The following is a 57671-nucleotide window of genomic DNA, read 5'->3' as shown; positions in this document are numbered from 1 at the left end:
ATGAAGACATCTACGCGGCCTCTCTTCACTTGCCGCTGTACCTCTTTTCTCAAGCCGTCTTCAAAACGGGCCCATTCACGCGGAATCCGCATCATCACCTCGCAATACCGGTGATTTACAGACTTCACCTCAAAGCGCACTTTATAGCCTCCGTGATAAAGAACGGCTTGACCGTATCCGGTCATACTCAATGACATCGGCATCACATCCATTACACTATTCTAATGGATTATGTTGAACGAAACAAGTGGGACGGACGGTGCCCGGATTTTTCCCAAATATAGGAGGTAAGCTCTGCGGTCATTTCATAGAACATGAACGGTGTCATGAGATAAATTCCGTTAAAATGGTCCATGGCGGCATCCACCAATTCCCTGGCGATTGCGACGCCCATCGCCCGTCCTTCCGGTCCCTGCAGGCCTGACATCCGGGAGCGAACCGCATCCGAGAGCTGGATGCCAGGTACCTCGTTATGAAGATATTCCGCATTGCGTCCGCTGGCCAGCGGCATGATGCCGATGAAGATCGGTGTCTCCAAATGGGCCGTCTGACGCTTGATCTCCGCTATTAACTCGATATCGTAAACCGGCTGTGTCATGATGTAATCCGCCCCTGCGGCGATTTTTTTCTCAAGCCTCTCCACGGCCTTGTTCAAGTGCTTGACGTTCGGGTTGAAAGCTGCGCCTACAACGAATTTTGCCTTTTGCTTCAGCGGCTTGCCCGAGAAGGCAACTCCGTCGTTCAACTGTTTGATCATACGGATGATTTCAAATGAAGTCATATCATAAACGGAGCTGGAGCCCGGCAGATCCCCGAACCGCGCCGGATCTCCCGTCACTGCAAGCACATGATCGATGCCGAGGGCGTCGAAGCCCATCATATGCGATTGGGTTCCGATGGAATTGCGGTCTCGGCAGGCGATATGGATGAGCGGGCGCACCCCCACTTCACTGCGGACCAGGTGGCCGAGCGCCATATTGCTCATACGTGTCACCGCCAGCGAGTTATCCGCCATCGTCAGCGCATCCGCTCCTGCGGCCTTCAGGGCACGGGCCCCCTCCATAAACTTCGTGATATCCAGATCACGCGGAGGATCCAGCTCTACAATGACCGTATGCCGCTGTTTTACAAGATCAACAATCGTAGGTTCCTGCGGGGGAGCGCCAGCCGCTTGATCCTCCGCCTCATGAGCGTTTACAGATACCGATTGGCGGATAGTTGCCGCCCCAGGCTTTTCAGGCAGCACCGCCGGAACATATCCTTGCAGTGCAGCAGCGATAGCAGCTATATGCTCAGGAGTTGTGCCGCAGCAGCCTCCGATCAGTCTGGCTCCCCGGTCTGCAAATGAAACCGCACACTCCGCCATATACTCCGGCCCCGCGCCGTATACATACCGGCCCTCTACATAATCTGCCAGGCCTGCGTTAGGAAAGATGGACAGTGGGACATCCAGAGGTTGGTCCAGTGACTCAACTACGCTCATGATGCCTTGCGGTCCGGAATGGCAGTTGAAGCCAAGCACATCCGCTCCCTCACCGAGCAAAAAGGCAAACGCCTCCTTGATGCTGTAGCCGTCGCGGGTCATGCCAACTTGATCCACAGCGAACTGGCAAATGACCGGCAAATCGCTGTATGCACGGATACAGCGCAAGGCTGTGCGCATTTCCTCCAGCTCATAAAACGTTTCCAGCAGCATCCCGTCCACGCCTTCGGCCAGCAAAGCGGTAATCTGCTGGTCAAAATTTCGTTTCAGTTCCTGATTCGTTATATTAATCCGCTTGGCTCCATAAATAGAGCCCATAGCCCCCACGACATAGTTATCTGGCCCGGCTGTCTGACGTGCGATTCTGACGCCTGCCCGGTTGATTTCATCCACCTTGGATTCGAGGCCAAACTTGCCAAGCTTATAAGCATTGGCCGAATACGTATTGGTCTCCAGCACACGGGCGCCTGCCTGCAAATAGCGGCGGTGAACATCCGCGATCACCTCCGGGGAGGTCAGGTTCAGTTCCTCATAGGAAATTCCGACCGGAAAACCCAGCTGATACAAAAATGTTCCCATAGCGCCGTCCCCGACCAGTACTTCCTTTTTCCATGCCGTGCGCAAATCCGCTTTCATTCGCTTCCTCCACCCCGTCATTTTGTTTCATCTAATGTAACATAAACCTCACCGGAACATAAGAAAAACATCTATCGATGTACACTCAAAGAAGACAGACCGCGTTTAGCGGTAGTTTTTCTTGCGATTCCAGGAAGCTTATACCAAGAACTTTATACTTTCTGGAATCTTAAGACAAAAGATTAACATTCCTATTGAAGCTTTCCGTTGGACGGGAAGAGGCTCAGTTCATAAAAGACACCTTTTTTGTTTATTTTGGCGATGAGAGCAGCCTGCCCTTTTCTGGTGAAGGTGTAGGTATTCTTATCAATCTTTACTGTGTAGCCGGACAAGCTCATGTTAAACAACCGTTTTGCTATCACTGCCGCTGCTTTCTTGGCTTGCTCAGGCGTATATTTCGGCACCGAGAACGATGCCGCAAAGTCGCGGTCGCTCTTCCAGTCCGTCTGAGGGGTGGATACCTCAAGCACTCTTCCCGTCACGGCCCCAATCTTAACGCTGCTTGATTCGTTTGCATCCTCGAACAGCCAGTAAAATCCCCCATCTGATTCGTCTTTATGCCGCGAGGCATGGGCGATGGCAACCGATTTGCCCCAGGTGTTCCGGAGGGCGTTCTCCGCCCGTGTCACCAGCTTGGAGTCCACATTTGCGAGCGCATATTCCGCATGAATGGAAATGCGGTTTTCGTCTGCAATGTCCACATACAGGGATGAAGAGCTGTCTCCCGCTCCCCAGAATACCCAGTAGTCCTTCGGTTCATTGTTCTGATAAGGTGAATGCACGCGCCAAAACGCTTCAAACTCCAGGGTTTTATTCTTGTCAAAGGATTCAATGGCACTGAGCACTTTTTTCTTCAACTCGGAAGGCAGCACCTGGTCCATACTCCCTATTTTGTATCTTAAGGTGGTGGACTCTACTCTGCTGTTCACCTTATTGTATTCCGTCTGGAATACGGCCGACCCATCATTCAGCTCGCCTTCAACGATCCATGTTTTCCCCATATCCATGACTGTATCAAAAGAGAAAGGCTCACTCCCGGCCATTTTTTTCACAGCCTCCTCCAGACGGCTGGTTACCGTCGGTGTCAGAGATGAAACGGTTTTGACCGTCGTTTCTCCGGTTGAAGGAACAGATGCCGCTTGAGCAGGAACCGCAGTCATAAGCAAAATCACCACCGTCGCTGCAACTAACCATCCTTTTTTCCGCATTCGTCTTACCGCCTCCTTCTCGCTCAATATCTATGATTATAACGTTTTTTTGCATGCAAAACAGACAGGAGTTTCTGAAATGCGACAAAAATTCCTGTCATATGATGACCTGGGGCATACTTTCGAAAGTTGTGAGACGCTCCGAGGACGAAGCATTCCTGCAATCGCTGTTAACACTTCGGGCCAAAGATAATCATGACCACCCGTCCAACGGGTGGTTTGCTCTTGGGGTATAACCCCCTGTTGCCAAACTGCGCCTAAAGACGCTAGCCTGACCACAAATCTGTTCAGGCTCAGTGTAATTTGTCACTTCCACTTTTATCCTTGATCCAGATATTCGGATAAGCTTCGTAACCGGCCATGAATCCGGATACGCCCATGATTGGATCCCACAAATAACTCGTCATCGCCATTCCGTAGGTGTCGTTTTTCCCGTTACCATCGGGGTCTCCTTCGGTGAACGCTTCCGATATGTTCAAGTCCAGTTCCTCCTCTGTTTCCCTGACAAAAGTGACTTGTATGGACGGAACATATCTTCCTTCCTCCTCAGAAGGCTTTCCCTGCTGCCCCGCGGGTAACGGTTGCGTCTGCTCCGACATTCCTTGCATAAGGCTTACAGGCATGAGCACCGCAAGGAGCAGAATTAAGGTCCATCTTGTTCTGTTTCGATATTCAATTATCTGTAGGCGTACAAAAAGCCGCCACCAGGCGACTTTTTGTATACCATTGTGTGTTTGTTGCCTAGACGACCTGGTATTCGAAATTGGAAAAATCGGCTTTTCCTCCAATAACCTTCGTTGAATAGAGGAATAGGCCAATCCGGCAGCCCATGAAATGGTCCAATTTATAGAACATCTTGTGGGGGATGCCAATTGACCTCCACTCCGTACCATCAAGATAGGCAAAAGAACACTCATCCTGATTGTTCACAAAATGACCTGACGCCTGGAGCGTAACGACCGGCCCGGCTACGGGGATTCGTGCATGTTCCGTCGCAGGCTCCTGGTCAATCAAATTCCCGAATATGCTGGAATCCTCACTTTCCCGTGCATGCATGACAAGGTAAAACTGTCCCTCATCCCTAGTTAACGCAATCAGACCGTAAGTTCCTATTAAAAAACAAATTCCTGCATAATCGCCATCATTTAATCCGCTGCCATCCAGTGTCACGTTAACCGTACATGCAGGTCCCATCGCGCGCTGGGTTAGTGTATTTACGGCAAACGTTAAGTTCGGACTGAGCTGACCGCTCCGAATACGATATGTACCAGGCTTCTCGGATACAGTCCAAAGCTCATCATGGGGCGTATGATTCCACTGCCAAAAATCACGCAGGCGTACTCTACCGTCTTCTCCAATGTGATAACTGAAATCGTCGCTGCCTACCAGTGGGCTGTAATGATAATCCGGCCTTGTGCTGGGAATATCGATTTCTTTTGGTGCCTTGCTTGCAAAAACGGGTATACTGTCTTCAAAATGCACGGGAACAAGTACTGGAATACGCCCCACCGCACCATGATCCTGAAACAGCATGGCATACCATTCTCCCTCCGGTGTATCAACAATCCCACCTTGCGCAACACCTGAATTGAAATAACCCATATCATCGTTAAAAACTTCCCCACCGACAAATTCACCGTCTATCGTATCCGCCATGAAGTAAGCCTGAGTTCTTCGTCCCGCCTCTTTCGAAATGTGAATCAGGAACACATAATACTTCCCATTGATTTTATAGAAATGGGCACCCTCGTATCCCAGATGGTAAGGCTCTCGCTCTTTTACGATTAAACGCTGCAATCCCCCCGGTTTAGGTCCTGACAGATCAGCCTTTAACTCGATCAGATGAATTTCGGTATTGCCATGTACCAGATATATCCGGTCGTCATCATCAAAGAAAAGAGAGCAATCATGATAAAAGCCCTCAACAATGCGTTTGTTCCATGGCCCTGATATAGATGAAGATGTGTACAAATACGTCTTTCGCGTATCATTAGCTACAAAGATTACATAAAAAATCCCTTGATGATACCGAAGTGAAGCTGCCCACATTCCTTTACTATAAATTTGTTTGCCGTCTTCCAATCTTTGGGCGGGTGTGTCATCCAGTCTATCATACACATGAGTTGCCACTTCCCAATGCATCAGATCATATGAACGCAGGATGACACATCCTGGCATCATATGCATTGTCGTACTCACCATGTAATACGTATCTTCTACGCGGATGACATCGAGATCCGGATAATCGGCCCATAGAATCGGATTGGGATGAACCATGCCTTAATACACCCCGCTTATTTTTGAATATATTTACATGTTCCATGATAATGAAGGTTGATTCCACTTCCGATTGCAGCACAATAAATTCCCATGCCATCGTCAATAATTAATCGCTTTCAAAAATAGATGAGCTAATGTGATTTTTTCACTTTAAAACCAAATACATGCCCAAAAAAAGAGATTTTAAAGGGCAGCTTCAAGGTATGATTATATAACTAGGGAGGCCCGTGAGGCCTCCCTTAAACTTGCTATTTTTCCGGGCATGGATCAATCATGCGAATGGTTCCATCGGAGTTATACGTCAGTTCGGCAAATTTGACACAGCGCTTGTAGTCGACACCGCCGGACAGGGAACAGTCATGATAAAATAAATACCATTTATCCTCAAATTGAACAATGGAATGATGTGTTGTCCATCCCAAAACAGGCGGTAATATCGTGCCCTGGAACGTGAATGGTCCCATAGGATTGTCACCTGTAGCATATACCAGCTTGTGCGTTGTTCCCGTGGAGTAAGACAAGTAATACTTGCCATTATACTTGTGCATCCATGGTCCTTCGAAATATCTGCATTCTTCGTTGCTCGCGGTAAGCGGCTTGCCTTCCTGATCCAGGATTACAATTTCCAATGCTTCCGTAGACATAGTGAGCATATCCTCGCTGAGCTTGGCAATTCGTGGGCCAAGGGCAGGCGCATCCGGAGCAGGACCTTCAGCATCTTCCACGTAGCTTCCCGTCTGCCACTTCTCCAACTGACCGCCCCACAGGCCCCCAAAGAGCATGTAGGCTTCATCATCCTCATCAATGAATACGGCAGGGTCGATGCTGAAGCTGCCCGGGATGTACTGCTCCTCCGGTTGGAATGGACCTTGGGGAGAAGAGCTTGTTGCTACGCCGATCCGGAAGATGCCATCATGATCGCGTGCGGGGAAAAACAGATAATATTTTCCGTTTTTGTATGCAGCATCTGGCGCCCACATCTGACTGGATGCCCACGGGACATCCTTAACGTGCAGCACCTCGCCATGATCCACGACCGGCGAATTCAGGTCGGCCATGGACAATACATGATAATCCTCCATTTTGTATTGGTCTCCGTTGTCATTCACCGGACCGTCATGATCCAGATCATGAGATGGATAGATATAGATCCGATCTTCAAAAACATGTGCTGATGGATCTGCAGTATAGATGTGGGTGACTAACGGTTGATGCGGTTTAGGCACTTCAGACATTCAAATACTCCCTTTCAAAAGAGATGATTCAATTCCAAATTTATTTTCGGACGCTTTAACGATATAAGTATCACTTTTTCTCCATTGCAGCACGCTTCGGAATTTGAGCGACGCGCTCATAAGCCGGTTTGGGAGCATGCGACTCATCGAACAAAAATGGCCAATTTTTCCTGCCTCTGACCGGGAAATGATCAAGCCAGGTATAATCATCGGCTGCTCCCCAGAATGTGACGGCACTGATGTGTTCACGATATTCGTAAAGGAGACGGAAAATGGATTCATAACGCTCGGCTTGCAGTTCCAGCATCCCCTTCTCAGGACGAGTCAGTTCCGTACGTCGGTCGTCAAAGCGAAATACCGATACGTCAAGTTCAGTGAGCTGAAGCTGAAGGCCAAGCTTCGCATAACGCTCAATGGCAGCACGCATGTCGTCCAGCGTGGGGTCGTATAAATTCCAGTGTGCCTGCAAACCTACCCCATGAATCGGTACGCCTTGATCCAGCAGTGAACGAACAAGTCGGTAAATGCGCTCCCGCTTATGCGGGTTGGACTCGTTGTAGTCGTTATAAAACAAGAGAGCCTGTGGATCTGCTTCATGAGCAAACTCGAATGCTTTGGCAATAAAGTCCTCCCCGACAATATCCAACCATTTGGAAGGCCGCAGAAATGCACTTTCATCATTCTCATCAGAGATGACCTCATTCACAACATCCCAGCAGTATATAACATCCTTATATCTGCCGACGACAGTCTGAATATGCGAGCGAAGCCGTTCAAGCAGTAGATCCCGCTCCGCCTTTCCGCCCGTTTCGTTTTCGAACAACCAATCGGGAGTCTGATTATGCCAGACCAGCGTATGTCCTCGCAGTGCCATCCCTTGCTCTCTGGCAAACGCCGCTATGACGTCTGCGTTCTCGAACGTGTACAGATTCTCCTCCGGGTGCAGGCTTGAAAATTTCATTTCATTTTCTGCTGTCAAGCTGTTAAAGTGGTAGGCCAGCAGCGAGCGCTGGCTGTCGATCGTCAGGGGATTAACCGCTGCACCGATATGAAAAGCATCCTTATATAAAGCCTTCAATGATTCCTCTTCACGCCTGGATTCCATAATTCCCCTCCTCCTGATTACCGAATAAGCAAATTAGTTCGTCACGTTAGATCAGTTAGCTAGATTTCATAATCGAACCAATCGAAGCCTGCAGGTGTATGACTTGCCTGGCCGTTGCCAGTGGCATATAACCCGACTACCGCTCCGGTAAAGCACATTTTATGCACAAAGTCCTCCGGAGAGATGGCCCGTGCTGAACCCGTGCCAAGACTTACCCAGTCCTGTTCATCCAAGGAGCAGCTCAGTTTATAGTCCGTCTCCGTTGATTCAATCCGAAGAAACAGCTGCTCTGCTTCAGTCTCATTCTGGCACACGATTTTCGACTCTCCACGTACCGTCAGACGGGCAAAAATGAGGTTGCGTCCTTCCGACCTTTTAACACCAAGCTCATAATGCGCATCCTCATCCCGGCGAATGCACATGCCCGCTTCTTCTCCATCAGCAGTCGGCACAAATGTCATGCTGGTTGTGTAGCAAGCCTGAAGATGCTGCTGTCTACGGCCAATAAACGTAATCTGACCAACGTCGCTGAGATTTGCCTCCTGCCCGTAAAGTGTCAGAGAACCCGGGTTATCCGTTATGGAGCATGCTCCTTCTGACGGATTGCGCACAAACATCCACTGCGGACCCAGTTCTTCATTGAAGTCATCCCGGCCTGCACAATGCTCGGATCCGGATAAAATCCGGGAAGAATCGGGTTCGCATAGCGAATTTGTTGTACTTGAAGCTGTGACATTTACTCCTTCACACTCCCTACATTAAGTCCTACGACAAAGTATTTTTGCAAGAACGGGTATACAAGCAAAATCGGAACGGAAGCCACAATGGTCACGGCCGCACGAATGGAAATTGGGGTTACCTGAGTCGAATGCTCTGCCCCTATACCATTGGCAACGGAAGGATTGCTGTTGGCGTTCATGCTGGAAGACAACAATTTCATCAATTCATATTGCAGCGTGCTGAGCTCTTGACGAGACGACGTGTACAGAAAAGCATCAAACCAGGAGTTCCAAGCCCCGACGGCAACAAAGAGCGCAATGGTCGCCAGTACAGGTTTACATAGCGGGAAAATAATTTTCCAGAAAATCCGGAAATCTCCTGCACCGTCTATTTTCGCAGATTCAATCAAGCTTTCGGGTATCGTGTAAATATAAGTACGAATGACGATCAGGTTAAACGCACTTACCAGTGATGGCAGGACATACACCCAGAAGGAGTTAATCAAATGCAGATCCTTCATGAGGAAGTATCCTGGAATCAGACCGGCGTTGAAATACATGGTCAGTACAAAAACAGTTGTAATCAGCTTACGGAAGATATAATCGCGCCGGCTCAGCGTATAGGCCAGCATGGTGGTCAAGAAAATATTAAGCAGTGTAGAAAGTACGGTCCGCGCAACTGATATCCAAAACGCATTATAGATCGTGCCCGAAGCAAAAACTGCTTTGTAATTCTGCAAGGTGAAATCACGAGGCCATAAATATAAGCCTCCCCGAATGGTGTCATTCCCTGCATTAAACGAAACTACAATGGTGTTTAAAAATGGATACAGCGTCACAATTACGAGCAAAATCATGAAGATCGTGTTAAAGGTGCCGAACAGAAACGGTTCAAGGCCTCTGGCACCAGGACGGCGTACAGAAAGCGCCGATGTATTTCCTAAACCGGACAATGGTGTTTTTTTCATCTTATAAGAGCCTCTCTTCCCCAAGCCGCTTGGCTGTCCAATTCGCTACAAGCAACATCGTAATGCTGACCACGGTCTTAAATATACCGCCTGCAGTCGCAAGCGAATAGTTACCCTGTGCAATCCCGTATTTGAGCACAAAGATATCAATCGTTTCTGCCCAGTCAACAACCAATCCGTTACCCAGCAAATATTGAACCTCGAAACCGGCCTCTAGAATATGCCCGATCGACATAATCAACAGGATGACAATGGTAGGCTTGATTCCCGGCAAGGTGACATTCCACATTTTTTGATAACGGTTAGCTCCATCAATGTCGGCAGCTTCGTACTGTGCCGGGTCAATCGAGGCCATAGCCGCCAAATAAATGATGGTACTCCATCCAACTTCTTTCCAAATGTGGGAGCTTGCTACAACACCCCAGAAATACTTGCCTTCCGTCAGCCATAGAATAGGCTCATCAATTAAATGCAATTTCATCAGGATATCGTTGACAATACCGTCAGAAGCAAGCGATGTCGCTACGATTCCGGTAACAATAATCCATGATAAGAAGTGAGGCAGATACGAGATCGTCTGTACCGTCCGCTTCCACAGGACCTTTTTGATCTCATTAAGCAGTAATGCCAGAACAATAGCGGTTACGAAACCCAGAATCATGTTGATGACACTCATGGCTAGCGTATTGCGAAGCACTCGCAAAAAATTGTCATCGGTAAATAAAAACTGAAAATGCTTAAATCCTACCCACGTCTGCTGCGAGAAACTCCGGGCCGGTTTATAATCCTGAAAGGCCATCGTCCAACCCCATACAGGTACATACGCAAAGACAATAATGTACGCCAGCAGAGGAACAGACATCCAAATGAGTTGTCTCTGTGCTTTAATATTCTGCCAGGTAATCCGCCTGATTTTCGGTTTTTTCTTCGGGCGGAGCGGCTTGGTACCCACTACAATTTCCTCCATAATATCAAGCTCCCTATCCATCTTTATAATCAAAGTAAAACGTCGAAACAAACCATGAATTCTAATTCAAAAGAACACATCTGCCATAATCATGTTTCAAAAAAATCAGGAAGGAAGGTTATCTTCCTTCCTGACGCTAAATTGTTTTTATTTCACAGACCAGTTATCAATTCTCCACTGCAACACTTCATTGATACGATCTTCATATGCCTTGATGTCAAGCTTTTGAATCTCGGAAACGTATTCGTTCCAAACATTGTCAAACTCTGATGTATCGGCCAATATGGCTTTTGGCAAATATTTGGTCGATAATTCGTTCAACTTCGTATTGGCAATCTTGGCTGGAGAACCGTCTACCACATCGACAGACCAAGCAGGGTAAGTTACCGGATTCTCTGGTGGAGCACTGAAAAAATCGATATAGCTGTTGAAACCATATGCATCCAAAACTTCCTTATCAAACGGTTTCAAGCTTGCCTGGTATTCTTCTGGCTGATTACTTGCCGAAGTTGCGTTGCCATCGCTAAAGTACCCTTCCATTTTCGGTGCAGTTCCATAAAATGCATCTGCTTTGTTGGCAAGCTTCCAAGCAGCATCCGCTGCATTGTCGCGTTGTTCTTGTGTCTTCATGAAGCGGCCTTCTTCATTGACATAATAATCTTCATCCACGATGCCCCAAGTGAATGTTTTCTGCCATTCTTCCTCCATCAGTTTGTCGAGCACTTTGAGGATTTTTACAGGGTCTTTGGCACTCACGGTAATACCGAAACCATTGTTGAGATTCAGTGCTGCACGGTCACGATAATAGTCTTTGGTGCTGCTGTCATATACAAGCGGGAAACCTACATAAGTGCGTTCAATTTTGTCTTGCGTTTTGAGGGAATCTTCCGCGCTTTGGAAATTCCAATGTTGATCGAACATGCCGAGTACGGAACCACTGGACAATTTGGCCATATATTGGTCGTAGTTCTGTGCGAACGCTTCCTTATCAAGCAAGCCTTGGGCATTGATTTCATTTAGCTTCTGATAGTACTGTTTGGCATAATCCTTATCGGCGAAGATCTCCGCCTTGCCATCGTTGACGACCACTCCGCCATCATTCGGATGACCAATCAAATGCTGAGGCGGGTTCAGCAGACCCCAGTTTTTCCAGTCATAGTTCAGGATCTCAAAACCGATGGTCGGCTTGCCGTCAATAGTCGGATATTTTTCTTTGTATTTCGCGATCAGGTCGAAGTATTCATCCAGTGTTTTTGGAGTCGGGTAACCGAACTCTTTCAGTACGGCTTTTTGAATCCAGAACGCAGGACCACTGTAATAAGTGTCAGCCACTTCGCCGTTATATGCACCATAGTTTGGCAGGTAGTAGATATGTCCATCATTCGGGTCCTTCATTTGATTCCAGTACTTCTCGTAATGTTTTTTCAAATTCGGGGCGTGTTCCTCAATCAGATCTTCAAGCGGAATGACTGAACCTGCAGCTGTCAGTTTGGTATCAGCTGAGATCAGGTCTGGATAATCCCCACCAGCAATCATAACGCCGAGCTTTTGGTTTTTGTCACCGGCCAGAAATTCGAACTTGAATGATACGCCAAGCTCATCCTTCATTTTCTTGTAAATCTTGTTGTCAGCGGTTGGCTGCTGTCCGGCCTCGTTAAGGAATACCGAGATTTCTATCGGATTGTCAGGCCCTACCTCTGTACCACTTCCCTCTTCTCCACTGCCTGGGTCCTTTGTACCGCCGGAACAACCAGCCAGTACAACGCTCAGTGACAACAACATGGTTGCCCCCATACGGAAAAACTTCTTTTTACTTTCCCCCATAAAGCACCTCCAAAGTTTGATTGCGCCTTAATGAAAGCCCTTTCATTTGAATGATTTCATTATAAATTTAATGCTAAATGGAAAATACATCCGAATTATAGCTCTTTCCGAGAAAAACTCAGGTTTTCGTTCTATAATCTATAGATTCAACCGTACTCGATTTTCTAAAGGCATTTTATTAGACATGTTTCTTATATTCATTAGGAGACATGTTCAGCCTTTTTTCAAACTGCTTCAAAAAATGATGGTAGGTAGAGTATCCAACTTTTTCCGAGACCTCGCTATTTTTGTATTGATTCATTTGGAGTAATCGGCAAGCTTCCTCAATCCTCAAATTATGTAACATTTCATTGAAACCAATGCCATTTTTTCGTATAAGCAGCTGTCCCAGGTAAGCCGGGTGCAAAAAGAAGCGCTCCGCAAGCATTTTAATGCTCAAGCCTTCCCGGTAGTGCTCATGAATGTAATCGTTGATATCCTGTACAATACCCTGCGTTTCGGAAGCATTCTCCTTAAGCAAAAGTTCAAAACAGACTCGTCCGCACGACTGCAGCATGTCGATCAGATCATTCCATGTCAGCAAGCGTTCATCCAGATTCGGAATATCGAACAGACGATTTGGAGCACCGGAATCCTCCGCCAGTTCGGATCTCATATATGCTCGAATCTCATGAAGTAGGTAGATCACGTATTTACGGGCCTCCTCCGGGTGAATTCGTAACTGGCGAAAAGATTGCTCAATATAATCCGCGGCTGACCTGTAGGCATCGTGATCAATGAGTTGAAATGCCCCCAGAATTCTCGCTGCGAGTTCTACCTGATCATGATGTCTTTGGAACGTAAGGTCCTTAAGGCTCTCATAGTCCATCACGCCGTTCCCATTCGTATTATAAAAGGTATGCAGGAGCGCTTTTTCTGCTGTGACCCTGGAATGATTAATGAAAGTAAGTGAAGACACCGCTTCACCAATGGCCATAAATGCGCGAAAGTCCGCCAGACGGCGTGCCAGTTCCTCCAATCGCTGTCTGGCCGTACAGCTCGTGCCATGGGAGGCTGATTCAGCACTCCCAAACACGATGGAAACCAGATCATTTCGCAAGCGAATCACATACATGGCTTTTGACCTGTCCAGAAATTCCGCAGCAACCGTGCTCCACCTGCAATAATCCTCTGCCGCGATCTGAACGAGGCATACATTCCAACCATGAGAGGAGCGCGACAAGGACTCCAGTACACCAGCAGCTTCTGTGGACAATTCTTTGCCTGTTAGAGCCTCCTTTATCGCCAGATTTTCCTTCTCTCTCTGTGCCACCTGCCCCACGTATAGTTGTTCCCGCTCCTTAGCCAGTTCCTGTCCCATTTGACGGATCTCCAGCTCGGCCTGTTCCTCATCCAGCGGTTTAAGCAAATAGCGGGAAACTCTATATTTGAGTGCCTTTCGTGTATAATCAAAATCACTGTATCCTGTCAGGATAATGAATCTGGTAGAATCGTTGCCCCTGCGTCTCCACTCCGCAATCATCTCCAGGCCATTCATCACCGGCATATGGATATCAACCATGACCAGATCGGGCTTCAGCTCCTCCATGTGTTTCAGGCCCTCCGAACCGTTTCCGCAGACCCCACATACCTCAAAGCCAAGGTTTTCCCATGGTATCCATAATTGCAGACCCTCAAGCGCCAAAGGCTCATCGTCAATTAACAACACTTTAAATGCCATCGTCCACACCTCCTTTTACATCCTGACGTTCCAGCAATTGCAACGGGATTTCAAACGATACCTCAGTCCCCTCCCCGATCCTGCTTACCAGGTTAAAATTCACTTTATCGTCGTAGTACAATTCAAGACGGCGATACACATTCCGTATTCCAATATTGTATCCACCGCTCTCTTCCTTGCTTCGCATGTGATACAGAACCTCTTGAAGCCGTTCCTTGTCCATGCCCTTTCCATTGTCAGATACGACAACACGCAGATGCTCGTTCACTATTTCAGCTTGAATCTTCACATAGCCAAGCCCCTCAATGGCCTGAATGCCATGTTTGCAAGCATTTTCCGCCAGCTGTTGGATACTCATTTTGGGTATTTTATATCCCCTTGCCTCTTCTGTGATGTCAATATAGTATTCAAACTTGTCCCGGAAACGGAATTTCTCAATACCCAGGTACATGACCGTGAAGCTCATTTCTTCCTCCAGCGTGACCACATCGTCCCTCCAGTTCAATAGACGGCGAAGCAGCCTGGACAGATCCTTGATAATATCCTTCACGTCCGCATAGTTATTTTTGGTGCTAACCACAAGCAGTGCATTCAACGTATTAAATAAAAAGTGAGGATTCATCTGGCTTTGCAGCAGGTTAAGCTCAGCTCGAATGCGTTCAGCCTCCTGGCTTCGCTGCTGAATTTCAAGCTTGTACACGTTGTTGATCAATGAATGGATTCGTGCCGTCATCATATTGAAATTGCTAATCAAATGCCCAATCTCGTCATGTCCACCATCCATGTTAATTAGTTCGAATTTCTCGTTACCCACCTTCTGCATATGTCTCGACAGCCGCTTGACACGATAATTGTAGGAACGGAGCATGACATAAATGAAAATGGAAGTGATCAGAGTAATAATCCCGGCCAGCATCCCAAAATAAAGCTGCATGGATAACATTGCTTGTTTGACACGTGTTTCCTGAGGAACACCAATAAGCTTCCAACCTTTCACATAACTAGCACTACCGATTGGAACGACATGCAAGTCCTTCTCTGCCGCTTTGCTCATATCAAACAAAGCATAACTACTCTCCAGCTCCCCCTGATACTTGTCATCCGCAGATACAATAATTTGATTCTGGGCATTCACCAGATACAGATCCAGAGAGCTCTTTTCTCTGGCAATCACATCATAGAAGCGACTAACGTAGAAATCGATGCGTACCAACTTCTGATAAGAGTTGTCGGCGTTGTAGTAATCCATTTTTTCGATCACGCTTAAATACGAAGAGGTTGCAGCACGATCATTCGTTGCCTGATCACGGTATGCAAGCACTTTTAAGGTTTCCCCAGCAGCCTTCCACTGCTTAAACCAGGTTTCGGAGCGTACGTCGTTATCAAGAACATAATAATCCCCGCCAGGTACAATGGTCGGATTTTCGGTGTAAACCCCTATTCGCTGAATTTGGTTGTTCACAGGGATATAGGAGGTCACCCGATGACGAAGCTGATCATCGAGTGTGTTATAGAAATCCAGCTGACTGTCATACACCCGATCCATGGATTCGGTCAACAGCTTGTCCGTAATCAAGGCATGACTGACGGCGATGCCACCATCAATCATCGTATGAATATCCTTTCTTGCACGCTCCAGTGAGATTTGTAAATTCTGCTCTTCCCGTTCCTTGATTAACCCTGACATACGATCCATAAACAAAACATTGCTTACAAAGATCGGAAGCAAGATACCAATGACATATATCAATATAAATTTGTAATTCAAGGGTATATCGTTCACGATGCTGCGAAAACGGATTGTTCTGAACATGTTTGCTATCGCCATCCTTCATTCGTACTTCTCATCTCTCGGGGGGATCTATTGCTGTTTACGATATGCAGAAGGTGCCATGCCCGTCATTCGCTTGAACTGACTTACAAAATAGTCTGCATTCGGATAACCAGACTGTACTGCAATGTCAGCAATGCATGCGCAGCTTTGGCGTAATAGCCTTTTTGCCTCCTCAATCCGTTTATCGTTTAAATATTCCCGAAACGTTTTGCCCGTCTGCTGCTTGAATGCCTGCCCCAAATAATTGGCGTTCATATGAAATTGATGTGCGAGCTCCTGAAGCTGCAGTTTCTTACGGAATTCCTGATTGACATATTGCACCACACGAAAAATGGTGCTGCATTCCTTTTCTTTTCTCCGCTCCTGCAGCGCCTCCAAAGCGTTCAAACATAACACACGAGCGTAATCCCGAAATGCCGGATAGGAGTCGATTTTAGTAATCCCGCCTGCCTTATTTTGAACGTGAAGCATAAAACTGCCCGTATCGCCATCAAGCTCTTTCAACTCCTTGAGAATACTCATTTCAAGGGCAAGCAATTGAACCCGGACGTATTCCATATTGGAGAAAGGCAATCCTAAGTCAGGATCAGCAAGAAGTGCTTGAATCTTCCCTTCCAACCGATCCTGTTCACCAGAAAGAATGACTTCCATCAGATTGGCTAAAGCTTTTTGATTTACACTGGCCAATGGGTCACTCTGCGGCAGATCCTGATGATGAACAAATCCGCCCTCTCCATGATAACGCTTCCATCTCAGAGCGAACAAAGCTTTCTCGTAGGCTGACCGCATACCGAATTCTGTGCCCGAATGATGTCCAACAGCCACAATCATGGACGAATGACCAGCATGGGTCTCCACAATATTTCTGCCCATTGACTCAAGGAGCTTCAAGGAATTATCGATATCGGCAGCGAACACTCCGAGGTTTCCTTCAGCATCCATAAAAGGTTCCGACCAATGGACACCACTATAAGCGTGTATTCGCTTTTTTACGTCATTTTTACTGATATCCGTCGCAATTAGAAGACAGGCCATATTTTCATGACCATTCATTTGAAGCATAGTATTCACTTCGTTCTGCAGCTCCCTGCTGTCTTCCCCTTGAATCAGGCGATCAAACAAACAATTCACATACAGGGCACGATCACGCTGGTGTACTTCCGCCGAAATTTGTTCTTCCTGAATTTTACGCCCCATCTGTTCCAATACGTGTTCTATCTCGATCTCATCAATAGGCTTGAGCAAGTAATCCTCTACTCTCTGCTCCAGTGCTGTTTTCACATACTCGAAGCTGTCATACCCACTTAAGATAACGAATCGGGGTGCTTTGGCCAGCTCATGCTTGGAACGGTCGATCAGTTCCAGGCCACTCACGGAGGGCATATGAATATCTGTAAATACCAGATCCGGTTGAAGACTTTCGATCATGGACCAGGCGGCATTGCCATTCTCCGCCTCACCACAGATGCGAAAACCGTATTTGTCCCAATTCACCATGGTTCTCAGGCCTTCGAGTACCCACGGCTCATCATCCACCAACAGAACATTCATCATTCGTACTCCCCCTTATGAATGATTTTCTCTGTAGAACGAACCCGTTTTATTCCCATACTATCATACGTGAGCACAACTTTTAACCGGACAATTGCAAGGTAATTTCGAAGCTCCTGAATTCTTAGCCATGCCATTACAACACACCTAACGGTTTTCAAAGTGAATCGACGGGCCTTCAGCAATTGCATGTCCTCGACTTGCAGTATTCACCAGGTAAGGAAAAATCATGACCACCCGTCCAAAGAACTGCACCCCAATTGTTAGACACATCTAACAGTTGGAGGTGCAGTTTTTTTAATGGCCAAATTAACAGCACAACAAAAATTACTTGCTGTAAAAAGATATCTTGAAGGAAAAGAAGGACAGGGAAGCATAGCGAAAAGCTTAGGCATAAACAAGAGCATGCTTCAGACGTGGACTCGACAGTATCAATATCATGGTGAAAGTGCGTTTGTTAGAAGCTATACAACTTATTCGCAGGAAGATAAACTAAAGGTACTTCGTTATATGAACGAACATGGGACGTCTATCCGCGAAACGGCTGCGATCTTCAACCTTCCAACGCACTCCATGCTTTTAAGTTGGAAGAACCAACTCAAAACGGATGGAGTAGATGCCCTAAACCCAAAAAAGAAGGGGCGTCCATCGATGAAAGAAGAAAAGAAACCAAGGCCAGTCGAAGGCTCTGTCGAAGCGTTGCAAGCAGAAGTAGAACGCCTACGTATGGAGAATGCCTACTTAAAAAGTTGAATGCCTTAGTTCAAAGCAAGGAAAAATCACGAAGCAAGACAAAGCGCAAGTAGTATTTGAGCTAAGGCTGGAGTTCCCCATTACTGACTTGTTACAACTGGCTCAGATCCCACGCAGTACATACTATTACTGGGTAAACACACTGGGAAGGCCAGATAAAAATGAGGGCTTAAAAGCCCGTATCACAGCTATTTACCATGAACATCAAGGTCGTTATGGATATCGCCGAATTCGCGATCAATTGCACAATGAAGGGCTTAAAGTCAACCATAAAAAAGTGCAACGAATCATGGATGAGCTTGGATTAAAATGTGGGGTCCGAATGAAAAAGTATCGTTCATACAAAGGCACAGTAGGTCAGATCGCACCCCATATTTTAGATCGAGATTTCCACGCTACGAAGCCTAATGAGAAGTGGGTAACGGATATTACGGAGTTCAAATTATTCGGAGAGAAGTTGTATTTATCCCCGATGTTGGACTTATTTAACGGTGAAATCATTACGTACACTGTGGAATCTCGTCCCGTGTATTCTCTTGTTTCCAAGATGTTAGATAAGGCGTTGGAACATCTAAAAGAAGACGATACACTCCTAATCCATTCGGATCAGGGTTGGCACTACCAGATGCGGCAATTCCAAAAAACATGAAAAGAACGCGGGATAACTCAAAGTATGTCTCGTAAAGGAAACTGCTACGACAATGCTGTTATGGAGAATTTCTTCGGCATTCTAAAATCCGAATTTTTATATACCCAAGAATTTGAAAGCATGGAGCAATTCAAGGAAGAGCTTGATCAATACATCAAGTATTACAATAACAAACGTATTAAAGCGAGGCTAAAAGGCATGAGCCCGGTACAGTACCGAAATCATGCCTTGAAAGCAGTCTAACCTATACTGTCTAACTTTTGGGGGTCACTTCATAACGGGTGGTTTTTTGTTTCGCGCGTTTTACGCGCTCAACCGGCTAAAGCCTAAACGAGAAAGAGCGAGTGTTGGTGGATTTCCGACCACCAATACTCGCTCTTTTAAATCATGCGGATTTTCGTAGTCAGGGCTGCTTGTTTGCAATTGAGAAGCAATTATGAACAGCCCCGTCTATTATCCCAGTATCAGCTTGTTACACTTGAATGGTTCCGGTATATACCGTCTCCGCCGGACCTGTCATATAGACACGGTTGTCCCGTTCATCCCACTCGATCCACAGATCTCCGCCCTTCAGGCTGACAATCGCCTCCCGGCCGGTATATCCGTTCAATACTGACGAGACGAGCGTGGCGCACGCTCCCGTGCCGCAGGCCAGCGTAGGACCCGCGCCTCTTTCCCATACGCGCATCTCAATGCGCCGGCGGTCGAGCACAGTTGCAAATTCCACATTTGTCTTCTTCGGAAACAGGGGATGAACCTCCAGAATAGGCCCCCAGGTATTCAGATCAAATTTCGCCGCATCGTCCACATAAATGACGCAATGCGGATTGCCCATCGATACGGCCGTAAAGCGGAAAGCGGACCCGCCTGCCTCCAGCAGCCGGTTCTGCACCGGCTTCTCATCCAGCACCGTCGGAATAAGCAGCCCGTCCAGTACAGGCTCGCCCATATCGACCCGCACGAGGCTCACCTGGCCGTTCTCTATCGTCAGATCAACCTGCTGAACCCCCGCGCCCAACGTTTCAATCGTCAGCGTTTCCCGGTCCGTATATCCATGATCATAGACATATTTGGCCACACAGCGAATTGCATTGCCGCATTGCTCCGCTTCCGAGCCGTCTGAATTGATAATTCGCATTTTGAAATCAGCCTGCTCCGAGGGCAGGATGAACACCAGCCCGTCCGCGCCAATGCCAAAAAAACGGCTGCACCATTTTACAGCCCAATCAGACGCTTCCTTCGGCAGCTCCTGCTCCCCGTAGATCATAATAAAATCATTGCCCAATCCGTGCATTTTCGTAAATTGCAAGCTTCCCCACTCCTTGCCGGCTGCATTCAATCCGGTCGGCAGCCGCCGGCGCACAGCGCCGGCACCTTACCGATCATAAGCTCATGATAGCACATCGCCAAGCCTGGGTGAAAGAGCTGTACACAATCGTTCCCGCAGGTTCCCTTTTTGAACTACCTCTGTTATGCGGACAGATTCGGGTTGCTCTGCAGGAAAGATCTTCTGCGGCGGTTGCGACGCCCGCCCCATACGCTGCCGGCACCCATCAGGAATGTAGGAATGCCCGCACATACAATGGCAACAGCCCATTCGCGCATGCCCAGCGGCACTGTTTTGAAGATCGGCTGCAGCGGCTCGAAGTACATGACGACCAGCATCAGAACGATCGAAGACAGCACAGCCAGCACAAGATAACCGTTCTGCAGCGGATTGCGGTGAAAGATCGATCTGGAGCTGCGGCAGTCAAATACATGAATGAGCTGAGCCAATACCAGTGTGGCAAAAGCGACGGATTGTGCTTTGGCCAGCTGTGCCGCATTGTCTGGAGCCACTCGGAGCGTCAGCCAGAACGCGGCAAGCGTGCAAAGGCCGATCAGAAGACCGCGGCTGATAATTTTCCAGCCAAGCCGGCGGGCGAAAATATTTTCCTTGGCCCCGCGTGGGCGCTGCTCCATCAGATCCTTCTCGGGCTGGTCAACCCCGAGCGCCATGGCCGGCAGCCCGTCAGTAACCAGATTGACCCACAAAATTTGAATGGGCAGCAGCGGCAGCGGCAGCCCGGCCATCATCGCGAAAAACATCGTAAGAATCTCGCCGACATTGGAAGCAAGCAGATAGCGGATAAACTTGCGGATATTTTCGTAGATGCTCCGCCCTTCCTCAATGGCCGCCACAATGGTCGAGAAATTGTCATCATTCAGCACCAGCGCAGCCGCTTCTTTCGTAACATCCGTCCCGGTAATGCCCATGGCGATACCGATATCGGCCGCCTTGACGGCAGGCGCGTCATTGACACCGTCACCCGTCATCGCGACTACATGACCCTTGCGCTGCAGCGATTTAACAATCCGCAGCTTATGCTCCGGCGACACTCTTGCGAAGACGGACGTGCTGTCCACCGCTTTATCCAGCGCATCTTCGTCCATATTGTTCAGCTGCTGGCCTGTAAGCACCTGTGAACCGCGCTGCAGAATGCCGAGCTGCTGCGCGATCGCTTCGGCGGTTGTGCCGTGATCGCCTGTAATCATGATCGTGCGGATGCCGGCGCGGCGGCATTTCAATATCGCCTCTCTGACCTCGCGCCGCGGAGGATCGATCATGCCCGTCAAACCAATGAACACGAGTTGGGACTCCGCCTCGGATTCGCTGCCGATATGCTCATGGGAACGCAGCTCGCGATAAGCGATCCCGAGCACCCGCAAGGCATCGGAGGCCAAACCTTCATTCGCCGCCATCACCTTCTGGCGCAGCGTGCCCGTCAGCGGAATTTCTTTGCCCTCCCACAGAATGCGGGAACACTGCTCCAGCAGCATGTCCGGAGCACCCTTGCTGAAGATGAAGCGCTCGCCGCTGCTGTTCGCAACCAATACGGACATCCGCTTCCGCTCCGAATCAAAAGGGTACTCCTGCTCGCGCGTATAGCTCTCCGCCAGCTCCTGCTGCGTGACTCCGCCTTTGGCTGCGAGCGTGACGAGGGCGCCTTCCGTAGGGTCACCCTTGAGCTCCCACGTGGGCAGCAGCTCCTGTTCCCCTTTCTTTTTCTTCCCCCGGGTTCCGCCTGCTTCCGCCAGGGCGATTTCCGCATTGTTGCACAGGGCCGCGCCCTGAAGCAACCTGTGCAGCGCCTCATCGTTCTTCAGATCGGCAGGCTGGCTCCCTGCAAGAATGCTTCCTGCCGGCTCATATCCTTCACCTGTAACCTGCAGCTCGCGTCCGCCCATCCATAGCCGGGTAACCGTCATTTTGTTTTGCGTCAGCGTTCCTGTTTTGTCGGAGCAGATAACCGAGGCGCAACCCAGCGTTTCCACAGAAGGCAGCTTGCGCACAATGGCCTTGCGTTTGATCATGCGCTGGACACCAAGGGCAAGGGCAATCGTAACGATCGCAGGCAGCCCTTCCGGAATGGCCGCCACCGCCAGACTGACCCCTGCAAGAAACATGGCGACTGCTGGCTGTCCATGCATAATGCCTGCAACTACTACGAGCACAGTCAAGGCCAGGGCCACCAAAATCAAAATTTTGCCAAGCTGCTCCAGTCTATGCTGAAGCGGCGTCTCCTGGGCTTCGGTGTTTTGGATAAGATCTGCGATTTTGCCCATTTCCGTGTCCATGCCCGTGCGGACGACAATGCCTTTGGCCGTTCCCCGTGTGACCATGGTGCCCATGAAGCCCATATTTTTCATATCCCCGAGGGGTACCTCTTCCGCCGGGATCGGCCGGCTGTGCTTGCTTACCGGTACCGACTCACCGGTCAGGGCCGATTCTTCCACATCACAGCTGCTCGTCTGAAACAGCCGAAGATCGGCCGGAATGCGGTCTCCGCTTTCCAGCTGTACAATATCTCCCGGAACAAGCTCTCTTGCGGGAATGAGCATGCTTTTTCCGTCCCGGATCACCTTGGCGGACGGGGCGGACAGCTGCTTGAGCGCACGCAGCGAGCGCTCTGCCCGAAATTCCTGAACAAAACCGAGCAATCCGTTCAGCAGTATGATCGCGATGATGGTAATGGCGTCAAGGTACTCTCCCAGCAGGCCTGACACAAGCGTCGCGCCCATGAGGACAAGCACCATGAAATCTTTAAATTGATTCAGCAGCAGTGTGATCGGCGAAATGCGCTTTCCCTCCGAAAGCTCGTTCCAGCCTGCCTCCTTGCGACGGAGCGCTGCCTCGTCTCCCGTCAGACCGCGCTTCGGATCCACATTCAAGCTCGACTGCAGCTGCTCTGCGCCTAATTGGTGCCAATGCTTTTGTTCCATTCTTCCGTTTCCCCTCCCGGTCTCTCATAATCCGTTCGTTCGTCGGCTGATGCGGTTCCGTCCGGCACATTGTCCTTTCAACTTCCATTGCCTGTTCACAGCGGCCGGACAGCCTCTAACTTCAATCTATTCGGACAGGGCTATAATTATCACAGAGGCTGGTCTTATGTTTTGGGCCAAACTTATGTATCATATAGAGACGGGTAATTCATATATATATCCGGTTCAATGACTGCTATCTATCAGTACATGTTCAAAAAGTCAGGTTTTCAGCACCGAGAAGCTTGAATGAAGATAGGGACTGAGGAGCGGAGCGTACTTGGGGTACGTGAGCATCGGAAGGCCCGGCTGAATTCAAGATTCGATGTCGAGTTCGTTCCCTGACTTCCTTCGTGATCAAAAGATGACTTTTTGAACTACCTCTATCATTCATGACAGGAGAATTGCAAATTATGGCATTAGACGGAATCGTTACGCGCGCCATCGTGCATGAGCTGCAGAGCTGCCGCGGCGCACGCATTAATAAAATTCACCAGCCCAATGAAAGGGACATTGTATTTAACCTGCGGATTCAGGGAGAAAGCGGAAAATTGCTGCTGTCGGCCAATCCCACTTATCCGCGCGTTCAATTTACGGCCCAGACCTTTATCAATCCGGCAGAAGCGCCCATGTTCTGCATGCTGCTGCGCAAGCACTGTGAAGGCGGTATTATCGAAGACATCCGGCAGGTCGGCATGGAGCGCATCATCCATATGGATATAAGGCAGCGCGACGAATTGGGTGATCTCTCCCAGAAACGCATCATTATTGAGTTAATGGGACGGCACAGCAACATCATCCTGGTAGACCCGGCATCAAATACAATTCTTGACGGCATTCATCATGTAACGCCTGCGATCAGCAGTTACCGTGTGGTCATGCCGGGATTTTCCTACACGGAACCCCCGCAGCAGCACAAGCTTGACCCGTTGGAGACGGATAAGACCGCTTTTATGGAGACCTTCCAGATGGAGCAGGCAGACGCGGCACAGTGGATCGTGAACACCTTTACAGGGGTCAGCCCCCTGATTGCCGCAGAGATTGCGCTGCGGGCAGCAGAAGCTGGAGGTGTGAATTCCAGTGAACAGAAGGAGGATGCTGAGCGTTTGTGGCAGGCTTTTTCAGATATCATGAGCAATGTCCGGGGGCACCGCTACCAGCCTGTATCCGGCCTGAATGCGAAGGGAAAGGACGTTTTCTCCGCCATCCCCTTGAGATTGATTGAAGGTGGAGCAAAGACGTATGACTCCATCAGCCAATGCCTGGAGGATTTTTATGGAGATAAGGCGGAACGCGACAGCGTCAAGCAAAGGGTAAGCGACCTGCTGCGCTTCCTGCAAAATGAACGCAGCAAGAACGTGAAAAAGCTCGACAATTTGCAGCGGGATTTGGAGGAGGCTGAGGATGCGGACCAGTACCGCATTTACGGGGAGCTGCTTTTTGCCTCTCTGCATGCCATATCCAAAGGGGATCAGGAGGCCGTGCTTGTCAACTTTTACGACGAGCAGCAAAAGGAGATCGCCATTCCGCTCGATCCGCTGCTCAGCCCCTCCGACAACGCCCAGCGTTATTTTAAAAAATATAATAAATATAAAAACAGCCTGGCTGTGATTGAGGAGCAGCAGCTGAAAACCCATGAGGAAATCGCCTATATCGACAATTTGCTTCAGCAGCTCTCGCATGCGTCCATGAGCGATATTGAAGAAATCCGGGAAGAGCTCGTGCAGCAGGGGTATTTGCGGGACCGGGCCAAGAAGGTCAAAAAGAAGAAAAAGAACGACCGCCCAGCGCTGCACCAGTATATTTCTTCCGAGGGAATCGAGATTTATGTAGGCAAAAACAACCTGCAGAACGAATATCTTACCAACCGGCTGGCCGGGCCAAATGACACATGGCTTCACACCAAGGATATCCCGGGCTCCCATGTGGTGATCCGCTCGGAGAGCTACGGTGATGCTACCCTTGAGGAAGCGGCGCAGCTTGCCGCCTACTTCAGCCAGGCCAAGCAATCGAGCAGCGTTCCCGTCGACTGCACCCTGATCCGCCATGTCCGCAAGCCGAGCGGCGCCAAACCAGGCTTTGTCATCTACGATCATCAGCGGACGCTGTACATTACGCCGGATGAAGAGCTTGTCAAACGGCTTCCCGGCAAGGTAAAAAGCAGCTGACAGCCTGTTCCTGCTTATATATTAAAAAAACAGAGGATGAAGCCGATGCGCAATTTGCGCGGCTTCATCCTCTGTTTTTGTTAAGATTTGTCTTCACATGTTAATTCCTGCAAAGACAACCCGACGTTAGTTGGCGCCAACCTTCTTGAATCCGTTCCAAACTTCATGTAGTTCAGAGTTTCGTGGCCACTTAGCAGGGTTGGCGCTGTCGTTAATAACGCCCTCAATAATGTTAAGGTAATGATTGGATTTGGCTTCCAAATAATCAACTGTATTTTGGGCTTCCTGCAATTGAAGAAGGGCGCGTTCTCTTTGTCTCATTATAATCTCATAGCGTTCCTGAATAGTAGAATCTCCTTTGATGCAAAGATCCGCATAGTTTTTAATATCTTCGATCGACATCCCGCATTGTTTCATTATCTTCACACCGATAAGCCAATTGACGGATTCCTCATTGAATAGACGGTTGTTATTGGCGTCCCGGATTATACTCGGTACTAATTCCTTATCCGTGTAATAGCGAACCGCATGCTCGCTTAAGTCAAGCATTTGAGCCACTTCTTTTACCGTGTACATAACATACCCTCCTCGTCCAAAACTATTTTGACTTGCATTGAAAGTGTAAGCGAATAACCCTGAGGGCATCAGGGAATAAGCACAGTTGATTTATTGTTAACACAAGAAAATGACAATTGCAATAAAGTACAATTTTCCTTTCTTTCGGAAGGGTTCAACAGCGATGGCAAAGGTCTTGCAAACCTGATTCGCAGCGTAATTCAATTTTATTTGATAAAAACACTTGCCTTCGTGTAGCACGAATGCTGTAAGGTATGAATTGTAGTTCTCACCGAGGTCCAATCAATCAAATAAGGAGAGGTGTGTTGGGTCGTGAAATATACTTACTTGGGCAAAACAGGAATGAAGGTCAGCAGCTTGTGTCTCGGAACGATGAATTTTGGCGTAGCTACGGATGAGAAGGATGCTTTCCGCATCATGGATGCAGCGCTGGATGCAGGCATTACTTTTTTTGATACGGCAAACGTGTACGGCTGGGGGGAAAATGCCGGCCTGACAGAAACAATTATCGGCAAATGGTTCGCCCAAGGCGGCGGACGCCGGGAAAAGGTCGTGCTCGCAACCAAGGTTTACGGCCAAATGAACGATGCCAACGATGGGCCAAACGATGAAGCCGGTTTGTCCCTGTACAAAATCCGCCGTCACCTTGAAGGCTCCCTGCGCCGTCTGCAAACGGATCATATCGAGCTTTACCAGATGCACCACATCGACCGCAGAACGTCATGGGAAGAACTGTGGGGAGGATTCGAAGCGATGGTGGACCAAGGCAAAGTCGATTATATTGGCTCCAGCAACTTTGCTGGCTGGCATTTAGCGAAAGTTCAGTCAGCCGCAGAGAAACGCAATTTTATGGGTCTCGTCAGCGAGCAGCATCATTACAATCTGGTGAACCGTAATGCGGAGCTTGAGGTACTTCCGGCAGCCCTGGACTACGGTTTGGGTGTAGTTGTATGGAGCCCACTAGCCGGCGGGCTTCTCGGCGGAAGCGCGCTGAACGCCGAGAAGGGTACACGCACAAGCCAGGGCAAAGCTAGCATCGAACGTCACCGCCAGCAACTGGAGCAGTACACCAAGCTGTGCGATGAGCTCGGCGAATCGCAGGCTAACGTAGCTTTGGCCTGGCTGCTCTCCAACCCGGCTGTTACAGCTCCGATTATCGGGCCAAGAACGATCGACCAGTTGGAGAACACGCTGCGCGCTGTAGACATCCAGCTCGACCAGGCTACGCTGGATGAGCTGGACCGCATTTTCCCTGGACCGGGGGGAGCAGCGCCGGAAGCCTACGCCTGGTAAAACAACATTTGCGGGATGAACGAAGCATGACTATTTGAGTTAGGTATAGGTGAAGTTATTTTTTCGCAGCCTGCAGCAGGTTAAGTGTTTTGATGCCGACTGTACGTCCGCCCAGTTCTCCGTGAAAGACTACGCCCTGCCGCACACCGTGGAAATCGGAGCCGCCTGTGGGGATGAGCCCATAGCTCTCCGCCATGGTCCGGTATTTCGCTTCGGCAGCTGCATCGTGATCGGAATGGCTCACTTCCAATCCGGCCGGCTTATCCTGCTCGATAATGGAGCGGACCAGCTCGTCGTCTCCATATAATCCGGGATGGGCCAATACTGGCACACCCCCAGCCTCCCGGATCCACCGGCAGGCCTCCCCGGGGGAAAGGCGGGGAACGGAGACGTAGGCGGCAGCTCCTTCCGCCAGATATTTGTCAAAGGCGTCCCTGAGATCGGCGGCAAAACCCTTGGCCACCAGCACATCGGCAATATGCGGGCGTCCCAGCGTCTCGTCAGGCTCCAGCGCCCTGCCCAGCCGGTTCCTGACCTCTTCCATCGTGATTGGAATCCCCAGTTCGTTCAGCCTGGCAATGATCAGCCCATTGCGCTCATCCCGAGTCCGGCGCAGCCCTTCGAGACGCTCCAGAAACACAGAATCCTCGTAATTGACATAATAACCGAGCACATGAATATCCTTTCCTTTCATACGGGTGCTGATTTCAATTCCGGGAACAACTGTGATTCCGTACTTCCGCCCGGCCTCAAGGGCTTCCGGGATGCCTGCAACAGTGTCATGATCGGTGATGGCCAAGGCGGCCATCCTCTTTTCCTTGGCAAGCCTGACGTTTTCGGCCGGAGATAACATGCCGTCCGAAGCTGTAGTGTGTGTATGCAAATCGCATAAACCTTGACCTTCCATCATTTACGCCTCCTCAGTGTGTCTGTTCCTTGTCCTGTGCCCCGCTCCCCTGATCCGGCTGCTGGCGGCGCAGATAAGTCAGGAAGGTGACCGCCGGTATGGGAAGCAGAGAAGATTTTAAATGAATGGCATAAAACGGACGCTTGAAGGAAACATCTTCAATGTCCACAATCTTGAGCAGACCGAGGGCAACCTCATGCTTGACGGAAGAAGGAGACAGCATCGTAATGCCCAGCCCTTCCTCGACCGCTGATTTCACTGCTCCGGTACTGCCGAGCTCCATTATGGCATCGAGCCTGGAGAGATCGAAATTTTTGCGCATCAGCTCCTCCTCCATCACCTGACGCGTGCCGGAGCCCTGCTCACGCAGTACGAAGGGATAGGCGAGCGCATCCTTCATTTTAACGTTCCGCTGCTTCGCCAGCGGATGGCCTGCAGGCACGATGAGCTTCAGCTCATCCTGCATGACAGGCTCCACCGCGATATCGGCATGCTGCACCGGCCCTTCAATCAATCCGAAGCTCAGCTGGTTCTTCAGAATTTCATCCATGATCTGAGCAGTATTCATTACCTTCATCATCACCCGGATGTGGGGAAACTCCCGTCCGAACGGGCCCAGCAGCCGCGGCAGCACAGATTCGCCGATCGTGAGGCTGGCCCCCAGCTGCAGTCTGCCTTCCAGCATGTGGGTAAAGGAGGACATGGACTGATCCGCTTCACGGACAAGGTCTATGCTCCTTTTGGCGTACGGCAGCAGCGCTTTTCCCGCTTCGGACAGCTCGATCTTTTTGGTGGAACGGTTCAGCAGCTTGGCGCCGAAATAATCCTCCAGGGACTGAATCTGCATCGTGACGGCAGGCTGGGTCATATGCAAGGCTTGAGCAGCGGCGGAGAAGCTGCCTCTTTCCGCTACGGTGTAAAAAATATGAAGCTGGTGAAAGTTCAATCGATTCCGCTCCTTTCCTGTACTCCTATTTTAACCGAATCACGTTCTGCCCACAAAGCATCCTTCAAAAGTGGCGAAAACCTCTGCAGCATACACCGGTTAATTCCCTGAAACACAAAAAGAGCGTGCAGTCGTCTGCATGCTCTGGTCGTTTAACACTGGGGCGGATTCATCTCCGCTTGCGGCTGTTCTTGATCAAGGCCATGCGCCGCGAGTGACGCAGCCATGAATAATAGGATTTCAAATCTCTAAGCTCGATCGTCTCAGACATGCGTCCAAGAAAAGTTACAATAATCATTTTATGCAATGGCTTTCCTGTAATATCCATTTCCCCGGGCAGCTCGCCAAATTCGGCGACGACAACGATGTCTTTATCGATAAGATAGACATCCTGTTCGTTGCGGTAGTAGGAAGTCATTCTGTTCTGCTTAAGACATTCCCACAGCCACGAGGCAATCCGATCCGTACCGGTTTCCTTGTTCTCCACGCGATCACTATAACGTATTTTGGCATGATTCGTTACGACAATGTCGGCTACTCTCTTGTCGCCTAAAGTTACATAGAAAGGCTCATAGGTGCTCCAACGCTGCATCGCTTTATCCCGCATGGGGTATCACTCCCGGTAGATAGGTCTTACTATCTAAATATATCCAATATATTACATCAATAGTCCCGGTACTACAAGCTCTGAATGCGGAACCGTTACTCAAAACATCAGCTCAAGCGTTCATACCGCATATACTTATAGACCTAGTATACCCTGCTTTCCTCCCAGGGGCAAAGCTGACACACGCTGGTAAAGACTTATCAGCTAAAATAAGAAAAACGTCTGGCAACGAACCTTCAAAAAGAACAGATCGCGTTGGCGGAAGTTATTCTTGCGATTAAAGAAAAGCTTCAGCTCCGCTGAAAACTTATACTTTCTTCAATCAAAAAAACAGCCCTGGGGCTGTTTTTTTTTGATCGTTTTTATGTCTGAGAGAAGAACCGCCTGTCCTACATCCCGTAAAAATTCGTTTTATCCTGGCTTTTGGAGTACTCTGTCTTGATTTCATTCCTGAAGGAACGCTCAATTTTACGTACATATGGAAGCCTGCGGATGTTTTTTATCGTATCTTCCGCACGGTGTGCGTCCATATACATGACGACATATTGAAGACGCTTGGAAATATAGTGTACGCTTCCATACTTCTCCAGATTGCGCGCAGCCTTTACATCCGATACCCAGATGATATAACCTGTCCGTTCGGCAAACATGCTTTATCCCCCTTTTCCATCAAGCAGCAGGCCCGGCAGGTCAGCCGCAGGAGCATTTGCCGCCGCTTCCGCATCCGCCTGTAGGCAGCGGATCATTGCTCGGTACTTTGATGCTGTCGGAAACAGAGTAGGCAATCGTTTCCGACATTTCGTGCAGCAGATCGTCCAGCGCTTTCTCTGCCTGCTTGAAACGGCGTACCTCTTCAAACTGCTCCATCTGCGCCTCCACAGCCTCTACCTCTTCCTTGGCTGCATGATAATTCGGATGAAAATGTCCGAAACGCTTTGTTTCCTCGAACAGCTCCTTCTTGGCTTCCAGCCTGCGGACCAACTCCGCAATTTCAGGGTTTTCCGCCACACGCTGCTTCCAATATAGATAGTCCGACACTTCGGCGGACTCGTTGATCATGTCGCCTAATTCATAGGCGTATATCAGCACTTCAGCCATGTTAACCGTGTTCAGCTCGGCTACGTCCATGAATATTCATCTCGCTTCTTTTAAATTTTACGCAAGGTAGACTAATTCATCATAGCACATCATGCGTCGGGAAAGAAGCGGTTTTGGCAAAAGCGCACTCGGTTTACCCAAGCGAAATGGGCAGCAGCAGCCGCATTTCCCTCCAGTCGGACGGTTTCAGCACGGTTTTGGCCTGCGGCTCTGTTCCCTCTGGGCTGCGGAACCAGCCCGTAACCTGCCACTCTGCTCCGCCGCTGACCGCTTCCGGCAACAACTCTATATCTTGATCACCGCTGCGCAGCACGACCGCCGTCTGCCATTCAACCGCCTGTTCCATAATCTTCCTGGCTGTGGAGGGATGATAGGAACGAAGCTGGGAAGTCCATGAAGTAGGAACGGATGACCTGCCGGGAAAAAAGGATTCAGGTGAAGGCACCTCTGCGTCCTTGTCATAAAAATGCAAGGTTTTCCCTGTATACACAAGCCCGGGCCGTCCTTCCACATAAAAATCGGCTTGCCCTGGTTCGGCAGATGCCACGGAAGCTTCCTGCGAAGGCAGAGGAAAAGAAGGAGCGGCGCTGCCGCTTCCTTCCGTCCCTTTGCGCGGCGTAAGCCCGATGGCGGCCAGCGCCTTGCGGACACGCTCCTCCTCACCGGGCGCAATGATAAAATCAAGCTCGCCCAGCCGCTCCAGAAGTCCACTGAGCCGGGGGGCGCCTGCAGCGGTATCCGCATCCTCCCGGCTGCGGCAGCGCAGCAGTGTGACAGCCGAGAAAGTGGTGCGGGCGGTCCCGCCAGCCCACTGCCGGAGAGCATGCAGAACGTTGTCCGGCAAGCCTGTGAAGGAATTGGCCGTTAGAAATTCCTCCAGTGCCGGCAGCTCCATGCCCGACTCCACCGCCTCCGTGATGCTCTCACGGCTGAGCCGGTACAAGGACATCCGGCCCGCGCTCGTCTGCTCGGCACAGCATTCCAGCAGCCAGCGGACCTCGAAGCCGCATTCCGGCGGAACAATGATTTCGAAATCCGGCTGTACATAAAAACCGTTCTGCTCCGGCTCGGCAGGCGAGAAATCCGGCTTCAGCATCTCTGCGGCCGGAACCCTCCAGCGGATGTACAGCGAGCCGTCGTCGGCCATGCCTTTGTCCGCCAGGCCGAATTCCGCCAGCACTGTCAGCCATTGATCCGCCTCCTCCTTCAGATCAAGGTCGTCGGCAGCCCCAGCCTGCTGCAGCAGCTCCAGCAGCGGATCCACGGCCAGCCACTCTTCCGCCCGGCTCCCCGCCAAGCCCAGAAGGCCGCGCACATGCTGTGCGGCAGGATGCGGCCTGCCGTAACGCTCCATGACGGTCAGCAGCATCCAGCGGCTCATTTGTGCCTGGGGCAGCCTGATCCATGAGAAGAGGGCAGGCGTATGAATGCTATATGCTGATGTGTCCTTCACCAGCAATCCGAGGCTGAGCAGCAGATCAAGCAGCACGGCAGCCGGCAGTGAATAAATATCACTGTGTGCATACTGCAGCCCCAATTCCTGCAACGAGCTTTCCTTGAACGGCGATAATTCGTTCATTTTGCTCAAAGCCCTTTTATGAACCGTGCCTTTGGAGGTCAGCGGCAGGCCGTTTCTGGCGATCCAGGCGAGCGCGTGCAGCAGACGGGCTTCCATTCCTTCCCCAGCCTCAAGCAGCTTTTCCGGCTGCCTGCCCCCATCCGGCATGACCTTCTCCGTGAGCAGAAGCCTGTACAGCTCAGGCAGCCTGTCCGCAGGGATGAACAGCAGCCGTTCCCCCCACGTTTTCACGACGGCATCCAGCCAGCCCTTCCGGCGGAGCCCCAGCACTGCAATTCTGCATTCGGCTCCGCTCAGCCTGCCTGTTAGCAGGCGTGCGGGCGCTTCTTCCTCCATCGGCTGTCCGGCATGACGGATGAAGCAATGTTTCAGCAGCAGCTTTTCCTCCGGTGTTAATCCGAACAGCTTTTCCTCCGCTTCCTTTGACACCATTAAGCCATCATGCCTCCCTTTTTACAGGCTCATCCGTTTCCGCAAGCTCTGGTATCCGATCTGTTCCAATCAGGCGGTATTCATATCCCTGCTCAATGAGGAACATTTGCCGTTTGGCGGCAAATTCCGTTTCCTTGCTGTTCTCCGTTACAAGGGTATAGAAAAATGCCCTGTTCTCCCCCTGCTTGGGCCGCAAAATCCGGCCAAGCCGCTGGGCCTCCTCCTGCCGGGAGCCGAAGCTGCCCGATATTTCGACCGCGACAGCCGCATCCGGCAGGTCCACCGCAAAATTGGCCACTTTGGATACGATAATAGTGCTGAACTCTCCCCGGCGAAAAGCTTCAAATAAGCGCACTCTTTCGCTTTGCGGCATGCTACCCGTAATGAGCGGCGCCTCCAGCTCCCGGGCCACATGGCGCAGCTGGTCCAAATACTGTCCGATGACCAACGTGGGCTTGCCTTCGTGCCGGCGCAGCAGACTCCGGACAGCCTCCAGCTTGGCGGGGTTCTCCGCAGCCAGTCTGTAGCGCTGCTTGCCTTCGGCGAGGCTGTATTTTTCCCTCAGCGGCCCGGTCATGGGAATGCGCATTTCCACGCACTCTACCTTGGCGATCCAGCCTTGCTGCTCCAGCACCTTCCAGGGCATTTCATAACGTTTGGGGCCGATCAGGGAAAAGACGTCCTGCTCCGCTCCGTCCTCTCTTACCAATGTGGCGGTCAGTCCCAGCCGCCGTGTAGCCTGGATGTCCGCCGTCGCCCTGAACACTGGGGCAGGAAGCAGATGCACCTCGTCATAAACGATCAACCCCCAATTGCGTTCACTAAGCAGCTTCATATGCTCGAACTCGCCCTCTTTGGAGCGGCGGTGGGTCAGAATCTGGTAAGTGGCAGCGGTCACGGGCCGAACCTGTTTTTTTTGGCCGGAATATTCGCCGATACAGCTCTCCGGAATGTCTGTCTTGCTCTTCAGCTCCTCAATCCACTGCCGCACAGATGTTGTATTGGATGTCAAAATAAGCACCTCGCACTGCAGCCGCTCCATGACCGCCATGCCGATCACCGTTTTGCCGGCCCCGCAGGGAAGCACCAGCACGCCGCTGCCGCCCATGCCGTCATTTCCCTCAAAGGCTTGGACCGCGTCCGTCTGATAATCCCTGAGCTCAAGCCTGCCCTTGCGTCCCATTAGCGAGAAAGACAGCCCGCTCCCCTGGTGGAACCCGGCCACATCAATCACCGGATATCCAAGGCGAGTCAGCTCCTGCTTCAGTATCCCCCGTCCGATCGCCGGAACGTAAACGGTATGCCTGTCAATTCTCTTCAGCCCGTACTTTCCCATCTCGTTCAAAGCGAGCAGCTCATTGAGCAGCCCTTCATCCTCTGACGCCAGCTTCAGCCCATCCCCCGCGTTCTGCTCCAGCCGCAGCTTTCCGTACCGGGTCGCAACCTTCCGGATGTTATCGGCAACGGCTGCAGGAACATCCCATTTGGACAGGCCCTGAAGCGTGCCTACGATCCGTTCCGCAGTCCAGCCCAGCGCTGCGGCATGCCAGAGGGAAAGCGAGGTGATCCGGTAAGTATGAAACGCGGCCGGACTTTTGACGAGCTCGGCAAAGTGCTGCAGCTCGGACCGGGCCAGCTCCGCTGCGGGGGAATCGGCAGCCAGAAGCACCGAACCGTCACGCTGTACAATACAAGGCTTGTCCTCTTTCATGTCAGTCCCCTTCTCTCTGATTCTCCACTTGCTTGTTATGTAAATACTCCCCAAAAAAGTCTCTTTTAAGACAAGAAGCCCAATCCCGCGGGATTGAACTCCATGTCAGCCATTGGTAACTTAGGCGAGCTAGTGAACGTGCTCCGAGATACGGCTTAACGCCTCCCCCGCGTTATCGACGAAAATATCGCGTACAGCGAGGTCACCGATTGACACCACGCCGACCAGATTGCCATTTTCAACGACAGGGAGGCGGCGGATAAGCTCATCAGCCATAATGTGGGCGGCCTCATGCACATCCTTCTCCGGGGAGATGGTGCGGATATCCTTACTCATCACCTGATCCACCGGAGTTGTGCCAGGATGGTTGTTGGCATACCCGCGCACGGTCAAGTCCCGGTCGGTCAGCACCCCAACCAGCTTGCGGGAGCCCTGCTCAATCACGGGAATAAAGCCGGTATCATTCTGTCTCATTTTCATGGCTGCCTCGTGGAGCGGGTCCTGAGGGGATACCGTCACACAATCCTTGGTCATTACATCCTGAATGGTTTTCATGGGAACATCCTCCTTTCGAACAGTAGGGTGCCCAAATTTTGATGACACATTCGCTGGACGTTAGGCGACTTTAACGGAGCATGCGCCAGCAGCTTTATGCCTTGTGTGCAGAATGCTCCCCGGCGTATGCTTCACTCATACGGATGAACAGCTTCACGCCGTTCAGCATGACATCCTCGTCAAAATCAAACTTCGGATGATGATGCGGATAGATGGCCCCTTTCTCCGGATTGCCCGCTCCGACGAACATAAAACAGCCGGGCACCTGCTGCAGGTAATATGCAAAATCCTCGGCAGGCATCAGCTTGGGTGACTCCTGCACACCGGAAGCGCCGAACACGGACGCCGCTTCCCTGAAGAAACGCCCCGCTTCCTCCGCATCGTTCACCACCGGCGGGTAACCCATAATGTACCGGACGGAAGCGGTTGTTCCATAGGCTGCAGCGGTCTGCTCCGTGATGGTATGCAGCCTTTCCTTCATAACGGAGCGGCTGTGCTCATCAAATGTGCGCACCGTTCCGCTGAGCTTGCACGTTTCGGCGATCACGTTCTGCGCAGAGCCGCCATGAATCGTACCTACGGTCAGAACGGCAGGCTGAAGCGGATCAACGGAGCGGCTTACCACGCTCTGCAGCTGCATGACGAGAGCGGATCCGGCAACCACACTGTCAATAGTCGCCTGCGGCATGCCGCCATGGCCACCTTTTCCCGTCAGCTCGATATAAAAGTCATCGGCAGCGGCCATCATGGCACCCGCACAGCTGGCTGCTGTCCCGGAGGGCAGCGGTGTCCACAGATGGATGCCGTAGATCACGTCGACCCCTTCCAGTGCGCCTTCACGGATTACACTGACCGCTCCGCCGGGAAGCAGCTCCTCCGCTGGCTGAAACAGAAAGCGGACTTCCCCTTTAATGCTATCCCGGTGGCGGCTGAAATACGCAGCCGTGCCGAGCAGCATCGAGGTATGCCCGTCATGCCCGCAGGCATGCATTGCCCCTTTGACGGTGGAACGATACTCGCAGTCCTTCTCATCTTCAATCGGCAGAGCATCCATATCCGCACGCAGCATGACGACAGGTCCCGGCCGGGTGCCGCGGATCGTTCCGATGACGCCGTGGCCTCCCACGTTTTCCCTGACTTCAATATCCCATTGTTTTAGCTTGTTGGCTACAAACGTTGCCGTGCCGCTTTCCTGAAAGGAAATTTCCGGGTTCATGTGAAGGTGGCGCCGCCATTGTACCATCTGCTCCTGCAGTTCCTTCATCCATAACTCTTCATTCATCCGTTACTTCTCCTTTCATGCCGATCTGGTAATTCAACTCTATCTTTTCATTGTAGCAGATCAGTATGCTTTACGGTATATAACTGCCTTGTTTGGGTTGCAGAAGGCAGACAAACATACTATGATGGAAACTATACGAAAAACGTCTATCGACGTACATTCAAAGAAGACAGACCGCGTTTAGTGGCGGTTTTCCTTGCGATATTAGGAGGATTATTCCAGGAAGTTTATACTTTCTAATATCTTCAGACTATACCAAATGAACGCCTGAAGCCTGAAGCTTGATAGGCGAAATCAAGGGGAACGGGATATGAAAGATAAGAAGCCGGAGCGTCGAAGAGGCACACCGGATTTTCAGCTGCTCATTCTGACGCTGCTTTTGGTCGGATTCGGAGTGGTTATGATTTACAGTTCAAGCTACAGCGTTGCACTTATGAATGACGGCATGAACAACGACCCGTTTTATTTGACCAAGCGGCAGGCCGCATTTGCCGTGCTTGGCACCTTCGTGATGTTCGTTGCGATGAATATCCGGATGGAGAAATATAAAAAGCTGTTTAAACCGATGTTTATCTTTACGATAATCCTGCTCATCCTGGTCCTGTTTGCAGGCAGACTGAACGGAGCGAGAAGCTGGTTTAATGCAGGCGCATTCGGCATCCAACCGACAGAGTTCGCCAAAATCACAATTATTCTGTATCTTTCCGCACTGATCGCCAAAAAGGGAGAGAAATTCCGGGATCTCAAGACAGGTTTTCTGCCGGTCACCGTAATTGTCGGATTCGTGGCGGGTCTTGTCATGCTTCAGCCTGACTTGGGCTCCTGCCTCATCCTTGTAGCTACAAGCGGTCTAATCATTTATGCCGGCGGCGCCAGCCTGAAGCACATTACCGGCTCGCTGCTGCTGCTGGTTGTGGCTGCATCGATCGTATTCGGCGTCGGCTCACTGCTGGACTCCATATCCGCTGACTCCAACGCAGTTACGGATAAAAAGGATTACCGGGTGGGACGTGTCGAGGCCTTTCTTGATCCCAAGAAAGACCCGCAGGGCTCCGGTTATAACCTGCTGCAATCCTTGCGCGCCATCGGTGACGGGGGAGTTGCAGGCACAGGTTTTGGACAAGGCATTATGAAGCTTCACTATTTGCCAAACTCGTTTAACGACTTTATCTTTTCCGTCATCGGCGAGGAATTCGGCTTTATCGGCACAGGCCTGTTCCTTCTCCTCTATCTGTACTTTATCTGGAGGGGAGTGCTGATTGCCTTGAGGTGCCAGGATCCGTTCGGAACGTTGGTGGGAACGGGGATTATGGGGCTTATTGCCATCCAGGCATTTATTAATATCGGGGGAGTGACGCAGACCATCCCGATGACCGGGGTAACCTTGCCGTTTATCAGCTACGGCGGCTCCTCCCTGCTTGTGATGATGCTGTCCATGGGGATCATGCTGAGTATTTCACGCGAAAATTCCAGGCAGGTTATCCAGGAACGCACCAAGGAGGTTGCCATCCGTACCAGCGCTCCTACCCGCTTCGAAAACCGGAGGATGAACCGTTTCAGACAAAACTAGATACAAGGCAAAAAAGACTGGCGGAGATATCAATCCGCCAGTCTTTTTCCATCTAAAACTGTTTTACATCTCGTCATCCTTGAAGGCCACGCCCTCAACCTTGACGTTAACCTCTACAACACGCAGGCCTGTCATGCTTTCGACGGCTTCCCTTACGTTCTGCTGAAGCATCCGGGATACTTCCTGGATTGGTGTTTCATACAGAACAATAATACGCAGGTCAATGGCGGCTTCCAGCTGTCCGACTTCCACCGTCACGCCTTTTTGCACATTTTTCCCGCTAAGCCTCTTAGCCCAGCCCTCGGACAAACCTCCGGACATCGCTGCGATGCCAGGTGTTTCCAATGCCGCCATGCCGGCAATTTTCGATACGACGTCATTGGAGATTCGAATATTGCCCATTTCCAATTCCAGCTGTTCTGCCATACCAATATCCCCCTTTGCTTCCTTAACCGTATTGTAAATCGTTCCCCCCCACAAATGCAAACCGGACTTTGGAGGATTGTCGTCAAACAATGAATTCCGTTTACAAAGTATGTCATTCTGGGTATATTCATAAGGCATGCTTTTATTCATCATACCTGATCCAACAAAATACATACATCAATGAGGTGGAAAGTTACAATGAAAAAGTGGTTATCTCCCGCACTGCTGATTATCGCCTTTTTGCTGGCGGCAATCGCGCATTATGCGCACTGGAATCCGATCCTTCAGTTCGTTATTGCAGCCATAGCCGTCATTTTTGTAGCCGGCTTCCTCGGACGTGCGACCGAAAGCGTAGCCCATTATGCCGGACAGCGTCTGGGTGGCTTCCTGAATGCCACTTTCGGCAATGCCGCAGAATTGATCATTGCGATCTTTCTGATTAAAGAAGGCCTTTACGATATGGTTAAAGCCAGCTTGACCGGCTCCATTATCGGCAACCTGCTGCTCGTGCTGGGAGCCAGCCTCTTTGCCGGCGGCATGAAGTATAAAGTGCAAAATTATAATGTTTCGCTCGCCGGCCTGAGCGGATCACTGATGATTGTAGCGGTTATCTCCTTATTTGTACCGGCTGTATTTCTGAACACACACTCCATTACAGAAGGGGAAGCCGATACCCTCAGTCTGGTTGTGGCAGGCATTCTCATTCTCGCCTATTTGGCCTGGCTGCTGTTCTCCATGATTACGCATAAGGATTACCTATCTGATGTAACGGATAATGAGGATCAGCAGCTCGCCCATGAGCATGAGCCGGCCTGGTCCAGGGGCAGATCCATTCTGTATCTGGTGCTGGCTACCGTCATGGTCGCCTTTGTCAGCGAATGGCTGGTTGATACGCTGGAGGTCTTTACAACCCGGTTTGGACTGAGCGAGCTGTTTGTGGGCGCATTCCTGGTTGCCATTATCGGCAACGCCGCCGAACACAGCGCCGCTATCATGCTGGCCATGAAGAACAAAATCGGCGCTTCCGTGGAAATTGCGGTTGGCAGCAGCCTTCAGATCGCCCTCTTTGTCGCGCCTGTGCTGATTTTTGTAAGTTATTTTACAGGGGATACGATGGATATCGTCTTCTCTACCATCGAGCTCGTGGCCATCGCCGTTTCGGTATTCATCGCCAAATCAATCACCCAGGACGGCTCAACCAACTGGTATGAGGGTCTCATGCTGCTTGTTGTATACGCCATGCTGGGCGTGTCGTTCTTCCTTGTATGATGATAAAGATGCCAAAAAAGCATGCGGCCATATGGCCGCATGCCTCTTCTATAGTTGCTCGCGCCGGAGTTACTCTTCCTTTTTATTCATAGCCTCGTAGAGCATCGCAAGATTCCGTTCCAGCTTGCTTACCAACTGTTTGCCTACCATTTCAGGGAGAAGTCCGGCACGGACGGCAAAATCGACTTCTTTGGAAAAGCCGTACATTTGAGTATCCAACACTTCCTCATAGAGAGGACAGTAACGGGTAGCCAGGTTTTCCATCTGCACTTCAATGAGCTTGTGTATTTTATCCGCATCTTCTTGAAGCAGAGTAATTGCTTTCAAATTAAGCTGTTCCTGTAAATCAGATGAAGTCACATTTTTCCCCCCTCTGTCTCAAAAATCACATACGCGTCCTACAGTTCATATTAGACGAAATTGCTGGCTAATACAAGAACCTGCTAAAAAAAGCATTCCTGCCGGAATAGGCAGGAATGCTTTTTTTGAGGATTAAAACTAGTCTTCAGCGATCGTAATTTTCAAACCATGCTTGGCGAACACTTCCGCCATCGCAGCTTTGGCTGCGTCGGCATCCGGTCCATGGACATGAAGCTCATAGCTGTGGGTGTCCACAAGCGTAGTGAACAAGCCCAAAATACTTTTCACATCAATGTACTTGTTCTCGGAATGAAGCACGATGGATGAAGTAAATTTGCCTGCTGTCTGAGCAATTTCAACAACGGCCGCATTGTTACTGGACATAAGGAATCCCTCCGCTTTTGACTAAATGATCATGCAGTTTCATTTATTCATATATATAGTAATTACACCTACATGATACATTGAAATCGCTTTCCCAGCAACCATATTATGTTTACTTCAGGTTCTCAGGATTTAGAGCCTCCAGCTCAGGCAGAACAAAAATCCCGTCCTTGCGGATCAGCACATCGTCAAAGTAAATTTCTCCGCCACCGTAGTCCGGACGCTGGATCAGCACCAGGTCCCAATGAATGGAGGAGCGGTTCCCGTTATCTGCCGTTTCGTATGCCTGTCCTGGAGTGAAGTGCAGGCTGCCCGCGATTTTCTCGTCAAACAGAATATCCTTCATCGGATGCAGGATGTAAGGGTTAAAGCCTATAGCGAATTCGCCAATGTGACGCGCTCCCTCGTCCGAGTCCAGAATCTCGTTGATGCGCTCCGTATTATTGCTGGTGGCTTCCACAATTTTGCCGTTTTCAAAACGGAATTTTACATTTTCAAAAGTAACGCCGTTGTACAGTGTAGCCGTGTTATAGCTGATCGTTCCGTTGACGGAATCGCGCACAGGGGCCGTATACACCTCACCGTCAGGGATATTGCATTGGCCGGAGCATTTGACGGCGCCGATTCCTTTAATGGAGAAAGTAAGGTCCGTACCAGGTCCCGTAATGCGAACCTTGTCGGTCCGGTTCATCAGGTCGGCCAGCGCATCCTGCGCCCGGTCCATTTTCGCATAATCCAGATTGCAGACGTCGAAATAAAAATCTTCAAACGCCTCTGTGCTGGTGTTGGCCAGCTGCGCCATACTGGCATTCGGATAACGCAGCACTACCCATTTCGTGTGCTTTACCCGCTGCTCGCTATGTACCGGATGGGAATAAACGGAATTGTACAGCTTCATCTTGTCTTCAGGCACATCGGATAGATCATTCACATTTTCCCCTGCCCGGATGCCGATATAACAATGCATCTGCTTCATGCGGTTCAGGTCGATATCCGCCCAAATCTCCATTTGCTTGCGGGTCGCGTTCTTGAGCATTGCCCGCTGTACCGTGCGGTCTGTCAGCTGTACGAATACGTTGCCGCCTTTCCGTCCCACTTCCTCAATAATAGCGTTCAACAGGTCCCTCTCCGAACCGATCATTTCCACGAGCACGTTCTCGCCGGGTTGAACGTCTACGGAATAACCGACCAGGTTCTGAGCCAGTTTAACAATTCGCGGGTCTTTCATATGCATTTCTCTCCTCTGCAGCGTGTTTATTAAACACTGGTAAATTCAGAACCTATTGTAGCACGCCACGGCTTTTACTTATAGTCCTGAAAAAAAGTATCCGACACTAGCGCCTCATGCTGCACTCCCCCGGCCAGGTCATGATACAGAATACTCGTCTCTGAGGACAACCGCTGCGGCAAAAGAGTTCTGCGGTCCACCGTCAAATGATATACCGTGCGCACCTCGGAGGTATTCAGTCTCCGGCCAAGCTCATCATTCGCTTTTTTCCATGCGGCATCCAGTTCGGTATTAAGCTTGCTGCGCTCCGCTGCAGGCTGCTTGGCTGCAAGCCGCCGAAATCGCCTGTTCACGTCGTCCATCTCTTTTTGCAGGTCAGCGGCCAGCCATTTCTTCGCATCCTTATCCGCCACCTCAATCCTGAACATACGCGTGCCGCGCGGAGCCGCTTTTTCCAGGGTGATCTGCTTATCCAGCTTTCCGAGCTCCTCCAGCCGGCTGACCGGGTTTAGCCTGCCCGGCCTTCCCGCCATGGCATCCGTTCCGTCCCGCCATACTCCGTGGAGTCTGTAAAAGTTCTCGGTTAACCCCGGCCTCTCAGCCTGTGTCTCTGATGCTGCTTCCATCTCTTCATCTGCGGGATTCACCATGCTGACCGTAAGCTGGTCATGGTCGCGGAGCTTGCCCGCAAAATGCACCTGCTGGTGAAATTCACCGCTTTCCCCCAGGCGCAGCGCCGACATCCCGTTAAAATGAAACTCTTCTTTGCCCGCAAGGCCTGACATGACCAGACTGTAATATTCTTCAGGGGTACGGCCGTTGTCCATGGATGTGCAGCCTGTGATGTACAAAGCGGTTAAGCAGATCAGGAAGGCAGCCGCTCCGGACACTGCTCTGAACATACATGACGCTCCTTCCGTTATCATTTCTGTCAGCGTAGTATCCTCTCCATAAGCGCCAAAATATGCATCGGAGAACGAAAAAGATGACGCCCACAAGCATCACCTTTCTTTGTTTATGTCAGTTATCGAGGCAAAACCGCCATGGCTATGTACATTCAGTTACCACCCGGTTGCGCCCCCTTGCCTTGGCACGATAAAGAGCCATGTCAGCTTTATTAAACAGAGTTTCAACACTGATATCCCCGTCGTTACGGCTCCAAGCCGCAATCCCGCATGACACCGTCACGGCTGGCTCTATTTCTGCGGAAACTCTTGTCCTGATCAGCTCGGCGCACTCAACCGCCTGCTGAATTCCGGCCTCTGGCATATAAACGGCAAGCTCTTCCCCTCCCCAACGCGCACAGATGTCTCTTTCGCCCACTGCAGCGAGCACAACGCGGCTTACATGCTCCAACACCGAGTCCCCCTTCAGATGACCGTATGTATCGTTAATTTTCTTGAAGTGGTCGATATCCAGCACAATGAGAGAGCCGCAAAAGTCCTCCTTTTGACAATCCATGATTTTCGCATTCAGATAGCGGCGATTGTGGAGTCCGGTCACCATGTCTGTATTGGCCAGCTGCTTTACTTGCGCGTGCAGCGAAGCATTCATAATGGCAATGCCGATATGGGGTGCAAACATCTGCAGCAGCTTGTAATTATCATAGGAAAAATAATGAGATTTCGGGTGGGAGAGTAAAATTGAACCTTTTACTTTGCCATTAATCGTCAGAGGCACCCCCATAAGAGACCGTGACAGCGTAGCTTCCATAAAAAACGAGACTGCAGGAGTCCGCTCCATGTAATCTGCCAAAATAATCGGTTCTCCGGTCGTGTACAAAATGCTCGAAAAGCCGTAATTCACGGGAAACATGCTCCCTTTCAACTGCGCCTGGGTGCTGCCCATCACCTCAAAGCAGTTTTTCTCCTCATCCAGTTGAACAATGCAGCAATGCTCGGCACTGAATACATTAATCAGCTCCTGCACCGCGAATGTAAAAATATCATCCAGCCGCAGGTTTCGGTTCAGCCGCTGTGCCAGCACATTGATCAGTCTGAGCTCGTGGTTCAGCATGTTGGATTGCTCCAGCAAATTGGCATTTTCAAACGCCGTACCGGCGGTATCCGCCAGCATCGTTATAAGGTCAAGCTCCTCCTGCTCCGGATACTTGTGGTTTGCCGGCAGTTCCATGAGAAAAACACCGTAGATCCCCTGCTTCCCCCGTAAAGGTATGCCAAACTCAAATGCTGCCGTGTCCTCTCCCTGTTGGCTGTTGTCGTCGTCCAAATTCCAGCTGGCAACAAGCGTTCCCTTCATGAAGGCCCGCAGACATATATTATCCTCTCCCTGATGAAGCAGGAGCTGCTTTACCCGGGGATTGCCGCTGCGGCGGTCATGAGACAGAAACAGGGTAAGCCGGACATTCGGAAACAAGTTTTCAATGCTGCTGAACACTTCGTCCAGCAGGGCGTCCACATCTGTTTTATCATGCATGTTCCTGGCGATTTGGAACATCGTGGAGCGCAGCTTCGCTTCCCTGTCCGATTGATTTCTTTTTTTCAGCATGGTCGGCAAAAGCTGATATTCGAACTGCTGGTAAAAGCACGAGCGAAAGTGAAGGGTAGTTGTTTGAAGCAGCTCAGGTTCAGGCAGTGTCCCGCCGGCATGGGCAGTGAAAATCAGCACCGCAAATATCTCCTCATGATGTCTGCTGAATACCGGCAGGGCGGCAGCACGGCGCTTGGAATCCGGTGCGGAGAGCTGTAATTTCCCTGTCTCCAATACCTGCTTGATCAGAAGCGGCCATTCCCCGTCTGCCCTCCCCGGTCCTACCCTTGTTCCCAAAGGAGTGAACACCGCCGTTTCCACTGCGTTTATCCATAGCAGGCCCGAACACTGCTGAAGCCATCTGGCATGCGCATATGACAAAAGCTCGTCAAGATAAGGAAAATCAAAGGAGGTTATGTCCATGTTATTCAGATATGGCATAATTACCGGGTATTGTGCCATGAACACATTTGATTGGCCAACGCTATCACCATCTCTGCCGTTCTGACCCGTCATATGGAACTTTGACATGAAGGACACCGCCCTTTTTGCATTACTGATCTTATGAAAATTGCGTTTATCCGATCATCAATGTATTTTTTTGGGATGAAAATGAAACTGGCTTCTATTATATTACCTTGTAATCTATGACTTTGCACCTACTATTTATAGTCAAAAAGGCCTATCGACAAAATACGACGCGTCCCGCAGCCAGCGTTCGGTGTCTTTGAAAGCGTCTTGATAGACGTTTTTCTTGTCCGCTATTGACTTTGACCATCCATTTCATATAATATATATTGTTGATAAAGACTGTATCTGCCTATGGGCAGCAGTCTTAAATTTTGGGCGTAACAGTTGTGTCACCCTCATCTTTTTTGTTGCTGACAGGACAGCGGCTGAACTTTCCCGTCAGTTAGTGCGCACGAAATCCGGCGCCGAACAAAATGGAGCGCAAAGAGAAGCCCCACTCAAAATTTAATTTATGAAGGAGTTAACTCTATAATGGCACGTTACACTGGTCCTAAATTTAAATTGAGCCGCCGTCTGGGCATCTCCCTGAGCGGTACCGGCAAAGAATTGAAACGCCCTTTCCCTCCAGGACAGCATGGTCCTAACCAACGCAGAAAAGTGAGCAACTACGGCATGCAGCTGGCTGAAAAGCAAAAACTGCGTCATATGTACGGTTTGGGAGAGAAGCAATTCCGCACGCTCTTTAACAAAGCACAGCACATGCAAGGTATTGCCGGTGAGAACTTCATGTTCCTGCTGGAAAGCCGTCTGGACAACCTGGTATTCCGTCTCGGATTTGCGAATTCCCGTGCGGGCGCACGCCAGCTGGTATCCCATGGCCATGTGACTGTAAACGGCAAAAAAGTCGACATCGCTTCTTACCAAGTAAGCCTTGGCGACGTAATCGGTCTGCGTGAAAGAAGCCGCTCTTTGTCTTCCGTCAAAGAAGCTCTTGAAAACCGCACCCATCTGCCTGCTTACCTGGAGTACAACGATGCTGCAGTGGAAGGCAAGTACATCCGTCTGCCTGAGCGCGCTGAGCTGTCCCAGGACATCGACGAGAAACAAATCGTCGAATTCTACAACCGTTAATTTGGAAGCATGCAAGAAGAACCCGGAAATTATTCCGGGTTCTTTTTTTTAGATTGCAGAATTTATACATTCTCAGCGGAGCTGAGCCATTCTGTAATCGCAAGAAAAACTGCTGTTAAACGCGGTCTGTCTTCTGTGAACGTACGCCGATAAACGTTTTTCTTACTTCTCTCAGATTCAGACCAGCTTGAGCTTCGCGAACTTGCGCTTGCCGACCTGAACAATGTCCCCATCCTGCGGTGTGTAATCCGCATTCGGGTCCGCCCACTTTTCTTCATTGATCTTAACGGCGCCCTGCTGGATGCTCCGTCTTGCTTCACCGTTGGAAGCGGCGAAGCCAAGCAGCGTCAGCAGCTTGATGACACGGATGCTTCCGTTCTCAAGCTCGCCGGCCTCCAGATTGAACTCCTCAATGTCCTCCGGAAGCGCGCGCTGCTGAAATACCGTAACGAAATGCTCCTGGGCTGCTTTTGCTGCTTCATCCCCATGGTACATCCGGACAAGGGTACGGGCCAGCAGCATTTTGGCATCACGGGGATGCACGCTGCCGTCCTTCAGCCCCTCCTCCATCTTATTAAGCTCCTCGATGGAAATATCAGTCGCAAGCTCAAAGTACTTGAGCATCAGCTCATCCGGCACAGACATGGCCTTCCCGTACATCTCATTCGGTTCCTCATCGATTCCGATGTAGTTGCCAAGGCTTTTGCTCATTTTCTGAACACCGTCCAGACCTTCCAGCAGAGGCAGCATCATGGTGGCCTGGGTATCTACGCCGTATTCCTTCTGCAAAGTGCGTCCCATGAGGAGGTTGAACTTCTGGTCCGTACCGCCCAGCTCCACATCGCTCTTCAGCGCGACGGAGTCCATGCCCTGCATGAGCGGATAGAAAAACTCATGAATGCTGATCGGCAGGCCGCCCTGGAAGCGTTTCGTGAAATCGTCTCTTTCCATCATGCGGGCCACGGTCACTTTAGCGGAAAGGTTCACCACGTCGGCAAAGGTCATAGGCCCGAGCCATTCCGAATTGTAGTAGACATTCGTCTTTTCAGGGTCGAGAATTTTGAAAAGCTGCTTCTTATACGTTTCCGCATTGCGCTGCACGTCCTCTTCGGACAGCTGCTTGCGCGTCTCGGATTTGCCGGTCGGGTCGCCGATCCGGCCCGTGAAATCGCCGATAATCAGCTGCACCTGGTGACCAAGCTCCTGAAACTGCCGCAGCTTGTGCATCACGACCGTATGCCCGATATGCAGATCCGGGGCCGACGGGTCAAGCCCGAGCTTGACCTTCAATGGCTCGCCGCTCACGACCGATTTCGCGATTTTTTGCTTGAATTCATCCTCTGGAACAATTTCCACCACTCCGCGCGTCAGAATAGCGAGCTGGCGCTCCGTTTCAGCCTGCTGCGCAGGGGTAAGCTCTTCCCACTTCATATTTACTGATTCCTCCCGTGTTTTAAAAATGCACAAAAAGGCTCCTTCCCATCCCAAGGGACGAGAAGGAGCCTGCTCGCGTTACCACCCTAATTAAAGCGCACGCCTCGGAGAGCGATGCACTTTCACTTCATTCCAATAACGGGTCTCTGCCCGGTACCGGACTACTGCAGGAATGCTTGCTTTGCCTCCCTGTTCATCCGGACAGCTCCAGACGGTAATTCAAAGGCGGGGCGTCTACGGTTCGCACCAGCCACCGTCTCTCTGCGCACGCCTTGCCGCCTTTTACTTCAGTCTTTCCCAGCTTTTATCCATATGTACTTTTAAGAGGTAGTTCAAAAAGTCATCTTTTGATCACGAAGGAAGTCAGGAAGCGGACTCGACATCGAATCTTGAATTCAGCCGGGCCTTCCGGGGCTCACGTACCCTTAGTACGCTCCGCTCCTCAGTCCCTATCTTCATTCAACCTTCTCGGTGCTGAAAACCTGACTTTTTGAACTCGCACTTTAACTACTTTGAACTATTTATAACATAATTTTTTTGCGCAAGTCAACGTGCGGGAAATCCGGCTTTAAGCTTATGGGTTGAAATAGCATTTTTATGCTATAATAGTGCCTGTTAAAAGGAGGATAGCTTGATGGTTGATGAGAAAAAAATTCCCCCTGACCGACAGGGTTCCCGTGCAAAAACCATTTTTCGCAGAATCGGCGTCACCCTGAAATGGATCGTGGTGCTGGGCTGCATGGGGATATTGTTCGCCGGTGGAGCCGTGTCGGGGTACGTGGCGTCCATCGTAAAGGATGAGCCTGTACGCTCCAGGGAGATGATCGAGCAAAAGGTGGGCGAAAACGCCATTACCGGATTCGCCTACTTTGAAGATGGCTCACCGATCGGACAGCTTCGTACCGAAGAGGACAGACGTCCTGTCACTTATGAGCAAATCCCGCAGATCGTCATCGATGCGGTTGTCGCCATTGAGGATAATCGTTTTTATGAGCATAAAGGCGTGGATTTCTCAGGTACTATGCGCGCGGTCAAACAAAAGGTGCTTAACGAATCCGTCCAGACCGGCGGCAGCACGCTGACTCAGCAGCTGGCGCGGCGCGTGTTCCTGAATCTTGACCGCACTGAAGACCGCAAAGTCAAAGAAATTTTGCTGGCGCTGCGCCTGGAACGGTTTATGACCAAGGAACAGATTATGACCGCTTATTTGAACAAGGTTCCATACGGCAACGGCTCCAACGGATACAACGTGTTCGGTATTAAAGCTGCAGCCAAAGGCATTTTTAACATTACGGATCTGAGCAAGCTGAACATTGCCCAGGCGGCGTATCTGGCCGGGCTCCCGCAGCTGCCAAGTACTTATTCCGCCTTTAACGGCAAAGGGGAATTTAACGAATCGGCCTTTAAAAAGGCCATGAACCGGCAGAAGCTGGTGCTCTCCCGCATGCTGGAGGAAGGCAAGATCACCCAGGCGCAATACGATGAAGCCCTGGACTTTGATATCAAGAAATCGCTGGCAAAGAGAACAGTCAAGGCCTACAATACTTATCCATATCTTATGATGGAAACAGAGCGGCAGGCTACCCAAATCCTGATGTCTCTCCAAAAGGGCACAGAGCAGCAGTCAGGAGCGGAAACGGGGAAAAATGCGGCTAACCAGATCAATCAGGAAGAAGCGCTGCAGCAGCTGCGCACCGGCGGGTACAGAGTTTATACGACCATTGATAAAACCGTATATAACACGATGCGAAGCATCGCCGAAAATGCCAACAATTTCTCGCCGACCAGCCAAACGAAAGGCATGGAACAGACGGCCGCCATGCTGATCAATCATAAGACAGGCGCTATTCTAGGCATGATTGAAGGCCGCGATTTTAATGAAGAGCAGATGAACTACGCCACACAGATGGTACGTCAGCCCGGTTCGGCCATGAAGCCGATCGCCGCTTATTTGCCGGCACTGGAGGCAGGGTTGGTTCAACCTGGCAGCGTATTGGATGATGCGCCTATTATTCTTAAAGACGGAGTGAACGGATACCATATTCCAAAAAACTCCAATAACCGCTACGAAGGACTTGTAACGGCGCGTTATGCGCTTAATAAATCAATTAATACGGTTGCGCTAAAGATATTCAACGATAAAGTAGGCATTGATAAGGCCTGGGCATTCGTCAAGAAGCTCGGCATTACGACCATTGAAGATAGCGATTACCAGGCCACGACCGGAGTTCTCGGAGGACTGAAATATGGTGTGACCGTAGAGGAATTAACGAATGCCTACGGCGCTATCGCCAATGGCGGTGTGTTCAATGATGCCTATATGATCAGCAAAATTGTCGATTCCAAAGGAAATATCGTCTATCAGCATAAAGCCGAGCCCGTAAAGGCATTCTCGCCGCAAACCGCCTACCTGATGACAGATATGCTGAAAACTGTCGTAAGAGATGGCACAGGGGCGCTCGTGAACCGCAATTTCAAGCACAAGGATATTCCGATCGTGGGCAAAACGGGAACGACTCAGTCCTATACTGACGTGTGGTTTGAAGGGTTTACACCGGACGTCACGCTCGGCGTTTGGGTGGGCTATAAGCAGCAGATCCACAAGCTCGAAACAAGTGCGCAGAAGGAGCGGGCACGGCGTCTGTGGGCAACCATTATGAATGAGGTTGTCGATTCGGACCCGCAGCTCTTTAAAGATCATGAATTCGAGAAGCCGGACGGCATCGTGACCCGTACCGTGTCGGCGTACAGCGGCAAGCTGCCTACTTCCTTAACCAACAAGTTCGTGACGGATATTTTCAATGCCAAGTATGTTCCAACCCAAAGCGACGATGGGGTCGCAAGAGCGAAATATATTACGTATAACGGAGTCAACTATATTCCACGTGACGGCACGCCTGATGAATTCCTGAGCCAGCAGACCGTCATCAAACGTGATAAACCGATTTCCGAGCTGATCAAGGAGCTGCAGAATGCATTTTCCAAGATGAAAGAGCATAACTCCCTTTCCTATTATCTCCCGGCCGACGCGGATGACGAGCTTCCAACCCGGGTAGACCCAAGAAAGGATAACGGAAGAGACCCTGAACCTCCTGCGAATGTTCAGGCAAGTATTGAAGGCGGAAAGGCGGTTATCACCTTCTCGCCTAGCGGGGATGACGATGTCGTGGGCTACCGGCTGTACCGCTCTTCCGGTGACGGCTTCAGTCCAACCGGAAAAATCGTTATGGCTGACGGCTCCAGGGTGTTCACGGATTCACCAGGGGAGTTCTATGTCACGGCAGTCGATGTGGCAGGGCGTGAATCGGCGCCTAGCACCAGCACCACCGCCGTACCTAATCCAGATCCTGATCCGGTTCTGGAGGATCCTGCTAACGGTGAAGGTGAACAACCGAGCGCCCCTCCTTCCGCTCCAGGGCAGCCTGTGGCGGAAGCGGCCGGAGGCGGCATCAGGCTTCAATGGCCAGCCAATGGACCGGAGCAAGGTATTATCGGTTATAACGTGTATTACAGTGAGAACGGAAAAGAGCCTTTTAATTTAGTCGGCTCCGCCCGTTTTACGCAATTTGATTACAACAAGGGCGGGAAAAAGAAGGCGAAGGGATGGTTCCGCATTACCGCAGTGAACACACTGGGCGAATCCCCTCCTTCATCCCCCGTTTATCAGCAAAACTAATTTAAAAGAGCGAGTATCGGTGGTTGCATTTCCACCAATACTCGCTCTTTCTCTTTACTTTAGCCAGTCGTACATTCACTTTGTGGCATGAAGGACAAAAGTTCAAGAACAGGGGGAAATTCGATCCTGTTCTTGACCTTTTCACCATATCAGAAATCAACAGGAGATTGGTGATTTCTGATTGCTATTTTAAGTTTGGGTATGCACGAAGCAGCGGAGAGGACGAAGCAATTCCGGAAAAGCGCAGCGTTCGCCTTTGACCCCAAATTTCTTCCCTATGCAGAATAATTCATAGAAATTTGGGGTCAACAGCGATTGCAGGAATGCTTCGTTCTCGGAGCGTCTCACAACATCCCACAACTTGCGAAAGCAGCAGCTCAGCCAATGTCATCAATCCTCAATAGTCGACAGATCTCCAGTTGGCAGCTCAAGCTCCCAGGCCTTCAGCACACGGCGCATGATTTTACCAGAACGCGTTTTCGGAAGTTTGTCTTTGAATTCAATTTCCCGCGGAGCGGCATGAGCCGACAGACCTCCCCTGACAAAACGGTAGATCTCCTCCTTCAGCTCTTCGGAAGGCTCATATCCTTCACGCAAAGCGATAAACGCCTTGATAATTTCACCGCGCATCGGGTCAGGCTTGCCGATAACTCCTGCCTCGGCAACCGCCGGATGTTCAACCAGCTTGCTCTCTACTTCGAATGGTCCGATTCGTTCCCCGGAAGAATTGATGACATCATCAATCCGTCCCTGAAACCAGAAGTACCCGTCTTCATCCATATAAGCGGAGTCGCCGGATACGTACCAGCCGCTGAAGCGGAAGTATTCATCATACTTCGCCGGGTTGTTCCAGATCTTTCGCATCATGGACGGCCAGCCCGTCCGGATCGCCAAATTCCCCATCCGATTCGGCGGAAGCACCTTGCCTTCATCATCTAGGATAGCAGCTTCGATGCCAGGCAGCGGTTTGCCCATGGAGCCTGGCTTAATGGCCATCTCGGGATAATTGCAGATCAGCTGCCCTCCGGTCTCCGTCATCCACCATGTGTCATGAATACGCTGCCCGTAAGCCTTCCAGCCCCAGCGCACCACTTCTGGATTGAGAGGTTCACCGACCGACAGCACATGCCGCAGGCTGCTTAAATCGTATTTATCGAGTATTTCTTCGTTGGCCCCCATCAGCATGCGAAATGCGGTAGGAGCGCTGTACCAGACGGTTACCTGATAACGCTCTATCGTTCTGTACCAGTTTTCCGGACTGAAGCGACCGCCACGGATCACATTCGTGGCTCCGTTAAGCCAGGGGGCAAATATTCCGTAAGAGGTCCCCGTTACCCAACCGGGGTCTGCCGTACACCAAAAGATATCGCCCTCACGGAGATCAAGCACCACCCTGCCTGTGTAGTAATGCTGGATCATGGCATTTTGTACATGATACACGCCTTTGGGTTTCCCGGTTGAACCGGATGTATAGTGAATGATCATTCCGTCTTCACGGTCCAGCCACTCAGGCTCAAATTCATAGGAAGCCTGATCCATCTCGGCTTTGAAGTCGATGACCTCGCCTGCCAATTGTGAGCAGTCCCCTACCACGAAGACATGCTTGAGCTCCGGCAGCTCATCTCTGGGGATGCGGCCGAGCAGCTCCGGAGTAGTCACAATAGCGACTGCCCCGCTGTCTTCAAGCCGGTCTTTGACAGCTGTTTCCATAAATGCTTCAAATAGCGGCCCTACCACGGCCCCAACCTTCAAAATCCCCAAGAGAGCAATAATCAGCTCAGGTGAACGCGGCATGAAAACAAATACCCGTTCCCCTTTGGCAATATGGTACTTGCGCAGCACATTGCCGAACCTGTTGGACTCCATGCAAAGCTGCATAAAAGTGTAGGATTCCTCACGCTGTCCATCGCAATAGAGCAGCGCGGTTTTATGACCACGGCCTTCATAGACATGCCGGTCTATTGCTTCGTGAGCCATGTTTACCTTCCCTGTTCGGGACCATGTAAAGTGATTCTCAACATCCTTCCACTGAAAACGCTTGCAGGCTTGTTCATATGAACCCATGTTTGATGCGTAAACGACACTTTCCAGTTGCTCGCCCTTCATGTCCTTCAGCCTCCTCTTGGTACAAATGTGAGTACTAATCATAGTCAGAACTTGCTCAAAGAAGAATCCAGATGCTCAACCAAAAATATGAATTTTTTATGTCATCGACAGTATATCACAGGCGGACTGTGACGGTCATCCTTTTCAAGCCATTGTTTTTTTGATATAAGTAGGTTGATACGTAGGAGCGCCAGTATGGTTGGGAAAGGAGCCTGCTATGGAGCATACAAAGATGTACAGGGTTCATGAGATGGCTGCCCGTCATGGGAATTTAACCGTTGAAGGACCGGTACTCGAATCCTATCTGCGGGATCTGCTGATGCACAAACAGTTGGATGCGTTCCGCACTCCGCGAGAGCAGCACAACGCTCTCATGGATATCGCCTCACTGCCTGAAGGGCGTGTGATCATCGCAAGAGACGGAAATGTCATAGTCGGTTATGTCACCTTTCACTATCCGGATGAATGTGAACGTTGGTCGGAAGGTGGAATGAAAAATTTGCTTGAGCTTGGAGCCATTGAGGTAGCGGATGATTACCGTTATGCCGGGCTGGGCAAGCAGATGCTAAGGACGGCGTTTGAAGACGGCCAACTGGATGATTATATCGTATTTACGACAGAATACTATTGGCACTGGGACTTAAAAAACACGCAAATGACCGTCTGGGACTACCGCAAAATGATGGAGAAGCTGATGAAAACAGTGGATATGGTCTGGTTTGCTACCGATGATCCCGAAATTTGCGCCCATCCGGCCAACTGCCTGATGGTGAGGGTCGGAAGCCGGGTGCCTCTCAGCTCGGCAGAGAAGTTTGACCGTGTCCGGTTCCGCAACCGTTTCATGTATTAAATCATTTGTCAAAATGCTGAAGCATATGTTCTACAATTTGATGTGAGCGACGGGAAGCCTCAACCGTAAATTCCGCAAAATTCGCATGTGCGGAGCCATCCGCTTTATCGGACATGGAACGGAGCACGACAAATGGCACACCGTTCATGTGACAGGCTTGCGCCACCGCTGCTCCTTCCATCTCCGTGCAGGCTCCATCCATTTCTGTATACAGGGCCGTGACGGTATCCCTATCCGCCACGAACTGGTCACCGGAAAGCACCCTGCCTGTCAGATAATGGTCTCCCCTGGCCTGGCAGGCCTGCTCCGCCAATTGAATCAGCCGGCGGTCGGCCGCAAACTCAGAGGTGTCCTGATAAGGAATGATTCCTCGCGCAAAACCGAGCGGCGTCACATCCATATCATGCTGCATACAGGTTGAAGAGATCACGATGTCGCCAATGTTCAATTCAGGATTCACGGCACCGGCTACACCCGTAAAAATAACACTGTTCACGCCAAAGCCATCGATCAGAATCTGTGTCGTAACCGCAGCGTTCACTTTGCCTACACCCGATTTGCATACAACTACACGGTGACCGTGGAGGGTGCCCTCCGTATATGTGATTCCCGCCTTGACGGTCTTGATGGCTGTCTGCATGCCTGACAGCAGCAGTTCGATTTCCTCGTCCATTGCACCTATAAGACCAATGACCTGACTCATTCGTTCATCCCTTCCTGCCTGTAAAATCCAATTTTCAAAAATAAAATGATTGAAAAAAGCCCCTTACGGAGCTTTTTCAACGTTGTATGCCATTGTTTAATCCAAATGACTGACGGACAGGCGCAGAATCGTTTCATGCGGCAGAATGACCCGCGGATTTTCGACATTTTCCTTCTTCATCAGCTTGGTCAAAAGACGCATAGCGACAGCTCCCAGATCATACATCGGCTGGGCAACCGTCGTCAGCTGAGGACGAACCATGGATGCCATGCGGATATTGTCTACACTGATGATGGAGAAATCATCCGGAACCTTCAGGCCCTCGTCCTGAATGCTGTGAATCGCGCCGATGGCCATTTCATCCGTTGCTGCGAAGATCGCGGTCGGCTTCTTCTTCAGACCGAGGAAATATTTCATGGCCTCGACCCCGGACTCATAGCGGTAGTTGCCGATGCGTACAAGGTCTTCCTGATATTCGATACCTGCCGCTTCAAGAGCTTTCTTATACCCTTGGAAGCGGGCATAACCATTAGCTGGATCCTGCAGCGTACCGCTGATCATGGCAATCTGGCGGTGTCCGTGGCGTACCAGCGTGCTTACCGCGTCAAATGCCGCGCTCTCGTGGTCAATGTCAACGGACGGATACATTCCTTTCTCATCGCTTGTCGCACACAATACGATAGGTACGGCCGCCGTCTGGAAAGCCTGAATATGCTCATCCGTTACAGTGCCGCCCATAAAGAGAAGTCCATCCACCTGCTTCTCCAGCAGAGTGTTAATGACACGGATCTCTTTCTCCTTGCGCTTGTCGGCGTTACACAAAATGATGTTATAGTGATACATGTTGGCGATATCTTCAATTCCCCTTGCAATTTCAGCAAAAATGGAATTGGATATATCGGGAATCACGACGCCGACCGTCGTGGTTTTCTTGCTTGCCAGTCCGCGTGCAACCGCATTCGGCCGATATCCCAGCCGCTCAATGGCCTCATAAACTTTCTTGCGGGTTTGCGGTTTTACGTTCGGGTTATTGTTGACTACGCGGGATACCGTCGCCATTGAGACGCCGGCTTCGCGAGCAACATCATAGATGGTTACCGTCACATTCCTTCTCTCCATTGCCGATAAATTTTCATTACATGACCCAGCTTCCAATTAAAAACATGATACGACAAAAAACCGCTTTATGCAATCAAAGTGCGGTCAGATCCCGCTTAATGTCTCCTGCAAACGGACGCTGGTGATGCTGCCATGAGAGGTATCCCATACAGCCTTTCCGTCCCTGACCAGAATAACCTGTGGCGACTCATGCTTCACGCCCAACCTTGCCGCAGTCTCGTTGGAGACAGGACGGTCCTCCACTACGTAAATGATACCGTATTCAACATTGGACGCAGGTGTCCCCTGCAGGTAGGCTTCCATCTCCTGATGCGCTCTTGCACTGATTGGACAGCGCGTGCTGTGTTTAAACAGCAGCAGCGGCTTTGCGGCCGAAGCTGTCAACGCACTGTCCAGCTGTTCGATCGTGCTCAACTTATACATGGTTGCCATTGGACATACATCCTTTCGCATGAAAGAGTCTTAAGACTATGGAAAGAAAAACATCTAGCGACGCACTTTCACAGAAGACAGACCGTATTTAGCGGAAGTTTTCTTGCAACTAAAGGAAGCTTCAGCTCTGCTGAAAGCTAATGCCTTCTCTAATCTTAACAAAAAGCTTATGTAAAATCCAATGATGTCCATGAAAATTTTCATTTATTCATCTTTTTATGTTTGACAACAGCAGGTCGGGAGCGGCCATAGACAGCTGCTTAAGCCTGCTCTCCACTTCATTCATCCAGCGGGTATCCCCTGAATCACTGGCATAACGGTATAAATCGAGCAGTAAATTAATGCGTTCCTGTCTGGCCTCCTCCAGCGGCTGCTCCCACTCCTCAAGCTCCTGGTCTTCCGTGTTCATGAGCACCTGCCGAATGACATCCGCCCATTCGTGGATTTCCGCGAATGAAATTTGCTTTATTTCAGCTTCCTTGTCTGATTTCTTGATGAGCTTCTTGATATCATCCGCCACCTGCATCGGTACTTCACTTTCAGTGCAGGAAAGGCAGGTCAGCACCGGCACATGCCTGATCTCCATCTTTCGTCCGTAAACCAAAGTCCTAAGTTCCAGGTTCATGCTTGCGCCGCATTCACAAAGCTTGCGCATTTTAACACCCCATTAAGCATCATTTGCAGTTTTATGTATCTGTATATCTCTAATTTCAATTCGACCTTTCCAGCCTTGATTCCTTCTCTATACAAAGAATTGAACAAATTACCATAGGAGCTCGAAATAACCATGTCTTTTTCTGTCGAATCAACTCGGCCATAAGAAAAACGTTTATCGACGTAATTCACAGAAGACAGACCGCATTTAGCGGAAGTTTTTCTTGCGATGATGGAATTGTTCAGCTCCGCTGAAAACTTATAAATTCTATCATCTAAAAGAACTGTGCCAGCCTGAAACATGGACTTGTGCTGACATTTTTCTTAAAATGAAGTGGATTGGCATTTCAGGAACAAACTTCGGAGAGGAAGTGTGTAAAATGAGGCTTGCAGGCAAGAAAGTGATCGCCCTGGTCGATGAGGAATTCGAGGATCTTGAGCTTTGGTACCCGGTGTACCGGGTTCGTGAAGAAGGCGCCGAGGTTCATCTCGCAGGTGCTGAGAAAGGCAAAACCTATACCGGCAAGTACGGGGTGCCCGCAAAGGCGGATTATGCTTTTGAAGAACTGGACAGCAAAGACTATGACGGCATTCTCGTCCCGGGAGGCTGGGCGCCGGACAAGCTGCGCAGGTATCCCAAGGTGATACAGCTCGTACAGGAAATGCACAGGGACCGGAAAGCGATCGGCCAAATCTGTCACGCGGGCTGGGTGCTTATTTCCGCCAAAATTCTGGACGGAGTAACCGTAACTTCCACCCCCGGCATACGGGATGATATGGAGAATGCTGGCGCCCTATGGAAGGATGAAGCCGTGGTCCGGGACGGTCATATCGTCTCCGCCCGCCGCCCACCCGATCTCCCGCCGTACGGCCGAGCTTTCTGTGACCTCCTGGCGGAATTGCCAAATTGAAATCATTCAGCCTTATTAGAAAGGACCTCAAGCTCCACTTGATTGCGGAGCCCGAGGTCCTTCTGATCA

46 protein-coding genes, 2 pseudogenes and 1 other annotated feature (1 of these 49 cut by a window edge) are annotated in these 57671 nt (G+C 50.4%); of the genes and pseudogenes, 9 read left to right on the top strand and 39 right to left on the bottom strand.

Annotated features, from left to right (window positions below):
* The 14 genes and pseudogenes from ACE5KN_RS22350 to ACE5KN_RS22285 form a co-directional block, all read right to left on the bottom strand.
* Nucleotides 1–197: the start of a YicC/YloC family endoribonuclease gene (locus ACE5KN_RS22350; RefSeq protein WP_375524156.1), read on the bottom strand. 691 nt of this gene lie to the left of the window's left edge; the window shows 197 of its 888 coding nt (coding positions 1–197); the start codon lies at nucleotides 195–197; its stop codon lies off the left edge, out of view.
* Between the two features lie 32 nt (nucleotides 198–229).
* Complete coding sequence (locus tag ACE5KN_RS22345; RefSeq protein ID WP_375524155.1) at nucleotides 230–2119, bottom strand: bifunctional homocysteine S-methyltransferase/methylenetetrahydrofolate reductase; 1890 nt, start codon at nucleotides 2117–2119, stop codon at nucleotides 230–232.
* Nucleotides 2120–2310: 191 nt separating this feature from the next.
* Nucleotides 2311–3327, bottom strand: a complete 1017-nt coding sequence (locus tag ACE5KN_RS22340) for a hypothetical protein (RefSeq protein ID WP_375524154.1) — start codon at nucleotides 3325–3327, stop codon at nucleotides 2311–2313.
* A gap of 311 nt (nucleotides 3328–3638) precedes the next feature.
* A pseudogene (locus ACE5KN_RS22335) lies at nucleotides 3639–3806 on the bottom strand (extracellular solute-binding protein); the annotation flags it as partial.
* A 262-nt stretch (nucleotides 3807–4068) separates the two neighbouring features.
* The gene (locus ACE5KN_RS22330) at nucleotides 4069–5604 is read right to left on the bottom strand and encodes a glycoside hydrolase family 43 protein (protein ID WP_375524153.1); all 1536 of its coding nucleotides are present in this window, start codon (nucleotides 5602–5604) and stop codon (nucleotides 4069–4071) included.
* Nucleotides 5605–5855: 251 nt separating this feature from the next.
* Entirely contained in the window at nucleotides 5856–6842 is a 987-nt protein-coding gene (locus ACE5KN_RS22325; RefSeq protein WP_375524152.1) for a glycoside hydrolase family 43 protein, read from the bottom strand.
* Nucleotides 6843–6912: 70 nt separating this feature from the next.
* The gene (locus tag ACE5KN_RS22320) at nucleotides 6913–7947 is read right to left on the bottom strand and encodes an endo-1,4-beta-xylanase (protein WP_375524151.1); all 1035 of its coding nucleotides are present in this window, start codon (nucleotides 7945–7947) and stop codon (nucleotides 6913–6915) included.
* 59 nt (nucleotides 7948–8006) lie between these two features.
* Nucleotides 8007–8630, bottom strand: coding sequence for a beta-xylosidase family glycoside hydrolase (locus tag ACE5KN_RS22315; protein ID WP_375524226.1), 624 nt, complete (start codon nucleotides 8628–8630; stop codon nucleotides 8007–8009).
* A 53-nt stretch (nucleotides 8631–8683) separates the two neighbouring features.
* Complete coding sequence (locus tag ACE5KN_RS22310) at nucleotides 8684–9523, bottom strand: carbohydrate ABC transporter permease (protein WP_375524225.1); 840 nt, start codon at nucleotides 9521–9523, stop codon at nucleotides 8684–8686.
* 112 nt (nucleotides 9524–9635) lie between these two features.
* Entirely contained in the window at nucleotides 9636–10601 is a 966-nt protein-coding gene (locus ACE5KN_RS22305; RefSeq protein ID WP_095286681.1) for an ABC transporter permease, read from the bottom strand.
* Nucleotides 10602–10748: 147 nt separating this feature from the next.
* Nucleotides 10749–12425 carry a type 2 periplasmic-binding domain-containing protein gene (locus ACE5KN_RS22300; RefSeq protein ID WP_375524150.1) on the bottom strand — a complete coding sequence of 559 codons (1677 nt, stop codon included), beginning with the start codon at nucleotides 12423–12425 and terminating at the stop codon, nucleotides 10749–10751.
* A 178-nt stretch (nucleotides 12426–12603) separates the two neighbouring features.
* Entirely contained in the window at nucleotides 12604–14145 is a 1542-nt protein-coding gene (locus tag ACE5KN_RS22295) for a response regulator (protein ID WP_375524149.1), read from the bottom strand.
* Nucleotides 14135–15958 (bottom strand): sensor histidine kinase, encoded by a 1824-nt coding sequence (locus tag ACE5KN_RS22290; protein WP_375524148.1) that lies wholly within the window; start codon nucleotides 15956–15958, stop codon nucleotides 14135–14137. The genes ACE5KN_RS22295 and ACE5KN_RS22290 overlap by 11 nt, the downstream gene beginning before the upstream one ends.
* Before the next feature lie 48 nt (nucleotides 15959–16006).
* Entirely contained in the window at nucleotides 16007–17533 is a 1527-nt protein-coding gene (locus ACE5KN_RS22285) for a response regulator transcription factor (RefSeq protein WP_375524147.1), read from the bottom strand.
* A gap of 297 nt (nucleotides 17534–17830) precedes the next feature.
* On the opposite strand from ACE5KN_RS22285, the pseudogene ACE5KN_RS22280 reads away from it, so the two are divergent.
* Nucleotides 17831–19175: pseudogene (locus ACE5KN_RS22280) on the top strand (IS3 family transposase).
* A 229-nt stretch (nucleotides 19176–19404) separates the two neighbouring features.
* On the opposite strand, the gene dapF reads toward ACE5KN_RS22280, so the two are convergent.
* Entirely contained in the window at nucleotides 19405–20241 is an 837-nt protein-coding gene (gene dapF / locus ACE5KN_RS22275) for a diaminopimelate epimerase (RefSeq protein ID WP_375524224.1), read from the bottom strand.
* 161 nt (nucleotides 20242–20402) lie between these two features.
* Nucleotides 20403–23195, bottom strand: a complete 2793-nt coding sequence (locus ACE5KN_RS22270) for a calcium-translocating P-type ATPase, SERCA-type (protein ID WP_375524146.1) — start codon at nucleotides 23193–23195, stop codon at nucleotides 20403–20405.
* 452 nt (nucleotides 23196–23647) lie between these two features.
* Here ACE5KN_RS22270 and ACE5KN_RS22265 point away from each other — a divergent pair, with 452 nt between their 5' ends.
* Entirely contained in the window at nucleotides 23648–25402 is a 1755-nt protein-coding gene (locus ACE5KN_RS22265; protein ID WP_375524145.1) for an Rqc2 family fibronectin-binding protein, read from the top strand.
* A gap of 126 nt (nucleotides 25403–25528) precedes the next feature.
* On the opposite strand, the gene ACE5KN_RS22260 is transcribed toward ACE5KN_RS22265, so the two are convergent.
* Nucleotides 25529–25978, bottom strand: a complete 450-nt coding sequence (locus ACE5KN_RS22260) for a MerR family transcriptional regulator (RefSeq protein ID WP_375524144.1) — start codon at nucleotides 25976–25978, stop codon at nucleotides 25529–25531.
* Nucleotides 25979–26290: 312 nt separating this feature from the next.
* On the opposite strand from ACE5KN_RS22260, the gene ACE5KN_RS22255 reads away from it, so the two are divergent.
* Nucleotides 26291–27271: an aldo/keto reductase gene (locus ACE5KN_RS22255; RefSeq protein WP_375524143.1), complete on the top strand. Its 981-nt coding sequence runs from the start codon at nucleotides 26291–26293 to the stop codon at nucleotides 27269–27271.
* A gap of 55 nt (nucleotides 27272–27326) precedes the next feature.
* Here the strand turns inward: ACE5KN_RS22255 and ACE5KN_RS22250 are convergent, their stop codons facing one another.
* The 9 genes from ACE5KN_RS22250 to ACE5KN_RS22210 all read right to left on the bottom strand — a co-directional run bounded on the left by ACE5KN_RS22250 (nucleotide 27327) and on the right by ACE5KN_RS22210 (nucleotide 36388).
* Nucleotides 27327–28181: a PHP domain-containing protein gene (locus ACE5KN_RS22250; protein ID WP_375524142.1), complete on the bottom strand. Its 855-nt coding sequence runs from the start codon at nucleotides 28179–28181 to the stop codon at nucleotides 27327–27329.
* 10 nt (nucleotides 28182–28191) lie between these two features.
* Entirely contained in the window at nucleotides 28192–29124 is a 933-nt protein-coding gene (locus ACE5KN_RS22245) for a selenium metabolism-associated LysR family transcriptional regulator (RefSeq protein WP_375524141.1), read from the bottom strand.
* A gap of 169 nt (nucleotides 29125–29293) precedes the next feature.
* Nucleotides 29294–29731, bottom strand: coding sequence for a hypothetical protein (locus ACE5KN_RS22240; protein WP_375524140.1), 438 nt, complete (start codon nucleotides 29729–29731; stop codon nucleotides 29294–29296).
* 389 nt (nucleotides 29732–30120) lie between these two features.
* On the bottom strand, nucleotides 30121–30381 hold the full coding sequence (locus ACE5KN_RS22235; RefSeq protein WP_375524139.1) for a YlbG family protein: 261 nt from the start codon (nucleotides 30379–30381) through the stop codon (nucleotides 30121–30123).
* Nucleotides 30382–30421: 40 nt separating this feature from the next.
* On the bottom strand, nucleotides 30422–30859 hold the full coding sequence (locus ACE5KN_RS22230) for a YlbF/YmcA family competence regulator (protein ID WP_375524138.1): 438 nt from the start codon (nucleotides 30857–30859) through the stop codon (nucleotides 30422–30424).
* Nucleotides 30860–30962: 103 nt separating this feature from the next.
* Nucleotides 30963–32840: a helicase-associated domain-containing protein gene (locus ACE5KN_RS22225; RefSeq protein ID WP_375524137.1), complete on the bottom strand. Its 1878-nt coding sequence runs from the start codon at nucleotides 32838–32840 to the stop codon at nucleotides 30963–30965.
* Between the two features lie 7 nt (nucleotides 32841–32847).
* Complete coding sequence (locus tag ACE5KN_RS22220; protein ID WP_375524136.1) at nucleotides 32848–34551, bottom strand: DNA repair helicase XPB; 1704 nt, start codon at nucleotides 34549–34551, stop codon at nucleotides 32848–32850.
* Nucleotides 34552–34680: 129 nt separating this feature from the next.
* Nucleotides 34681–35106 (bottom strand): CBS domain-containing protein, encoded by a 426-nt coding sequence (locus ACE5KN_RS22215; RefSeq protein ID WP_375524135.1) that lies wholly within the window; start codon nucleotides 35104–35106, stop codon nucleotides 34681–34683.
* Between the two features lie 94 nt (nucleotides 35107–35200).
* Nucleotides 35201–36388, bottom strand: a complete 1188-nt coding sequence (locus ACE5KN_RS22210) for a M20 family metallopeptidase (RefSeq protein ID WP_375524134.1) — start codon at nucleotides 36386–36388, stop codon at nucleotides 35201–35203.
* 310 nt (nucleotides 36389–36698) lie between these two features.
* Between ACE5KN_RS22210 and ftsW the strand changes: the two genes are divergently transcribed.
* Complete coding sequence (ftsW, locus tag ACE5KN_RS22205; RefSeq protein WP_375524133.1) at nucleotides 36699–37958, top strand: putative lipid II flippase FtsW; 1260 nt, start codon at nucleotides 36699–36701, stop codon at nucleotides 37956–37958.
* Nucleotides 37959–38021: 63 nt separating this feature from the next.
* On the opposite strand, the gene ACE5KN_RS22200 is transcribed toward ftsW, so the two are convergent.
* On the bottom strand, nucleotides 38022–38384 hold the full coding sequence (locus ACE5KN_RS22200) for an Asp23/Gls24 family envelope stress response protein (RefSeq protein WP_375524132.1): 363 nt from the start codon (nucleotides 38382–38384) through the stop codon (nucleotides 38022–38024).
* Nucleotides 38385–38582: 198 nt separating this feature from the next.
* On the opposite strand from ACE5KN_RS22200, the gene cax reads away from it, so the two are divergent.
* Nucleotides 38583–39653 carry a calcium/proton exchanger gene (gene cax / locus ACE5KN_RS22195; protein WP_375524131.1) on the top strand — a complete coding sequence of 357 codons (1071 nt, stop codon included), beginning with the start codon at nucleotides 38583–38585 and terminating at the stop codon, nucleotides 39651–39653.
* Nucleotides 39654–39722: 69 nt separating this feature from the next.
* Here cax and ACE5KN_RS22190 read toward each other — a convergent pair whose 3' ends face one another.
* From ACE5KN_RS22190 to ACE5KN_RS22170, 5 genes are all read right to left on the bottom strand, one after another.
* The gene (locus ACE5KN_RS22190; RefSeq protein ID WP_375353929.1) at nucleotides 39723–40013 is read right to left on the bottom strand and encodes an Fpa/YlaN family protein; all 291 of its coding nucleotides are present in this window, start codon (nucleotides 40011–40013) and stop codon (nucleotides 39723–39725) included.
* A gap of 138 nt (nucleotides 40014–40151) precedes the next feature.
* Nucleotides 40152–40397 carry an HPr family phosphocarrier protein gene (locus ACE5KN_RS22185; RefSeq protein ID WP_355319337.1) on the bottom strand — a complete coding sequence of 82 codons (246 nt, stop codon included), beginning with the start codon at nucleotides 40395–40397 and terminating at the stop codon, nucleotides 40152–40154.
* A gap of 112 nt (nucleotides 40398–40509) precedes the next feature.
* A complete protein-coding gene (locus ACE5KN_RS22180) occupies nucleotides 40510–41625 on the bottom strand; it encodes an aminopeptidase (protein WP_375524130.1) in 1116 nt (371 codons plus the stop codon).
* Nucleotides 41626–41699: 74 nt separating this feature from the next.
* A complete protein-coding gene (locus ACE5KN_RS22175) occupies nucleotides 41700–42527 on the bottom strand; it encodes a hypothetical protein (RefSeq protein ID WP_375524129.1) in 828 nt (275 codons plus the stop codon).
* A 145-nt stretch (nucleotides 42528–42672) separates the two neighbouring features.
* A complete protein-coding gene (locus tag ACE5KN_RS22170) occupies nucleotides 42673–44646 on the bottom strand; it encodes a sensor domain-containing diguanylate cyclase (RefSeq protein ID WP_375533155.1) in 1974 nt (657 codons plus the stop codon).
* A 471-nt stretch (nucleotides 44647–45117) separates the two neighbouring features.
* On the opposite strand from ACE5KN_RS22170, the gene rpsD reads away from it, so the two are divergent.
* Complete coding sequence (gene rpsD, locus ACE5KN_RS22165) at nucleotides 45118–45717, top strand: 30S ribosomal protein S4 (protein ID WP_375524127.1); 600 nt, start codon at nucleotides 45118–45120, stop codon at nucleotides 45715–45717.
* A 177-nt stretch (nucleotides 45718–45894) separates the two neighbouring features.
* Here rpsD and tyrS read toward each other — a convergent pair whose 3' ends face one another.
* Nucleotides 45895–47148 (bottom strand): tyrosine--tRNA ligase, encoded by a 1254-nt coding sequence (gene tyrS, locus ACE5KN_RS22160; protein WP_375524126.1) that lies wholly within the window; start codon nucleotides 47146–47148, stop codon nucleotides 45895–45897.
* 53 nt (nucleotides 47149–47201) lie between these two features.
* Nucleotides 47202–47459, bottom strand: a binding site (T-box leader).
* A 326-nt stretch (nucleotides 47460–47785) separates the two neighbouring features.
* Here tyrS and ACE5KN_RS22155 point away from each other — a divergent pair.
* A complete protein-coding gene (locus ACE5KN_RS22155) occupies nucleotides 47786–50827 on the top strand; it encodes a transglycosylase domain-containing protein (RefSeq protein WP_375524125.1) in 3042 nt (1013 codons plus the stop codon).
* A 390-nt stretch (nucleotides 50828–51217) separates the two neighbouring features.
* Here the strand turns inward: ACE5KN_RS22155 and acsA are convergent, their stop codons facing one another.
* Nucleotides 51218–52933, bottom strand: coding sequence for an acetate--CoA ligase (gene acsA / locus ACE5KN_RS22150; RefSeq protein ID WP_375524124.1), 1716 nt, complete (start codon nucleotides 52931–52933; stop codon nucleotides 51218–51220).
* Nucleotides 52934–53150: 217 nt separating this feature from the next.
* Between acsA and ACE5KN_RS22145 the strand changes: the two genes are divergently transcribed.
* Nucleotides 53151–53783 (top strand): GNAT family N-acetyltransferase, encoded by a 633-nt coding sequence (locus ACE5KN_RS22145; protein ID WP_375524123.1) that lies wholly within the window; start codon nucleotides 53151–53153, stop codon nucleotides 53781–53783.
* Nucleotide 53784: 1 nt separating this feature from the next.
* On the opposite strand, the gene ACE5KN_RS22140 is transcribed toward ACE5KN_RS22145, so the two are convergent.
* The 5 genes from ACE5KN_RS22140 to ACE5KN_RS22120 form a co-directional block, all read right to left on the bottom strand.
* Complete coding sequence (locus tag ACE5KN_RS22140) at nucleotides 53785–54486, bottom strand: 5'-methylthioadenosine/adenosylhomocysteine nucleosidase (protein WP_375524122.1); 702 nt, start codon at nucleotides 54484–54486, stop codon at nucleotides 53785–53787.
* 96 nt (nucleotides 54487–54582) lie between these two features.
* A complete protein-coding gene (ccpA, locus tag ACE5KN_RS22135) occupies nucleotides 54583–55590 on the bottom strand; it encodes a catabolite control protein A (protein ID WP_355319510.1) in 1008 nt (335 codons plus the stop codon).
* Between the two features lie 99 nt (nucleotides 55591–55689).
* Complete coding sequence (gene ytxJ, locus ACE5KN_RS22130) at nucleotides 55690–56037, bottom strand: bacillithiol system redox-active protein YtxJ (RefSeq protein ID WP_375524121.1); 348 nt, start codon at nucleotides 56035–56037, stop codon at nucleotides 55690–55692.
* A 208-nt stretch (nucleotides 56038–56245) separates the two neighbouring features.
* Nucleotides 56246–56662: a hypothetical protein gene (locus ACE5KN_RS22125; protein WP_375524120.1), complete on the bottom strand. Its 417-nt coding sequence runs from the start codon at nucleotides 56660–56662 to the stop codon at nucleotides 56246–56248.
* On the bottom strand, nucleotides 56659–56994 hold the full coding sequence (locus ACE5KN_RS22120; protein ID WP_375524119.1) for a hypothetical protein: 336 nt from the start codon (nucleotides 56992–56994) through the stop codon (nucleotides 56659–56661). Before ACE5KN_RS22120 ends, ACE5KN_RS22125 begins: the two co-directional genes overlap by 4 nt.
* A gap of 77 nt (nucleotides 56995–57071) precedes the next feature.
* On the opposite strand from ACE5KN_RS22120, the gene ACE5KN_RS22115 reads away from it, so the two are divergent.
* The gene (locus ACE5KN_RS22115) at nucleotides 57072–57602 is read left to right on the top strand and encodes a type 1 glutamine amidotransferase domain-containing protein (RefSeq protein ID WP_375524223.1); all 531 of its coding nucleotides are present in this window, start codon (nucleotides 57072–57074) and stop codon (nucleotides 57600–57602) included.
* Nucleotides 57603–57671: the final 69 nt, after the last annotated feature.

This window comes from Paenibacillus terreus (genome assembly GCF_042138595.1).
Taxonomy (GTDB): domain Bacteria; phylum Bacillota; class Bacilli; order Paenibacillales; family Paenibacillaceae; genus Paenibacillus; species Paenibacillus terreus.
The sequence above is the reverse complement of the archived record's forward strand: the minus strand, read 5'-3'. Positions and strand labels throughout refer to the sequence as shown.

Bases quoted from the DNA above. Each gene is read 5' to 3' on its own strand.
- ACE5KN_RS22140 (WP_375524122.1), bottom strand. From the start codon at position 54,486: ATGAGTCAGGTCATTGGTCTTATAGGTGCAATGGACGAGGAAATCGAA.
- ACE5KN_RS22300 (WP_375524150.1), bottom strand. From the start codon at position 12,425: ATGGGGGAAAGTAAAAAGAAGTTTTTCCGTATGGGGGCAACCATGTTG.
- ACE5KN_RS22270 (WP_375524146.1), bottom strand. From the start codon at position 23,195: ATGGAACAAAAGCATTGGCACCAATTAGGCGCAGAGCAGCTGCAGTCG.
- rpsD (WP_375524127.1), top strand. From the start codon at position 45,118: ATGGCACGTTACACTGGTCCTAAATTTAAATTGAGCCGCCGTCTGGGC.
- ACE5KN_RS22290 (WP_375524148.1), bottom strand. From the start codon at position 15,958: ATGTTCAGAACAATCCGTTTTCGCAGCATCGTGAACGATATACCCTTG.
- ACE5KN_RS22345 (WP_375524155.1), bottom strand. From the start codon at position 2,119: ATGAAAGCGGATTTGCGCACGGCATGGAAAAAGGAAGTACTGGTCGGG.
- cax (WP_375524131.1), top strand. From the start codon at position 38,583: ATGAAAAAGTGGTTATCTCCCGCACTGCTGATTATCGCCTTTTTGCTG.
- ACE5KN_RS22125 (WP_375524120.1), bottom strand. From the start codon at position 56,662: ATGAACCTGGAACTTAGGACTTTGGTTTACGGACGAAAGATGGAGATC.
- ACE5KN_RS22340 (WP_375524154.1), bottom strand. From the start codon at position 3,327: ATGCGGAAAAAAGGATGGTTAGTTGCAGCGACGGTGGTGATTTTGCTT.
- ACE5KN_RS22210 (WP_375524134.1), bottom strand. From the start codon at position 36,388: ATGAATGAAGAGTTATGGATGAAGGAACTGCAGGAGCAGATGGTACAA.
- ACE5KN_RS22220 (WP_375524136.1), bottom strand. From the start codon at position 34,551: ATGAAAGAGGACAAGCCTTGTATTGTACAGCGTGACGGTTCGGTGCTT.
- ACE5KN_RS22295 (WP_375524149.1), bottom strand. From the start codon at position 14,145: ATGGCATTTAAAGTGTTGTTAATTGACGATGAGCCTTTGGCGCTTGAG.
- ACE5KN_RS22155 (WP_375524125.1), top strand. From the start codon at position 47,786: ATGGTTGATGAGAAAAAAATTCCCCCTGACCGACAGGGTTCCCGTGCA.
- ACE5KN_RS22240 (WP_375524140.1), bottom strand. From the start codon at position 29,731: ATGCGGGATAAAGCGATGCAGCGTTGGAGCACCTATGAGCCTTTCTAT.
- ACE5KN_RS22185 (WP_355319337.1), bottom strand. From the start codon at position 40,397: ATGTCCAGTAACAATGCGGCCGTTGTTGAAATTGCTCAGACAGCAGGC.
- ACE5KN_RS22230 (WP_375524138.1), bottom strand. From the start codon at position 30,859: ATGGACGTAGCCGAGCTGAACACGGTTAACATGGCTGAAGTGCTGATA.
- ACE5KN_RS22305 (WP_095286681.1), bottom strand. From the start codon at position 10,601: ATGGAGGAAATTGTAGTGGGTACCAAGCCGCTCCGCCCGAAGAAAAAA.
- ACE5KN_RS22215 (WP_375524135.1), bottom strand. From the start codon at position 35,106: ATGAAAACCATTCAGGATGTAATGACCAAGGATTGTGTGACGGTATCC.
- ACE5KN_RS22310 (WP_375524225.1), bottom strand. From the start codon at position 9,523: ATGATTTTGCTCGTAATTGTGACGCTGTATCCATTTTTAAACACCATT.
- ACE5KN_RS22330 (WP_375524153.1), bottom strand. From the start codon at position 5,604: ATGGTTCATCCCAATCCGATTCTATGGGCCGATTATCCGGATCTCGAT.
- ACE5KN_RS22200 (WP_375524132.1), bottom strand. From the start codon at position 38,384: ATGGCAGAACAGCTGGAATTGGAAATGGGCAATATTCGAATCTCCAAT.
- ACE5KN_RS22320 (WP_375524151.1), bottom strand. From the start codon at position 7,947: ATGGAATCCAGGCGTGAAGAGGAATCATTGAAGGCTTTATATAAGGAT.
- ACE5KN_RS22325 (WP_375524152.1), bottom strand. From the start codon at position 6,842: ATGTCTGAAGTGCCTAAACCGCATCAACCGTTAGTCACCCACATCTAT.
- ACE5KN_RS22250 (WP_375524142.1), bottom strand. From the start codon at position 28,181: ATGATGGAAGGTCAAGGTTTATGCGATTTGCATACACACACTACAGCT.
- ACE5KN_RS22180 (WP_375524130.1), bottom strand. From the start codon at position 41,625: ATGAAAGACCCGCGAATTGTTAAACTGGCTCAGAACCTGGTCGGTTAT.
- ftsW (WP_375524133.1), top strand. From the start codon at position 36,699: ATGAAAGATAAGAAGCCGGAGCGTCGAAGAGGCACACCGGATTTTCAG.
- ACE5KN_RS22170 (WP_375533155.1), bottom strand. From the start codon at position 44,646: ATGTCAAAGTTCCATATGACGGGTCAGAACGGCAGAGATGGTGATAGC.
- ACE5KN_RS22225 (WP_375524137.1), bottom strand. From the start codon at position 32,840: ATGGTGTCAAAGGAAGCGGAGGAAAAGCTGTTCGGATTAACACCGGAG.
- ACE5KN_RS22145 (WP_375524123.1), top strand. From the start codon at position 53,151: ATGGAGCATACAAAGATGTACAGGGTTCATGAGATGGCTGCCCGTCAT.
- ACE5KN_RS22285 (WP_375524147.1), bottom strand. From the start codon at position 17,533: ATGATGAATGTTCTGTTGGTGGATGATGAGCCGTGGGTACTCGAAGGC.
- ACE5KN_RS22175 (WP_375524129.1), bottom strand. From the start codon at position 42,527: ATGTTCAGAGCAGTGTCCGGAGCGGCTGCCTTCCTGATCTGCTTAACC.
- ACE5KN_RS22265 (WP_375524145.1), top strand. From the start codon at position 23,648: ATGGCATTAGACGGAATCGTTACGCGCGCCATCGTGCATGAGCTGCAG.
- ACE5KN_RS22260 (WP_375524144.1), bottom strand. From the start codon at position 25,978: ATGTACACGGTAAAAGAAGTGGCTCAAATGCTTGACTTAAGCGAGCAT.
- ACE5KN_RS22120 (WP_375524119.1), bottom strand. From the start codon at position 56,994: ATGTTTCAGGCTGGCACAGTTCTTTTAGATGATAGAATTTATAAGTTT.
- ytxJ (WP_375524121.1), bottom strand. From the start codon at position 56,037: ATGGCAACCATGTATAAGTTGAGCACGATCGAACAGCTGGACAGTGCG.
- tyrS (WP_375524126.1), bottom strand. From the start codon at position 47,148: ATGAAGTGGGAAGAGCTTACCCCTGCGCAGCAGGCTGAAACGGAGCGC.
- ACE5KN_RS22115 (WP_375524223.1), top strand. From the start codon at position 57,072: ATGAGGCTTGCAGGCAAGAAAGTGATCGCCCTGGTCGATGAGGAATTC.
- ACE5KN_RS22235 (WP_375524139.1), bottom strand. From the start codon at position 30,381: ATGTTTGCCGAACGGACAGGTTATATCATCTGGGTATCGGATGTAAAG.
- acsA (WP_375524124.1), bottom strand. From the start codon at position 52,933: ATGAAGGGCGAGCAACTGGAAAGTGTCGTTTACGCATCAAACATGGGT.